Origin of the sequence: Paenibacillus sp. BJ-4 (assembly GCF_020404765.1) — a bacterium.
Classification (GTDB): domain Bacteria; phylum Bacillota; class Bacilli; order Paenibacillales; family Paenibacillaceae; genus Paenibacillus.
On record NZ_JAIVEM010000065.1, the window covers coordinates 1 to 57,671 of the forward strand.

57 protein-coding genes, 1 tRNA gene, 1 rRNA gene and 1 riboswitch (1 of these 60 running past the window's edge) are annotated in these 57,671 nt (G+C 46.9%); of the genes, 38 read left to right on the forward strand and 21 right to left on the reverse strand.

All coding sequences use genetic code 11. From position 1 onward, the window contains the following. From rrf to LCF57_RS10870, 11 genes are all read left to right on the forward strand, one after another. A 5S ribosomal RNA gene (gene rrf, locus LCF57_RS10820) occupies positions 1-100 on the forward strand; the annotation flags it as partial. 347 nt (positions 101-447) lie between these two features. After that, a complete protein-coding gene (gene guaB, locus LCF57_RS10825; protein WP_226000694.1) occupies positions 448-1,905 on the forward strand; it encodes an IMP dehydrogenase in 1,458 nt (485 codons plus the stop codon). A 327-nt stretch (positions 1,906-2,232) separates the two neighbouring features. Continuing rightward, entirely contained in the window at positions 2,233-3,621 is a 1,389-nt protein-coding gene (locus LCF57_RS10830) for a D-alanyl-D-alanine carboxypeptidase family protein (protein ID WP_226000695.1), read from the forward strand. A gap of 130 nt (positions 3,622-3,751) precedes the next feature. Beyond that, positions 3,752-4,633: a pyridoxal 5'-phosphate synthase lyase subunit PdxS gene (gene pdxS / locus LCF57_RS10835; protein WP_025720930.1), complete on the forward strand. Its 882-nt coding sequence runs from the start codon at positions 3,752-3,754 to the stop codon at positions 4,631-4,633. Between the two features lie 17 nt (positions 4,634-4,650). Further along, positions 4,651-5,217, forward strand: a complete 567-nt coding sequence (gene pdxT, locus LCF57_RS10840; RefSeq protein ID WP_226000696.1) for a pyridoxal 5'-phosphate synthase glutaminase subunit PdxT — start codon at positions 4,651-4,653, stop codon at positions 5,215-5,217. Between the two features lie 36 nt (positions 5,218-5,253). Next, on the forward strand, positions 5,254-6,537 hold the full coding sequence (gene serS, locus LCF57_RS10845) for a serine--tRNA ligase (RefSeq protein WP_226000697.1): 1,284 nt from the start codon (positions 5,254-5,256) through the stop codon (positions 6,535-6,537). 89 nt (positions 6,538-6,626) lie between these two features. Beyond that, positions 6,627-6,715 (forward strand) — tRNA-Ser (locus LCF57_RS10850). Positions 6,716-6,858: 143 nt separating this feature from the next. Beyond that, entirely contained in the window at positions 6,859-7,200 is a 342-nt protein-coding gene (locus tag LCF57_RS10855) for a hypothetical protein (RefSeq protein ID WP_226000698.1), read from the forward strand. Positions 7,201-7,229: 29 nt separating this feature from the next. Continuing rightward, positions 7,230-7,400 (forward strand): hypothetical protein, encoded by a 171-nt coding sequence (locus LCF57_RS10860; protein ID WP_007428073.1) that lies wholly within the window; start codon positions 7,230-7,232, stop codon positions 7,398-7,400. Between the two features lie 71 nt (positions 7,401-7,471). Next, positions 7,472-7,627 (forward strand): small acid-soluble spore protein P, encoded by a 156-nt coding sequence (locus LCF57_RS10865; RefSeq protein WP_025720938.1) that lies wholly within the window; start codon positions 7,472-7,474, stop codon positions 7,625-7,627. 199 nt (positions 7,628-7,826) lie between these two features. Then, the gene (locus LCF57_RS10870) at positions 7,827-8,903 is read left to right on the forward strand and encodes a hypothetical protein (RefSeq protein WP_226000699.1); all 1,077 of its coding nucleotides are present in this window, start codon (positions 7,827-7,829) and stop codon (positions 8,901-8,903) included. Between the two features lie 114 nt (positions 8,904-9,017). Here LCF57_RS10870 and LCF57_RS10875 read toward each other — a convergent pair whose 3' ends face one another. Both LCF57_RS10875 and tadA read right to left on the reverse strand, forming a co-directional pair. Beyond that, positions 9,018-9,584: a GNAT family N-acetyltransferase gene (locus LCF57_RS10875; protein ID WP_226000700.1), complete on the reverse strand. Its 567-nt coding sequence runs from the start codon at positions 9,582-9,584 to the stop codon at positions 9,018-9,020. A gap of 88 nt (positions 9,585-9,672) precedes the next feature. Beyond that, positions 9,673-10,170, reverse strand: coding sequence for a tRNA adenosine(34) deaminase TadA (gene tadA, locus LCF57_RS10880; RefSeq protein WP_226000701.1), 498 nt, complete (start codon positions 10,168-10,170; stop codon positions 9,673-9,675). Between the two features lie 328 nt (positions 10,171-10,498). Here tadA and LCF57_RS10885 point away from each other — a divergent pair, with 328 nt between their 5' ends. Together LCF57_RS10885 and rluF are read left to right on the forward strand one after the other, a co-directional pair. After that, complete coding sequence (locus tag LCF57_RS10885; protein WP_226000702.1) at positions 10,499-12,775, forward strand: PAS domain S-box protein; 2,277 nt, start codon at positions 10,499-10,501, stop codon at positions 12,773-12,775. Positions 12,776-12,826: 51 nt separating this feature from the next. Beyond that, positions 12,827-13,528, forward strand: coding sequence for a 23S rRNA pseudouridine(2604) synthase RluF (gene rluF / locus LCF57_RS10890; RefSeq protein ID WP_226000703.1), 702 nt, complete (start codon positions 12,827-12,829; stop codon positions 13,526-13,528). Between the two features lie 134 nt (positions 13,529-13,662). Here rluF and motB read toward each other — a convergent pair whose 3' ends face one another. Both motB and motA read right to left on the reverse strand, forming a co-directional pair. Next, positions 13,663-14,490: a flagellar motor protein MotB gene (motB, locus tag LCF57_RS10895; RefSeq protein WP_226000704.1), complete on the reverse strand. Its 828-nt coding sequence runs from the start codon at positions 14,488-14,490 to the stop codon at positions 13,663-13,665. Continuing rightward, complete coding sequence (gene motA / locus LCF57_RS10900) at positions 14,483-15,277, reverse strand: flagellar motor stator protein MotA (protein WP_226000705.1); 795 nt, start codon at positions 15,275-15,277, stop codon at positions 14,483-14,485. The genes motB and motA overlap by 8 nt, the downstream gene beginning before the upstream one ends. 187 nt (positions 15,278-15,464) lie before the next feature. On the opposite strand from motA, the gene LCF57_RS10905 reads away from it, so the two are divergent. Together LCF57_RS10905 and LCF57_RS10910 are read left to right on the forward strand one after the other, a co-directional pair. Further along, positions 15,465-15,758: a hypothetical protein gene (locus LCF57_RS10905; RefSeq protein WP_007428082.1), complete on the forward strand. Its 294-nt coding sequence runs from the start codon at positions 15,465-15,467 to the stop codon at positions 15,756-15,758. Positions 15,759-15,872: 114 nt separating this feature from the next. After that, entirely contained in the window at positions 15,873-16,172 is a 300-nt protein-coding gene (locus tag LCF57_RS10910) for a 4a-hydroxytetrahydrobiopterin dehydratase (RefSeq protein ID WP_007428083.1), read from the forward strand. 78 nt (positions 16,173-16,250) lie between these two features. Here the strand turns inward: LCF57_RS10910 and LCF57_RS10915 are convergent, their stop codons facing one another. The 4 genes from LCF57_RS10915 to LCF57_RS10930 all read right to left on the reverse strand — a co-directional run bounded on the left by LCF57_RS10915 (position 16,251) and on the right by LCF57_RS10930 (position 20,799). Beyond that, complete coding sequence (locus tag LCF57_RS10915) at positions 16,251-16,757, reverse strand: GNAT family N-acetyltransferase (RefSeq protein ID WP_226000706.1); 507 nt, start codon at positions 16,755-16,757, stop codon at positions 16,251-16,253. Between the two features lie 301 nt (positions 16,758-17,058). After that, entirely contained in the window at positions 17,059-17,559 is a 501-nt protein-coding gene (locus tag LCF57_RS10920) for a C40 family peptidase (protein ID WP_226000707.1), read from the reverse strand. A gap of 5 nt (positions 17,560-17,564) precedes the next feature. Further along, positions 17,565-17,702: riboswitch (cyclic di-AMP (ydaO/yuaA leader) on the reverse strand. 245 nt (positions 17,703-17,947) lie between these two features. Continuing rightward, the gene (locus LCF57_RS10925) at positions 17,948-18,775 is read right to left on the reverse strand and encodes a hypothetical protein (protein ID WP_318840669.1); all 828 of its coding nucleotides are present in this window, start codon (positions 18,773-18,775) and stop codon (positions 17,948-17,950) included. A gap of 11 nt (positions 18,776-18,786) precedes the next feature. Further along, the gene (locus LCF57_RS10930) at positions 18,787-20,799 is read right to left on the reverse strand and encodes a M1 family metallopeptidase (RefSeq protein WP_226000709.1); all 2,013 of its coding nucleotides are present in this window, start codon (positions 20,797-20,799) and stop codon (positions 18,787-18,789) included. 123 nt (positions 20,800-20,922) lie between these two features. On the opposite strand from LCF57_RS10930, the gene LCF57_RS10935 reads away from it, so the two are divergent. Continuing rightward, positions 20,923-21,429, forward strand: coding sequence for a YwhD family protein (locus tag LCF57_RS10935; protein WP_010346553.1), 507 nt, complete (start codon positions 20,923-20,925; stop codon positions 21,427-21,429). 244 nt (positions 21,430-21,673) lie between these two features. Beyond that, a complete protein-coding gene (locus tag LCF57_RS10940) occupies positions 21,674-22,225 on the forward strand; it encodes an NAD(P)H-dependent oxidoreductase (protein ID WP_226000710.1) in 552 nt (183 codons plus the stop codon). 53 nt (positions 22,226-22,278) lie between these two features. Here the strand turns inward: LCF57_RS10940 and LCF57_RS10945 are convergent, their stop codons facing one another. Together LCF57_RS10945 and LCF57_RS28170 are read right to left on the reverse strand one after the other, a co-directional pair. Continuing rightward, positions 22,279-22,638 carry a winged helix-turn-helix transcriptional regulator gene (locus tag LCF57_RS10945; RefSeq protein WP_226000711.1) on the reverse strand — a complete coding sequence of 120 codons (360 nt, stop codon included), beginning with the start codon at positions 22,636-22,638 and terminating at the stop codon, positions 22,279-22,281. Positions 22,639-22,828: 190 nt separating this feature from the next. Next, complete coding sequence (locus tag LCF57_RS28170) at positions 22,829-22,885, reverse strand: putative holin-like toxin (RefSeq protein ID WP_226000744.1); 57 nt, start codon at positions 22,883-22,885, stop codon at positions 22,829-22,831. 225 nt (positions 22,886-23,110) lie between these two features. Here LCF57_RS28170 and LCF57_RS10955 point away from each other — a divergent pair, with 225 nt between their 5' ends. After that, positions 23,111-23,617: a PTS glucose transporter subunit IIA gene (locus LCF57_RS10955; RefSeq protein ID WP_226000712.1), complete on the forward strand. Its 507-nt coding sequence runs from the start codon at positions 23,111-23,113 to the stop codon at positions 23,615-23,617. Between the two features lie 119 nt (positions 23,618-23,736). On the opposite strand, the gene LCF57_RS10960 is transcribed toward LCF57_RS10955, so the two are convergent. After that, positions 23,737-24,486 carry an MBL fold metallo-hydrolase gene (locus LCF57_RS10960; RefSeq protein ID WP_226000713.1) on the reverse strand — a complete coding sequence of 250 codons (750 nt, stop codon included), beginning with the start codon at positions 24,484-24,486 and terminating at the stop codon, positions 23,737-23,739. Positions 24,487-24,743: 257 nt separating this feature from the next. Between LCF57_RS10960 and LCF57_RS10965 the strand changes: the two genes are divergently transcribed. Beyond that, complete coding sequence (locus tag LCF57_RS10965; RefSeq protein ID WP_226000714.1) at positions 24,744-25,097, forward strand: hypothetical protein; 354 nt, start codon at positions 24,744-24,746, stop codon at positions 25,095-25,097. 252 nt (positions 25,098-25,349) lie between these two features. Here the strand turns inward: LCF57_RS10965 and LCF57_RS10970 are convergent, their stop codons facing one another. Next, positions 25,350-26,201 carry a pentapeptide repeat-containing protein gene (locus LCF57_RS10970; protein WP_226000715.1) on the reverse strand — a complete coding sequence of 284 codons (852 nt, stop codon included), beginning with the start codon at positions 26,199-26,201 and terminating at the stop codon, positions 25,350-25,352. Between the two features lie 183 nt (positions 26,202-26,384). Beyond that, positions 26,385-26,777 (reverse strand): VOC family protein, encoded by a 393-nt coding sequence (locus LCF57_RS10975; RefSeq protein WP_226000716.1) that lies wholly within the window; start codon positions 26,775-26,777, stop codon positions 26,385-26,387. A 216-nt stretch (positions 26,778-26,993) separates the two neighbouring features. On the opposite strand from LCF57_RS10975, the gene LCF57_RS10980 reads away from it, so the two are divergent. Beyond that, positions 26,994-27,494: a transporter gene (locus tag LCF57_RS10980; protein WP_226000717.1), complete on the forward strand. Its 501-nt coding sequence runs from the start codon at positions 26,994-26,996 to the stop codon at positions 27,492-27,494. 54 nt (positions 27,495-27,548) lie between these two features. On the opposite strand, the gene LCF57_RS10985 is transcribed toward LCF57_RS10980, so the two are convergent. Then, entirely contained in the window at positions 27,549-29,606 is a 2,058-nt protein-coding gene (locus LCF57_RS10985; RefSeq protein WP_226000718.1) for a transglycosylase domain-containing protein, read from the reverse strand. A gap of 320 nt (positions 29,607-29,926) precedes the next feature. Between LCF57_RS10985 and speE the strand changes: the two genes are divergently transcribed. The 3 genes from speE (at position 29,927) to LCF57_RS11000 (ending at position 32,377) form a co-directional block, all read left to right on the forward strand. After that, the gene (gene speE, locus LCF57_RS10990) at positions 29,927-30,754 is read left to right on the forward strand and encodes a polyamine aminopropyltransferase (protein ID WP_226000745.1); all 828 of its coding nucleotides are present in this window, start codon (positions 29,927-29,929) and stop codon (positions 30,752-30,754) included. A 137-nt stretch (positions 30,755-30,891) separates the two neighbouring features. After that, a complete protein-coding gene (locus tag LCF57_RS10995) occupies positions 30,892-31,191 on the forward strand; it encodes a hypothetical protein (RefSeq protein ID WP_226000719.1) in 300 nt (99 codons plus the stop codon). Next, on the forward strand, positions 31,085-32,377 hold the full coding sequence (locus LCF57_RS11000) for an MFS transporter (protein ID WP_226000720.1): 1,293 nt from the start codon (positions 31,085-31,087) through the stop codon (positions 32,375-32,377). The genes LCF57_RS10995 and LCF57_RS11000 overlap by 107 nt, the downstream gene beginning before the upstream one ends. Positions 32,378-32,577: 200 nt before the next feature. Here LCF57_RS11000 and LCF57_RS11005 read toward each other — a convergent pair whose 3' ends face one another. Beyond that, complete coding sequence (locus LCF57_RS11005; protein WP_226000721.1) at positions 32,578-33,159, reverse strand: TIGR00730 family Rossman fold protein; 582 nt, start codon at positions 33,157-33,159, stop codon at positions 32,578-32,580. Between the two features lie 12 nt (positions 33,160-33,171). After that, positions 33,172-33,486, reverse strand: coding sequence for a MazG nucleotide pyrophosphohydrolase domain-containing protein (locus LCF57_RS11010; RefSeq protein ID WP_025716126.1), 315 nt, complete (start codon positions 33,484-33,486; stop codon positions 33,172-33,174). 260 nt (positions 33,487-33,746) lie between these two features. On the opposite strand from LCF57_RS11010, the gene LCF57_RS11015 reads away from it, so the two are divergent. Next, on the forward strand, positions 33,747-34,226 hold the full coding sequence (locus LCF57_RS11015; protein ID WP_226000722.1) for a DinB family protein: 480 nt from the start codon (positions 33,747-33,749) through the stop codon (positions 34,224-34,226). Between the two features lie 227 nt (positions 34,227-34,453). Here the strand turns inward: LCF57_RS11015 and LCF57_RS11020 are convergent, their stop codons facing one another. Both LCF57_RS11020 and LCF57_RS11025 read right to left on the reverse strand, forming a co-directional pair. Further along, positions 34,454-36,193, reverse strand: a complete 1,740-nt coding sequence (locus LCF57_RS11020) for an ABC transporter ATP-binding protein (protein WP_226000723.1) — start codon at positions 36,191-36,193, stop codon at positions 34,454-34,456. Further along, positions 36,190-37,944 (reverse strand): ABC transporter ATP-binding protein, encoded by a 1,755-nt coding sequence (locus LCF57_RS11025; protein ID WP_226000724.1) that lies wholly within the window; start codon positions 37,942-37,944, stop codon positions 36,190-36,192. The genes LCF57_RS11020 and LCF57_RS11025 overlap by 4 nt, the downstream gene beginning before the upstream one ends. Before the next feature lie 144 nt (positions 37,945-38,088). On the opposite strand from LCF57_RS11025, the gene LCF57_RS11030 reads away from it, so the two are divergent. From LCF57_RS11030 to argS, 3 genes are all read left to right on the forward strand, one after another. After that, positions 38,089-38,982 (forward strand): LysR family transcriptional regulator, encoded by an 894-nt coding sequence (locus LCF57_RS11030; protein WP_226000725.1) that lies wholly within the window; start codon positions 38,089-38,091, stop codon positions 38,980-38,982. Positions 38,983-39,070: 88 nt separating this feature from the next. Then, positions 39,071-39,511, forward strand: coding sequence for a DUF1934 domain-containing protein (locus tag LCF57_RS11035; RefSeq protein ID WP_226000726.1), 441 nt, complete (start codon positions 39,071-39,073; stop codon positions 39,509-39,511). Then, positions 39,508-41,187: an arginine--tRNA ligase gene (gene argS, locus LCF57_RS11040; protein ID WP_226000727.1), complete on the forward strand. Its 1,680-nt coding sequence runs from the start codon at positions 39,508-39,510 to the stop codon at positions 41,185-41,187. Before LCF57_RS11035 ends, argS begins: the two co-directional genes overlap by 4 nt. Before the next feature lie 83 nt (positions 41,188-41,270). On the opposite strand, the gene LCF57_RS11045 is transcribed toward argS, so the two are convergent. Together LCF57_RS11045 and LCF57_RS11050 are read right to left on the reverse strand one after the other, a co-directional pair. Continuing rightward, entirely contained in the window at positions 41,271-42,131 is an 861-nt protein-coding gene (locus LCF57_RS11045) for a hypothetical protein (RefSeq protein WP_226000728.1), read from the reverse strand. A gap of 127 nt (positions 42,132-42,258) precedes the next feature. Then, the gene (locus LCF57_RS11050; protein ID WP_226000729.1) at positions 42,259-43,152 is read right to left on the reverse strand and encodes a LysR family transcriptional regulator; all 894 of its coding nucleotides are present in this window, start codon (positions 43,150-43,152) and stop codon (positions 42,259-42,261) included. A 201-nt stretch (positions 43,153-43,353) separates the two neighbouring features. Between LCF57_RS11050 and LCF57_RS11055 the strand changes: the two genes are divergently transcribed. The 4 genes from LCF57_RS11055 to LCF57_RS11070 are packed head-to-tail and all read left to right on the forward strand — an operon-like array spanning position 43,354 to position 48,511. Continuing rightward, complete coding sequence (locus LCF57_RS11055; protein ID WP_226000730.1) at positions 43,354-44,352, forward strand: ABC transporter ATP-binding protein; 999 nt, start codon at positions 43,354-43,356, stop codon at positions 44,350-44,352. A 19-nt stretch (positions 44,353-44,371) separates the two neighbouring features. Then, the gene (locus LCF57_RS11060; RefSeq protein WP_226000731.1) at positions 44,372-45,442 is read left to right on the forward strand and encodes an ABC transporter substrate-binding protein; all 1,071 of its coding nucleotides are present in this window, start codon (positions 44,372-44,374) and stop codon (positions 45,440-45,442) included. Positions 45,443-45,446: 4 nt separating this feature from the next. After that, the gene (locus LCF57_RS11065) at positions 45,447-47,117 is read left to right on the forward strand and encodes an ABC transporter permease (RefSeq protein ID WP_226000732.1); all 1,671 of its coding nucleotides are present in this window, start codon (positions 45,447-45,449) and stop codon (positions 47,115-47,117) included. Then, positions 47,114-48,511 (forward strand): MBL fold metallo-hydrolase, encoded by a 1,398-nt coding sequence (locus tag LCF57_RS11070; RefSeq protein WP_226000733.1) that lies wholly within the window; start codon positions 47,114-47,116, stop codon positions 48,509-48,511. Before LCF57_RS11065 ends, LCF57_RS11070 begins: the two co-directional genes overlap by 4 nt. Before the next feature lie 2 nt (positions 48,512-48,513). Here LCF57_RS11070 and LCF57_RS11075 read toward each other — a convergent pair whose 3' ends face one another. After that, complete coding sequence (locus LCF57_RS11075; protein ID WP_226000734.1) at positions 48,514-49,674, reverse strand: S8 family peptidase; 1,161 nt, start codon at positions 49,672-49,674, stop codon at positions 48,514-48,516. A gap of 404 nt (positions 49,675-50,078) precedes the next feature. Here LCF57_RS11075 and rpoE point away from each other — a divergent pair, with 404 nt between their 5' ends. From rpoE to LCF57_RS11110, 7 genes are all read left to right on the forward strand, one after another. Beyond that, positions 50,079-50,627 (forward strand): DNA-directed RNA polymerase subunit delta, encoded by a 549-nt coding sequence (rpoE, locus tag LCF57_RS11080; RefSeq protein ID WP_226000735.1) that lies wholly within the window; start codon positions 50,079-50,081, stop codon positions 50,625-50,627. Between the two features lie 401 nt (positions 50,628-51,028). Further along, positions 51,029-52,630, forward strand: a complete 1,602-nt coding sequence (locus LCF57_RS11085; protein WP_226000736.1) for a CTP synthase — start codon at positions 51,029-51,031, stop codon at positions 52,628-52,630. A 215-nt stretch (positions 52,631-52,845) separates the two neighbouring features. After that, on the forward strand, positions 52,846-53,214 hold the full coding sequence (locus tag LCF57_RS11090) for a response regulator (RefSeq protein WP_010346583.1): 369 nt from the start codon (positions 52,846-52,848) through the stop codon (positions 53,212-53,214). Between the two features lie 247 nt (positions 53,215-53,461). Then, positions 53,462-54,316 carry a class II fructose-1,6-bisphosphate aldolase gene (fba, locus tag LCF57_RS11095; protein WP_010346584.1) on the forward strand — a complete coding sequence of 285 codons (855 nt, stop codon included), beginning with the start codon at positions 53,462-53,464 and terminating at the stop codon, positions 54,314-54,316. 232 nt (positions 54,317-54,548) lie between these two features. Further along, the gene (locus LCF57_RS11100; protein WP_025719753.1) at positions 54,549-55,802 is read left to right on the forward strand and encodes a UDP-N-acetylglucosamine 1-carboxyvinyltransferase; all 1,254 of its coding nucleotides are present in this window, start codon (positions 54,549-54,551) and stop codon (positions 55,800-55,802) included. A gap of 261 nt (positions 55,803-56,063) precedes the next feature. Next, positions 56,064-57,398 (forward strand): transcription termination factor Rho, encoded by a 1,335-nt coding sequence (gene rho / locus LCF57_RS11105; protein WP_226000737.1) that lies wholly within the window; start codon positions 56,064-56,066, stop codon positions 57,396-57,398. A gap of 96 nt (positions 57,399-57,494) precedes the next feature. Next, positions 57,495-57,671, forward strand: partial view of a radical SAM protein gene (locus tag LCF57_RS11110; RefSeq protein WP_226000738.1) — the start only. The gene runs 1,095 nt beyond the window's last position; only the first 177 of its 1,272 coding nucleotides appear in the window; the start codon lies at positions 57,495-57,497; its stop codon lies beyond the right edge, outside the window.

Genomic DNA, 57,671 nt, shown 5'->3' on the forward strand with positions numbered 1-57,671 from the left:
AGGGGTTCCACACGTACCCATCCCGAACACGACCGTTAAGCCCTCCAGCGCCGATGGTACTTGGACCGCAGGGTCCTGGGAGAGTAGGACGTTGCCAAGCAACAAGTAAAAAGAACCATGATCTCAATTGGATCATGGTTCTTTTTTGTATATGGACAAACAATCTATAGAACTGAACTTCTCCTATATTGTTTTCCTAAGTTGGGAATACTCATTTAAGAATATCGTGATTTATCTGAAAAGGCTTATTTATAAAGAATGTCCTTCGTAGGAGTACACTTGTTTGTACAGGGAAATACTAAGGGTTAGGGCTATTGATGAAGGCTTGACACCCCTATACCGCTTTGCTAAGATTGCAATAATATATTTTCAGAGAGCCTTGATTTGTCCATGTCGGACAGACAACAAGACCAATACAGACTAAACATTTGAAGGAGGATCATCTTGGTGTGGGAAGATAAATTCGGTAAGGAAGGCCTTACCTTTGACGATGTTTTGCTGGTACCTCGTAAATCGGAGGTTCTGCCAAAGGAAGTAAGCGTGGCGACCCGTTTGAGTGATAACGTGAAGCTGAATATTCCTTTAATGAGTGCTGGTATGGATACTGTTACGGAGGCAGTGTTGGCAATCGCGATGGCTCGTGAGGGCGGTATCGGTATTATTCATAAAAATATGTCGATTGAACAGCAAGCGGAAGAGGTGGATCGGGTTAAACGCTCGGAGAGCGGTGTAATCACCAATCCATTTTCATTGAATCCAGATCATTTGGTGTCCGATGCTGAGGCGGTTATGGGGAAATATCGGATTTCTGGTGTACCTATTGTAAATGAAGAAAACAAATTGGTTGGTATTATTACTAACCGCGATCTTCGCTTCATTCACGATTTTAATCTTAAAATTAGTGAAGTTATGACGAAGGAAGAACTGGTAACTGCACCTGTAGGCACGACTTTACAGGAAGCGGAAGTTATTTTGCAAAAGCATAAAATTGAAAAGCTTCCTTTGGTCGATGATGAAAATTATCTCAAAGGTCTTATTACCATTAAAGATATTGAGAAAGCTATTCAATTTCCAAACGCAGCGAAAGATCCACAGGGGCGTCTTCTGGTCGGTGCGGCTGTCGGTATTTCCAAAGATACATTTGATCGGACTGAAGCACTTGTAAAAGCTGGTGTGGATGTGATTGTCGTGGATTCTGCTCACGGTCATCATATTAACATTATCGAGGCGGTTCGCAAGCTGCGTAATGCTTACCCAGATCTAACCATTGTAGCGGGTAATGTAGCTACTGGTGACGGAACACGTGAATTGATTGAAGCAGGGGCTTCGGTCGTAAAAGTCGGGATTGGTCCAGGTTCTATCTGTACAACACGCGTAATTGCAGGGATTGGTGTTCCACAAATAACAGCTATTTATGATTGTGCAACCGTAGCACGGGAATATAATATTCCGATTATTGCAGACGGTGGTATTAAATACTCCGGTGAGATTACAAAGGCCATTGCGGCAGGAGCTTCCGCGGTAATGCTGGGAAGTCTTTTTGCGGGGACGGAAGAAAGTCCGGGTGAATCAGAAATCTACCAAGGACGTCGCTTTAAAGTATATCGTGGTATGGGTTCAATGGCTGCGATGAAGCAGGGTAGTAAAGATCGGTATTTCCAAGATGACGACAAGAAGCTGGTACCGGAAGGCATCGAAGGACGTGTTGCTTATAAAGGGCCACTATCCGACACTGTTCATCAGCTGTTGGGGGGTCTTCGTTCCGGTATGGGATATTGCGGTACAGCTAGCATTGAGGAGCTTCGTAACGATACCAGCTTTATCCGTATTACTGGCGCAGGTCTGCGCGAAAGTCATCCGCATGATGTGCAAATTACGAAAGAAGCACCAAACTACTCTTTATAAAGTTCGGCTTTGATAGACTTGACGACAGGCAGAGTGCATTTCGCTCTGCCTGTCTTTTTTTAGAGATACCCCTGTGATAGAATAGACAAGTGTCCGCCCTTTTTACGGAGTTATTAATAAAGTAATGACACATTAAGACCCTTAAATGAGTCCCTGCTGGATCAAAGGTACAAGCAGAGCATGCTCATGGTAGACCCGAACTTAAGATAAAATCCAATGAACGATAGGACATCTAAACATTAATTACATTTGCCTAGTAGAGGCTATAACCACCGTCTCGTTATACATAGCGGATCGGGTTGAGGTACGAGAGGAGTTTGTATTCATTTGAAAGCGAATAATCAAAAACAAAATAACAAACGCAGCATGATCAAGAAAAGTGTAACTGCTGTTATGGTGCTTAATATGATGTATATGTCGGCGTTGCCTGTTGTAGGCAATTTCGATCCGACCGTGGCTACTTTTGCTGCCGGGACGACCACCGAGTCGCCAAAAATCATTGGGACAGGCTCTGTTAACCCACCTAGTCTGGCATTACGTTCTGCCATCCTGATTGAGCCGTCTACAGGGCAGGTATTGCTGTCTATGAACCCGGACGAGCCGCTTCCGCCAGCTAGTATGACTAAAATGATGACCGAATACATCGTGGCTGAGCAAGTCAAGCAGGGCAAGCTCAAATGGACGGATAAAGTAACTGTTAATGAGAACGCTGCTAAGAGCATCGGATCGCGTATTTTTTTGGCTCAAGGTGATCAACATACGATAGAAGAGCTTTATATTGCCATGGCGGTAGGTTCTGCTAATGATGCAACGGTAGCCCTTGCCGAACGTGTATCTGGAACGGAGCAGGATTTTGTTAAATTAATGAATGAGACAGCCCAAAAGATGGGCATGAAGAATACGTATTTTATCAATTCAACAGGTCTGGATCGCAAGGATATGCCGACAGGCTATCAGCCAGACACGGATCGGGAAACTGTAATGACAGCGAGAGATGCGGCAACACTAGCGAGCAACATTATTAAGGACCATCCGGATTATAAACGTTTTACGACGATTCAATCCTACAAATTCCGTCCGACGGATAAGGCGCCGATTGTTAATTACAACTGGATGCTGGAAGCAAACAAAAATATCACTAACTTTAGAAAGTTCGCTTATCCGGGTCTGGATGGAATGAAGACTGGTCATACGACCAACGCGGGTAACTGCTTTACCGGGACAGCCGAACGCAACGGAATGCGCCTTATTAGTGTAGTTATGGGAGCAGATTCTGAACCCCATCGTTTTACAGAGACAGCTAAAGTACTGAACTATGGTTTTGATAATTTTGAAGTAAAGCAGGTTGTAGCACCAAAGACAGTAGTGAAGGGTATAGAGAATGTGCCTGTAACCAAAGGGAAAGAAACAGAAGTGCCTGTTGTGACAAAGGATGCAGTAAGTTTTATCGTACCTAAGGGCGCGAGCAATCCTAAGGTAACCTTCACAACGAACATAACGCCGGCAAGCTCTCTTGTGGCACCGTTGAAGCAAGGAGCAAAAGTCGGAACAATCACGTATACGTACAAAACGGATGGCTCGGACAAGGGCCAGATCAAAACCGTAGATTTGGTTACGACGACGGCAGTAGAAGAGGGTGGATGGTTCCGGATGCTGTTCCGGGCAATCGGTGATTTCTTCGGTGATTTGTTCCAGAGCATTAAAAATCTTTTCTAATTTGTGAGAGAAAAACGAGTACCTTGTTCTTCATTACCTATTTTGCAGCTAGAAATGATTGTGTATTTGGCGTCTGTGCGGTAAAATATTAAGTTAGAATCTAAACGTAACCCTTACAGGAGGCAACGATATGGAAACGGGAACTTCGCGTGTTAAAAGAGGAATGGCAGAAATGCAAAAAGGCGGCGTGATTATGGATGTCATGAACGCTGAACAGGCTAAAATTGCAGAGGCAGCAGGCGCTACTGCTGTAATGGCTCTAGAACGGGTGCCTTCAGATATCCGTGCAGCTGGTGGGGTTGCCCGTATGGCTGACCCGACGATTGTGGAAGAGGTTATGAAGGTTGTTTCTATCCCGGTTATGGCTAAGGCACGTATCGGTCATTTTGTGGAGGCAAAGGTGCTGGAATCTCTCGGTGTCGACTATCTCGATGAGAGTGAAGTGCTGACACCTGCGGATGAAGTTTTCCATATCGATAAGCGGGAATTCACCGTTCCATTTGTTTGCGGAGCTAAGGATCTGGGAGAAGCACTGCGTCGTATCGGCGAAGGCGCATCTATGATTCGTACAAAAGGTGAGCCTGGAACAGGAAATATTGTTGAAGCTGTTCGACATATGCGTTTTATCAACGGTCAAATTCGGAAGGTGCAAAACCTGTCGAAGGACGAGCTGTATGCAGAAGCGAAAAACCTCGGCGTTGCTTACGAACTGCTGCTGGAAGTGCATGAGCACGGTAAGCTGCCAGTGGTTAACTTTGCTGCGGGTGGCGTAGCAACACCTGCTGATGCCGCATTGATGATGCATTTGGGCGCTGATGGTGTCTTCGTGGGTTCGGGGATTTTTAAATCGGACAGCCCTGAGAAATTCGCGAGAGCAATCGTGGAAGCAACCACTCATTATACAGACTATAAGCTGATTGCAGAAGTATCGAAGAATTTGGGTACTCCTATGAAGGGCATTGAAATTTCCAAGCTGGCACCGCATGAACGCATGCAGGATCGTGGCTGGTAAGGAAAGAAGGGACCAGCATGAAAATAGGAGTATTGTCGCTGCAAGGTGCTGTGGCTGAGCATATACGTAGTATTGAATGTGCAGGCGCTGAAGGAGTGGCGGTGAAGAAGATCGAACAGCTCGATGAGCTGTCCGGTCTTGTCATTCCCGGCGGTGAAAGCACAACCATCGGCAAGCTAATGCGCAAGTATGAGTTTATAGATGCTATACGTCAGTTTTCCGATCAAGGCAAGCCCATATTGGGTACCTGTGCGGGATTGATTGTGCTGGCCAAAAAAATTCAAGGGCAGGAAGAAGTACACTTGGGACTGATGGATATTACAGTATCGCGTAATGCCTTTGGTCGCCAACGAGAAAGCTTTGAAACAGACTTGAATATTAAAGGGATTGAGCAGCCGGTTCGTGCTGTGTTTATACGCGCGCCGTTAATCATGTCTGTTGGAACAGGAGTAGACGTGTTGTCTGAGTACAACGGCGAGATCGTGGCGGCCCGTCAGGGGCATTTGCTGGCTTCATCCTTCCATCCGGAATTAACAGACGATTACCGGTTACATCAGTATTTTGTGGATATGGTCCGCGAATAGCGGAAAGTCAGGTTTGTAGTGTAGGAGGGATTACCTGTGTTAGATATAAAGATTTTACGTAATGAGCTTGGCCGGGTTGAAAAAGCTTTACAGAACAGAGGCAAATCGCTGGATCTGATTAATGGTTTTACAGATTTGGATGTAAGCCGTCGTGAACTGCTTCAGGAAAGTGAAGCGCTCAAAAATCGCCGGAATGTCGTATCCGGTGAAGTAGCCAAGTTGAAAAAGAACAAGGAAAATGCGGATGATCTTATTGCTGAAATGCGTCAGGTCTCCGATCGTATTAAAGAAATGGATGATCAAGTGCGCGAGCTGGAGGTTCAGATCGACGAACTGGTGATGTCCATCCCGAATATCCCCAATGACACAGTGCCTGTAGGCGCCTCGGAAGAGGATAATGTAGAAATCCGTCGCTGGTCGGAGCCGCGCGAGTTTTCTTTTACGCCCAAAGCGCATTGGGAGTTGGCACAGAATCTGGACATTCTTGATTTTGAGGCCGCAGCTAAGGTGACGGGTTCCCGCTTTACGTTCTACAAAGGGTTGGGAGCGCGACTGGAGCGTGCTTTGATTAACTTTATGATGGATTTACACAGCAGTGAACATGGTTATGAAGAAATGCTTCCTCCATACATTGTTAATCGCGACAGTCTGTATGGAACGGGACAACTTCCAAAGTTTGAAGAGGATTTGTTCAAACTGCGTGATACCGAGTATTATCTCATTCCTACAGCTGAAGTTCCGGTAACGAACTATCACCGCGAAGAGATTATGAATGCAGAGCAGCTTCCAAAATATTATGTGGCTTATAGCTCTTGCTTCCGTTCAGAAGCAGGATCGGCAGGACGGGATACGCGTGGTTTGATCCGCCAGCATCAGTTCAATAAGGTAGAGATACTCAAGCTGGTTCACCCGGACACCTCTTACGAGGAACTGGAAAAAATGACGAATGATGCTGAGCGTGTTCTACAGCTGCTTGGGCTTCCATATCGCGTGCTGGCACTCTGCACTGGAGATATGGGATTTACGTCTGCCAAAACGTACGATTTGGAAGTGTGGCTGCCTGAGAGCGGCATGTACCGCGAAATTTCTTCGTGCTCTAACACGGAAGACTTTCAGGCGCGTCGTGCGAACATCCGGTTTCGTCCAGATTCGAAAGCGAAGCCTGAATTTGTACATACACTGAACGGTTCAGGATTGGCTGTAGGGCGCACGGTGGCTGCTATTTTGGAGAACTATCAGCAGGAAGACGGAAGCATTGTGATCCCTGAAGTGCTGCGTCCATACATGCGAGGCGTCGAGGTTATTACTCCCAAACAGTAGGCATTGCATTTGTAGAAAGTCTGTGGTAAAATAATTTTGTTGCGCCTGAGTTAGTTTTAAAAGGAAGCAGCTTTATCCATTTACCACCTGGAGAGGTACCGAAGCGGTCATAACGGGGCGGTCTTGAAAACCGTTAGAGTGCAAGCTCACATGGGTTCGAATCCCATCCTCTCCGCCATATTATAAAATAACCAAGCCGTTCAAATACGATAGCTGGACATTAGCCTTTAAATGCTATGGATCAGGAATCGTGGAGAATGGCTTTTTTGTTGTATAAAAAGCCTGCTTTTTTCACACGTTATCAGATGTGGAGGTGCTGGCATGAATCGAGAAATGACAGTAGATCAGCAAAAGCTGGTAGAAGCTTGGCAGGAGCAACTGCCGATTCTTTTGAATTCAGGAGACAAAACACAGGTGCAGGCAGATGAAGCAGACAGCCGGGCTATACGAATCCACATTGAGGTAGAAGGCCGGCAAATGTACTCCTTCGACTTTGCGTGCACCTATGTAGATTCCCGAGAAGTGCAGGTTAGTTTGGTCGATGTAGAACGGGATGGGAAGTCTGTGGATGAACGAACAGATATCATCCAACAGTTGGTGTCTGATTATACGCGGCATATTCACCAATGTGCTCAGACGCTACAGTCATTGACGCATTCTTAGTCATGAAGGAATAAGGGGGAGAAGGCTACATGACGAAAGCCAAAAACGGTTTGGATAAAAACCTGTCTAACATTGTAGATGATTTGGAGCAGCGTCCAGTAAATAGTCATCAGGCACAGCAAGTGCAGCAGGATCGTAATGACCGCCGTCATCAGGATTCACTAAATCACGATAAAACGGAAGACCTGCACCATCTATAGTCCTATTTTAAATGGTAGTAAACGGATTTTTTAATGTATTAGAGTATAGACTGAGAACGGAGGGTGCATAAATGAGCAAGCCTAAAGCCATTCCTGTTCCCGAAGCACAGGATTCTGGTGGAGGAAACGAAAGACGTGAGCGTAATCATCAACAAGAGCCATTGTCTGGTTCTAAAAAGGTGAAACAACGAAATCACGTCGATCACCACAACAGAGAAGGGTCTTAAGCAGTTAGACTTTTTTCCTAAAAATATATTGCATGATATAGTACACCCTGGTTAGAGAGCCAGGGTGTCTTTGTGCTTATTGCAAGAAAATTTTCCAATAAGTGTTTCGTTGTCTGTGAAAATGCGGTAAAATAGGGGGTGTGTATTTTTTGGTTAGTATTATAAAAGGGGTTAATTACGAGAGGAGAGAATCTACACAATGAGTAAAAAGTTATCCGTCTTGGTACTCACTATGGTGTTGCTTTTGACGGTAGCCCTGGTAGGTTGTAGCAAGAAGTTAGAGCCGAAGGAAGCTGTTACAAGCGGTACTGCAAATGCAATGAAATTGAACTCTTATGAAACTAAAAGTCAATTTACAGTTAAGGATCTGACAATTTCATCCGCTACTCTGCCAAGTGAGCAAAGTGCAATGATAACCAGTATGCTAAAAAATGCAGACATTACGCTGGACGGTGTATATCAAAAAGAACCTTTACAATCTGAAATGACGTTGGGCATTCATTTGAAAGGTGATCTTTCCACCAGCTTCACGATTCCAATGGTTATGACTAAAGATAAATTGTACGTTAAAATTCCGAATATTCCATTCTACCCGCTTCCACAGGATGTAGTCGGTAAATTCCTGATCATTGACCCACAAGAGCTGGCTAAGCAATCCGGACAAGAATTCAACCCTGCAGCGATGGATCAGGAAAAATCGCAAAAATTTGCGAACGAAGTGATTGCCGCAATTATGGGCGAGTATGACCAAGCTACGTATTTCTTTGATATTGATCCTAAAGATGCTAAATTGCCACAAGGCGTTGAAGCTAAACAAGTAGTTCAATTCAAAATAACGAACGACAACGTGAAGCAAGCAACAAACACATTTATCACTAAGGCGCTTCCTAAAATCCTTGATGTGGCATCTAAAGACGAATATGCTGGCATGCTTCAAGTGAAGAAGGAAGAACTGGCTGAAGCGAAGAAAGAACTACAATCCAACACCAGTGAAGTGAGCAAAAAGCTGGATGAGTTGAAAAATTATTTGACGGTGAAACAATTTGACATTAACACGGCTTTGAACAAGGATAACATTCCTGTGTATCAAGACCTGAATGCTAATGTGGAGATGAATGATCCGGCTACAAAAGACAATGTGAAATTGTCTGTAACAGGCTACACGCAATATAGCAAAATCAATGAAAAGGCAACATTTAAAGTGGGTATTCCAACAGGCGACCAAGTCCTGACCATGGAACAACTTCAACAAAAAATGCAAACTGTCGCTCCTTAAGTATAGAATGACAGTCTTGCAAGGCAGCATTCATCATGTGATGTAAGAAAACCGCTCGGCTTAACGCCGGGCGGTTTTTTTGTCTACTGCTATATTAGAACCCTGTGCAGACATTTAGGTCTGCCACACGTCATCCTCAGCTAAAAGTCCGAACATCTGGTGATCCTGCCAAGTGCCCTGGATTTGTACCAGCTTGCGGGCAATACCTTCTGGCTGGAAGCCGCATTTTTTCAATACGCGCTGTGAGCGGATATTATGCAAGAGAGTACCCGCCTGAAGACGGTGCAGGGAGAGCGCACGGAAGGCATATTGTATGATCAACTTCAGGGCAGCGGTCATATGACCCCGGCCCTGTTCATGCTGATCTATCATGTAGCCGATATCGGCAAATTGTCCGGCTCCACGTACCAGATTGGAAATGGAGATATATCCGATGAGCCGCTCTTCCTTTAAGAGAAAGATACCGAACATGTACCCTCGATCCTCTTCGGTTTGACGCAGCTTTTGCCGGATGTAGTCCTGCTGTTTCTCTAATGTGAAAAATGAATCCTCGTAAAGCGGCTCGTACGGCGCATATGACTCCTTGTTTCGCATTCTAAGGGCGAGAAGGGATTCACAGTCCTTCAAGCCTATTGGCCGTAAAAAGATACCTTGAGGCGTGTTATACAAGCTCATGGGCATGGGCTGATCTCCTTCCAAAGGGAATTCGCAATCAGATGTAAAACGACTGATCGCGGTTGTGTGGGAGTAAGTGCTTCGGATTTCATCCTTAGGTTGAAGGAGGAGAAGACAACTTCGCAGCGGCTCTCTTTTGTCGGAGATTTCGAAAGAAATTCGTCAGCAATGAGGCGCATTCCTCTTGAAGGACACCACTGGTCACCTCTGTGCAATGATTGAACCGAGGCTCCTGTAATAAATTCATCAGTGTGCCTGCACAGCCAGCCTTGGGATCTGTAGTGCCATATATCAAGTGAGGAACCCTTGACTGCACAATGGCCCCGGCACACATCGGACACGGCTCCAAAGTGACATACAGTCTGCAATCTAGCAGACGCCAAGCACCCAGATGTTCACTAGCCTGACGAATAGCAATAATCTCTGCATGTGCTGTCGGATCAGCGTCAGTCTCACGCAAATTATAGCCGCGGCCTATGATTTCGTTATCTTTTACGATGATAGCTCCAATGGGTACCTCACCCAACGCTTCTGCCTTGTACGCTTCCTGAATGGCTTCTTTCATCCAATAGGCGTGATCCATAATGGTCACTGGGAAAATGCTCCTCTCAAACGCGGAATTATCCAACGAACAAATATTCCGTTGTTAACATGATGTGAATAAAATTGTGGATAACACCACACTTGTCCACAGACATATCCACAGTTTATAATAAAACCTGTGTATTTGTGGATTACTTGTGGATGATTATCTGATTATATTGTAGGCAAACGCCCCTGTGTTGACAACACTATACACTTGGTGTGTATTTATGTATATCCGGGAAATGTAAATGCTGGTATCACGGGCGTTATTACGGTATCATTGAGTTAGCAATTGCCAGTAATCGCCAGCATACGGCAAGAGGTGAGAATTTAGTGTGTCGATAAAAATCAGAATAACGATTATTTTGTCGGGGTCAGTCCTGTTTATCCTTTTATTAAATATCGCACTTAATTATTACACGACCCACGAAAATCTAAGAAGTGACAGTGAAACTAAAATGGTTCTGACGGCTAAAATCATCGGGGGAGCCATTGAACAAACTCGGCATAGCTGGGAGGCGCTTGACAAGCAGCTCGGATACAATCTGTGGCTTTCTGCCACGTTGGCTGCCAATCAACTAGATCCTGACATCCAAAAAATTCAGCAAAAACAACTGCAACAGATGGCCACACTCCATAGGGATATTAACATTTCTTTGATGATTCGCGATGGGGAGGGGTACAGGGTTGTCAAATCCTCTAATCCCAAAGAATTAACGTCTTCCGAACCATTGAATGGACATTGGAAAAATGCAGTCGACCAATTGTATGAGCATGGACAGGCTAGAATGGCGCAAGGACAGAATTTGGACCATTTTTGGACCGGATCGTTTGATTACACAGGTTTAGACGCTTCACATATTAATAAATGGGGATTTTATTATGACCAAAAACGAAACTACTTAATTCGAATTTCCTTTCAGGATACTTCAGTACAAAATTTCGAATCCATCCTAAGCCCTGATGAGATCGTAAAGCAGACTCAGCAAGTGGATTATCGCATTATGGAGATTACAGGAATTAACCCTGCAACCTTTGGTGGCGCTACGATGGACAAGAACGGGAACGATTGGAAATACTATTATATGTACAATAAACCGATCCAATTCGGCACGTATCAACTAACTAGAGTGCAGGAGGATCGTTTGGCTGTGTCCAGAGCTATTCTCTCAGGGGATAGTATTGTACAAGATTGTTATATTAAAGGCCAGCGGGTTCTCGTCAGCTACATACCTTTTTATCCAACTAACCGTGAAGCCTATGTCATTCGAATTGTTATGAATTATGATACGATCACCTCTGTTATTTCTAAACAATTGATTAGTTTAATTGCCATTTCCATTGTTCTCTTGGAGGTTGTCATTATTGGTAGCTACGTGCTAGCCAGTCTGTTTGTCCGTCCCATTCAGTCCATTTTGGAGAAGGTGAACGAGATGGCCGATGGACAATTTGATACACGGCTAGAGATTAAGGGGGGTCATGAGCTTGCACGGCTGGGTGAGCGGATCAACGCGATGGCCTACAACCTGGGTATGTATACACGGAGACTCGAACAGATGTATGAGGAGAACCGTTCTGTAAAGGAGCACCTGGAATCGATTATTAATCAGACAGCGGATGCGATTCTTGTGACCGATCAGGAAGATCGTGTCGTGCGGGTTAATCATGCGTTTGAAGCCTTATACGGCTGGACCAAGAAAGAATTGGTTGGACGTAAGCTGGAATTTGTACCTCCGCAGCAACAGGAGGAGTATGAATTGCAGAAAGAGAGCCTGCTTCAGGGAGAGAGCATTGTGTCCATTGAGTCCCTCAGAATGCGTAAGGATGGAAGTACAGTTGAGATCAGTATGAGTACGTCGCCCATTCTGGATGAGGGAGGCGAAATTTTGGGATTTATCAGCGTCTCGCGTGATATTACAGGGCGCAATCGGATGGAGGAACTGCTGCGCAGATCTGAGAAACTGACAACAGTAGGACAACTAGCGGCAGGTGTGGCGCACGAAATTCGTAATCCGCTGACCACGCTGCGTGGCTTTCTCCAGCTACAGCAGCAAAATCAAGTGCTGAATTTGAAGCACAACGATATTATGATGTCTGAACTGGATCGCATTAATTTGATTGTTGGCGAATTTTTAATATTGGCGAAGCCGCAGGCAGTGCATTTTCAGAAAAAAGATGTTCGATATATTGTGAGTGATGTCATTTCTTTGCTCGATAGTCAGGCGCATCTGCTGGGTATTGTGTTTAACCTTCAGGTCACGGAGGAGCCTGCTCTTGTATACGCTGAAGAAAATCAGTTAAAACAGGTATTCATTAATTTACTTAAAAATAGTATGGAAGCTATGAGTAAAGGCGGTATGATCACGATTCATTTGTTCTTGGAGGGAGAAAGCGTTAAAATCTTCATACGGGATCAGGGGACAGGGATTCCGGCAGAAATGCTGTCCAAGCTGGGCGAACCTTTTTTCACCAACAAAGAAACAGGCACAGGACTCGGACTTATGGTTAGCCAGCGTATTATACAGAGTCATAAAGGCACACTGGATATTGAAAGCACAGAGGGAGAGGGGACGACAGCCCTTGTGCAGCTTCCGATTGCCAAGCCTGAGTAACGGGATGGGACGCAGGAGGAAACGTGATAGTAGAAATGGAGGGTACACAGGTTGCGCATTAACAAGTTTATCAGCGAAACCGGTTTTTGCTCGCGTCGTGAGGCGGACAAGCTGGTAGAGAGCGGCCGCGTGACGATTAACGGTGAAGTGGCAGTGCTGGGCAGTCAAGCGGAGGAAGGCGATGACGTTCGGGTGAACGGTAAGCCACTACGCGAGAAGTCCAATCACGTATATATTGCATTGAACAAGCCGGTGGGAATAACCAGCACGACAGAGAGTCACATTAGAGGCAATATTGTCGATTTTGTGGGGCACCCGCAGCGGATATTCCCCATCGGACGTCTGGATAAGGATTCAGAAGGTCTCATTTTACTGACCAATGATGGAGACATTGTGAATAAGATTTTACGGGCAGAGGGCAAGCATGAGAAGGAATATATTGTTACGGTGGATCGTCCCGTCACATTATCTTTTGTGCAGGGGATGTCTAGTGGTGTGAAAATACTCGGCCAGCGGACACTGCCCTGTGAGGTGACGCGTGTATCAGAGCATGTATTCCGCATTATCCTGACGGAAGGGAAAAATCGTCAAATTCGGCGGATGTGTGCTGCTTTCGGCTATGAAGTCCAAAAGCTGCAGCGTCTGCGGATTATGAATATTCGGTTGGGATCGCTCCAGAAAGGCGCCTGGCGTGACCTCACAGAGGCAGAAAAGCAGGAGCTTGGCCAGATGCTCGATTATACGCTTAGCTAAGCCAGAGAGGCTCCTCATGGCCTACAGATCATGATCATCGTATAGGACAGGGCAGCTACAGGAATCGCTAAACCAAAAGGCACCAGCTGCATTAAAAATGCGGCGGTGCCTTTGCTCATATAACATATGCATGATCAACCTTCACTCGCACTTGAGGTAGGGCTAATAACTTGTGTACCATTCTGATATTTGCGGAGAACGGAAATCTCAACACGGCGGTTTTTAGCGCGTCCTTGTCCATCTTGATTGCTGGCTATTGGACGATACTCGCCATAACCAATAGATACAAACTTGGTTGGGTCGAGCTGCGTATTGAGTAACAAAATTCGCAAGAAATTCAGTGAGCGTTTGGCGCTCAAATCAAAGTTGGACGGAAACTGGCTGTTGGAGATAGGGACATTATCTGTATGACCCGATACGATAACATCATAGCCAGGAAACTGCTGGAGCATGCTGGAAATGGACTTGGCCAGCTTTCTCGCTTCCGGCTTAACTTCGGCCTGCCCCGATGAAAACAAGGCATTATCGCTAATGGTGATCATTAGCTGGGATTGGTTCAGCTTGGTGTTCAGTAGAGGAGACAGGCCGTTATTTTGAATGTACTGATCCATTTGCTTTTTAAGCTTCTTTAAATCTTCTTCTTCCCGCTGAGCGAGCTGTTTTTGCAGTTCAGAGGTAGAAGTGGCTTTAGATTTCAGGGGTTGTGATACCTGTTCTTTATTTTTGCCCATATCCATGGATTGTGACGACGGATTGGCAGCCGATTGATCCAGCACACCTGTACCGCCGCTAAAGGCCGCACTCAGGGATTGAGCCATGGTTTCGAATTTTTTGGCATCAAGCGAGCTCATACCGAATAAGACGATGAATAGTGCCAGCAGAAGGGTCATTAAGTCGGAATATGGCAAAAGCCAGCTTTCGTCTGCATGTTCTTCATGCGGTTCATGTCTTTTTTTACTCACTGGAATCGCCATCCTTCTGGGTCATATTAGCCCGTTCGGTAGGAGTTAAGAAGATCGCCAGCTTTTGGCTGATGGCAATAGTAGAGATACCGGATTGGATCGAGAGCAAGCCTTCGACCATCATCAGCTTCAAATCAACCTCTTTTTTGGAGAGTCGTTTCAGCTTATTTGACATTGGATGCCACAGGACGTAACCGGTAAAGATACCAAGCAACGTTGCAATAAAGGCTGCAGCGATGGCGTGAGACAGCTTTTCCATGTCACTAAGGTCAGCCAATGCCGCGATCAGACCTACGACCGCACCGAGTACCCCGAGGGTTGGAGCATACATACCAGCCTGGGAGAAAATCAGTGCCCCAGAGCGGTGTCTTTCTTCGGTAGCGTTAATGTCTTCCATTAGAACATCGCGTACGAACTCTTGATCATTACCATCAATAATCATACGCATACCGCCGCGCATAAAGGGATCGTCGATCTCTTCGACCTTGGATTCCAGCGCGAGCAGACCTTCACGACGGGTAATAGATGCCCACTCGGTAAATGTACCGATAAGCTCTTTGCGGTCTAACAGTTTTTGTTCGGTAAAGATAACCTTGAACAGCTTTGGAACCCGTTTGATCTCTGCCATCGGAAAGGCCATGAATATACTTGCAGCCGTTCCGACAAAAATAATCATGTAAGCAGCGGGATTATTGACCAAGTTGACGACTGGAGCGCCTTTTAAGATCATCCCGACGACCAGTGACACAATCCCGAGCACAAGTCCGATAATGGTTGAAATTTGCATGATACACCTCATCCATGAGAATAGATTTTGAATCCTTTCATGCCGCCGGGGTCGTCCTTGCCCCAAGCGCGTCATTACAAGACGGATTATAGTATTTATCGACAAAACTCTCTTTTTTGTTAAGTACGAATTTCCGGTATAATAAGGTGATTATGTAATGAAAGGCGGAAGAATTGGAGGAAAAGGCATGGGAGTGAAGCATGGGCGGGAGTATGAACAAATTTTGAACGAATTGACAGAGGCTGTAGGCCGCATTCCAGACAGCTATGAATTTTTCGAAATGGAAGCAGAAGATTGGGACAGGCTGGACCCGGCGGGGCGTCAGGAGGTCAACGAAGCGTTGGCGGAAGATTTGTTTTATGCGCTGGGTACAGAGCCTGTAATTACTGTAGGCAGCGGTGTTGTGATTTATGAGCCGGAGCAGCACCGGATCTATGTACTCATTGGAGATGAGGAGCTAACGTCGGTTCCTTTAATTTGAAGGCCGTCTTATGGATTTATCAGCGGGGCCGTGGTAATATGTACACCACTATATCGTAGGTTTGGCCGTACAAGCGGTTAAAAGGCTTCCGTATAAATGGGGAGGAGTCGTAACATGCCTTTTACACAAGAAGAGATTGAAGCACATCTGGAGAAACTGGAGGGCTGGGAACTGGAGGAAGGACGTTGGATCGTTCGGAAATATAATTTTTCCAGTTTTATGAAAGGGATTGCATTCGTGGATGAGGTTGCCGCTATATCTGAAGCATTTAATCATCATCCATTTATTACGATTGATTACAAGACCGTGACTTTGCGTTTGACCTCATGGGATGATGGCGGTATTATGGCCGTGGATATTAAGGAAGCCCAACAATATAATGAAGCTTTTGAGAAAATGCGCAGTAGTCATTAAGTGTATAATGATCTGCTGTATGATGATAAAAGCGCCTTCGCTATACAACAGAGGAGTTGTATGCCGAAGGCGCTTTTATCATAGAACCCGGGTCTGGTGATCAGGATGGTATACCATACAATGAAATGGCTTTTTGCCATCGGGAGTCTGTCGTTCATAGGTATCTGTAATCTCAAATCCAGCTGCCTTGTAGGCTCGGATGGCGCGCCCATTCCAGGTGAGCACCTCCAGATCAATTTCATTCTGCGGATTGCGCCGTCTGGCTTCCTCAGCAATCGTGCGAACAAAATCGGAGCCCCTGCCTTGTCCGCATCTGTCGGGATGCATTCCAAGACCCAGCCGGGTTACACCAACCATAGGGAAATATTGCGCAAATCCCATCAGCTTGCTCTCCTCATCCAGTACGGCAACATATTGCTCTTGCCGAAGTGTGGGATTTCCAAATTCGACTTCCAGCGCCTTCATTTGTTCCCAGGGCAGCCAGCCGTAGATGTTGTAGGGTGGATCATAGCGCCATTCACAGATTGCAGCCGCCTGATGCTCGTCCATCGGTACGATCCGAAAGTTTGATATTGAGGCAGGCATGTCTTCACTTCCTCCTTTTACAGGTACTTAAACGATTAACAACAGATTGTAGACAAGTTACAGAGGAATGGCAAGCGTGTTTATTTTATCTCCAAGTCGGGTATACATTCAATAAGAAGGTATTGCTGCTCATATGCTCCCCCTATGACGGTAAAACCGACGATGTTCGCCATAATTGAAACCTTTTGAGGTGTCAGTTCGTCAGTAATAATAATCATTGCTGATGTTGGGGACATAAAAAACCGCAATTTGATTCCGGTCAGAATCAAATTGCGGCTAAGGTTAGCTTGCTGTGCGTCAGTTATTCTACGTTGTCGTCATCAGGAATATCAGAAGCTACGGAGTGGTAAGCGTCTGTGCTCATAATTCTTTTTGCACCGACATAACGGTTAGCGTAATAATTTTCGTTCAGTGAGCTAACTACTACACCACGTGAAGACGAGGAGTGGGCAAATTTCCCTTCACCTACGAAGATACCTACATGGGAAATGCCTCTCCCTGTGGTGTTAAAGAACACCAGATCCCCAGGTCTCATTTCATCGCGGGATACGGAAGATCCCATTTTGAATTGTGATCCAGATTGATGCGGCAGTTTAATTCCCAGTTTGTTAAATACATACATTGTGAAGCCCGAGCAATCGAACCCTTCGAGTGTAGTGCCTCCGCTTCTGTAGCTTGTTCCTTTGGCATCTTGGATGACCTGGTCCATCTTAGAGTCTGCATATGCACTGCCGCCACCGAATGTAAAAGATGTAAAGGCAATAGCAAGACCCATAGCTGCGATTGTTAGCTTCTTCTTCAAAAAAAATATACCCCTTCCAATGCCTGCGAGGTTAGCTTAAGGATTCGGTAGAAGGTTCCCCTATGACCACTCTGTTGCGAGATCAATTCACCCAAACTGGTTCCCCCGCTTCCTAGGTGCCAGGAATTAGGCTTAACTTATGATGTGCACCTTGGAGAGCAGTATTCACGATAACGAGCTTTTGAGATAAAAGTTACAATAAAGATTACAAAGTTGTTACTATCAGTTCACTGCGATTATTGTAACAAAGTCGGCTGACTTTGGCAAATGTTTCATCGCAAAAAGTTACAAAAAAAATCTGCCCCTGATAGCTCAGGAACAGATGTTGTTAAAAGTATTCAGTTAGGTGCCGTTTGCACAGAGATGAAGAGTAGTTTTTCGACAGAGCTCAGCTTCTGCTGGAAATATCGGTATGCCAAAGCCGGTATTGCGAGCTGATATGCCACAGCCTGACCAGACTGGTAACAAAATGATACGATTGCTGGAGAATGAGTGCCAGTATACCCGTCCAAATCATCGCTACGGTGCCGAATAGACCGAAGACCAGCAGCACACCAGCGCCCAGCAGAAGTGATATGCCAACAGCTGGGAGGATCTGGCGAAAAAAGGCGAGCAGGGACGACAGTATGGCGTGACCACCGACGGTGCCCAGCTGCATGTACAGGATACACTGCCGGATGAACCAGCCGTAAGCGATCCAGCCGATGGCGTAGGGCAACATCTGCAGCAGGTAAGAGGGAGATTGCAGTGCTCCTGCTACAATAGGGTAGAGTCTCGGTACCAGCCAGAATGCGGGAAGAAGTAATAGTCCCAGCTCGATGATGTAATAAAGCAGCGATGACAGGCCATGGCGTTTCATCCCACGGAAGAAGGACAGGCTTTGCGGCTCGGTTGCATGGGTATGCAGACTTTGATATATTCCGGCTCTAATGAAGGGAGTGATCAGCATACGCAGCACCGTCGCCCCCAGCAGTACCCACAAGTAGATATGCACTTCACGGTTGTCCATGAGGGCAATCTGGCTCTCCATCCAGAACAGGGTCTGGCCCAGTTCGTTGTGCCCCTGATCAGGATAGCGCAGTAGTAGCGGGATAACGGCGGATTGCACCAGCCGGTAGAGAAATACGCCCCACAGCAGCCGATACAGAAACAGAATAATGACAATATAAAATTGTATGCGCACAAGCGCCCAGCCTTCTTTCATAACCGTCCGCATCTATATACACCTCACCATGACAGACTTCCAAGCAGTATCTCCAACAGCTTGGTTACACTTACGCTCCAACGAGTTTGTTGCTTTTCGTTCAGCTCGGCCTTCAGGTTATTATTGATATGTTTGTTCTCCAGCGCAATGGTATATAGCGGATCAATGGTTACATATGAAACGGGAGAGGCGCTCTTGAGCCGATAAGTTGTGCTTTTACCTGCGCCGTCCCAGGCATTGAATATCGTTGTCCCATCCTTGAAGGTGAATTGAACGGGGATCTTGGGATAATCGGCACCTTTTTTGCTCAGCGTCACGACTGCTTCATATCCTTTCTTCAGCTTGTGGTTCGTGATGCGATCCACCGAGAAGTCCGCCATTTGGCCGTCATATACATATTGTTCAAAATAGTGGCTCCAGGAGCGTTCAGTGACTCTCTCAACGATACGTTGAAAATCCTGTGATGACGGATGTTTAAATCGGTACGTCTGGACGTAGGTGCGCATAATGCGATCCATTTTTTTCATTCCGACCTGACGCTCAATGCCCCGCAGTACCAGCTTGCCTCGAGAGTATGCATTTTGCCCGTACGCAGCTGAGGAGCCATACTTCCATGACTCGCGATTAAGAGGCTGTGGAGATGCTATCTGGCCCGATTGTAGCGGCGGGTTGGGGGTGAGCCCATATTCCTGCTCCATGAGTCGTTCCTCTGCATAAGAGGTGAAGCCTTCATCCAGCCACGGCTCCTCAAACTCATTATTAGCTACCATCCCGTAGAAATATTGATGTCCAATTTCGTGAACTAATGTTCGCTCCAGGTTATAGCCGGGGTTCAGGTTATCCGCGGCGGCGGCTGTGATCAGTGTCGGATATTCCATACCGCCAGCGCCACTGCCTGTTTTGGGTGGAACCACGATGGACAGAGTAGAATATGGATAAGGCCCGTACCATTTGCTGTAATACGAAAGGGCGGCCTTGGCTGCGCTCATATAGCGTCCCTTGAGTTCCTTGTGCGACGGGTCGAGGTACAGCTTGATTTTGACACCAGGGACTTCAGTAGAAGAAAAGGGTTCTTCTACCGTTACAAAGTTGGGTGAAGCGGCCCAGGCAAAATCGTGCACGTCATCGGCATAAAATTGATATATTTTCTGTCCATTCTGTCGGACTGCTCCACGAGTGGGAAAACCGGTTGCGGCTACGATGTACGTTTCAGGCACTCGAATCCGTATGCTGTAAATTCCAAAATCGGCATAAAACTCGGAGTTACCGTGATACTGATGGAGATTCCAGCCCTCCTCGGCACGCCCGCGCTGTCCCGCAGTCTCGTAAACGCTGAGCTTGGGAAACCACTGTCCTGCCATTACAAAATCATCTGTAGCTCCCATCCGTGCGAAGATGGCAGGCAGCTTTACCTCAAACTTCATATATAGTGTGATTTCTTCGCCACCGCGTACCGGCTTGGGCAAACGCACCTTCATGAGCGAGCGGTCGTTTACGTTGCCGTCATCCGGTTGTACATATTGGGTGCGGTGCATAAGGGATAAGCCGTCTTCCGTCTTTAGCTCAGTCAGCGTCATAGAGCCGAAGCCGTCCTTGGGCATGGTGTCTCCGCGCAGCTTGCCCCCAGACTCCTTCATAAAGGTGGTTTCCATGGAAGAAAAGGCATTTGGATATAGATGAAGATACAGATCGTTTACGGTTTTCTTCCCCGGATGCTTCCAGGTCAGCGTCTCTGTACCTCGCAACACCTGTCCTTCTTCCAAAGACACATCAATGTGATACTCTACCACCCTTTTGCTGAGGATTTCTGTAGCAGGCTGTGGAGGATTCTTGGGTAGATCAGGCAGGATATTTGCCTCTAGAGGCTTGCCCATATTTGGTGCAAGCGCAGACTCAGACTGGGAACCGTATGATGGTTGGCCTATGGACCGCGGATCGGATTGCAATTGCGGCTGCCAGGCAAACCATAACGTCCCTGCGAGGAGACCGAGGGCTAGTGTGGACAATAAAACGATTTTGGTGCGTGCTGGGGTCATACAATGGATACCTCCCGTTGACAAGCATCTACAGCATGTATATGTTTGCTTTCGGGAGATTATTAGTTAAAATATTTGTAGTGTAGAATAGAGTGTAGACGGAAAATGGAGGCCTAGTGACGCATGAGTGAAAATCAGCCGGACGGCAAAAAACAGATTGCACTGAACATTGTCAGTGGCAAGAGTAAACATAAGGGCTTCGGTGCAGGCTCAATCGATCTGAACAGCATGTCCCCAGTCATCATTGACCGGGGAGAGGCGAAAATTGATATTGGCGCCATGCATGCCAAAAGTAAAGTGGAACGTGGAATCAAGTTCTCTACGAATAAAGAGGACGTACCGAACGGACGCCAGGTATGGCTGGTATGGGTAGCCGTGGATCGCACGCCCGAAGGACGTATGTACGGCGGCGCAACAGCTTGCGAGATGCTGATTGACGACGAGGCCAAACGCGGCTGGAAGATTCTCGCCGATCACGTCAACCGTATGGACTACGCGCTCAAGCGTCGTTTCATGCTGGAGGATCTCGGCAGTGAGGATAAAGCAGCACTCAAAAGCCTGCTGATTTCCCATAACGAGGAATGGTGGGACGCTTCGCCTGAGGAATTGAAGCAGGCGCTGGAAGGGTAAAAAAACGTTAACGCAGTAATAGTATTGTAAAAAGCAGCCGCTTCTGTTGGCTGCTTTTTTTAATGCGATGGGTGTTGATAGCTTTCATCCTACCCGTATGATCGGGATGATGGCTTTGAAGAATATATTATGACTGACTTGACACTAACCTTTGTGTAAGTACCTGTATTAAAAGTGCATACTTACATATTTGTAGTGCGCACTTTATACTCAGAAAATATTAATACTTAAGGAGGACAAGTCTTTGAAAACTCTTGTTATCGTAACACACCCAAGCATAGAAACCTCTGTCATAAATAAGCGATGGGTAGAAGAACTCAAGAAATATCCAGAAAAGTATACTGTACACGAATTGCATAAGGTTTACCCTGACGGGAACATTGATGCGGAAAAAGAGCAGCACTTCATTGAATCACATAGTAATCTTATTTTACAGTTCCCTGTTTATTGGTTTAATAGTCCGCCTCTCCTTAAAAAATGGCTTGACGATGTTTTTGCTTATGGCTGGGCTTATGGCTCAAATGGAGGAGACAAATTAAAGAATCGTAAAGTTGCTTTAGCTGTATCTGCCGGAATTAAAAAAGAAGATTATAGTGAAGAGGGAAGATATCGCTATACACTTGAGCACTTATTATCTCCTTTTGAAACAACCTTCCTATATTGCAATGCCGATTTTCGCTCGTTCTTTGCGTATTATGGTGCAGAAAATGAGCCTGGCGAAATTGACCCTGGTACGTCTGAAAGCGAATTGGAAAAAAGCGCACGAGATTATTTGAATTTTATTGACAACCTGTAATAGGTAGCTGAATTGAGGAGAATCTTCTTTTGATTTAAACAAAACAGGAATGCCTATCGCTGCCCTTCCTCCAGAAGTGGCAAACCGTTTTTTTCTCCCCACTCACACATCATGTTTAACAATGGTATGAGCGAAAGACCACGTTCAGATAATGAATATTCAACTTTTGGAGGTATTTGGGGGAACTCCTTGCGTATGATAAGGCCATCTCCCTCTAGCTCCTTTAACATGATGCTTAACGTTTTAAAGGATATGGTACCGATACTTCGTTTCAACTCGTTATGCCGCATAACCTTGTTTTCAGAAAGCCAGTATATAATGATCATTTTATATTTACCGCTTATTAAGGACAACGTATATCCAAAGCCAGTGTTTCTTAGGACCACGCCAGACGGAACACAAGTTTCACGCATAAGTTACACTCTCCTTTAGGTAAGTATACGATACAAATATGCATACTCTACAATGGATCATTATGCAATTTTATTGAGAGGGTGTAAAGTAAGATCGTTACACGACTCCAGCATACAACAACTGAATAAAGAGCAGTCGGCCAGGTAAGATAAGGTCGGAAATAGACCCGTATTCCTTAGTCAGAGCGGTCTAGTTCTTTTTCACGTAGGTAAGCAGTTCCAGAATGAACATGCCAAACATGATCATCGTTGGGGCACATCAAAGTAACAGCATCATAATTGTAAAAATATGTGGTTATTTGACCCGATAGCGCCTTGACATCATGGAAAGGCATTCACTATAATTCAGATAGAAATCGGTTCCAAAATCCGGTTTTTACTTATTTCTTCTGTGGAACCGGTTCCTAAAAGGGTGTAGATAAGTCCTATTCACTGTTTTTGAATGTAATCTGTTAAATAAGGTGGCGTTGTTATGTTTAAATGGTTGAAGAAGAAGACGGCTCCTCGTATTGAAGAATTCGACATGGTAGCACCAATTAAAGGACAAGTGGTTTCCCTTGAAGAGGTTCCAGATCCTGCGTTCTCTACAAAGGCTATGGGAGAAGGCGTCGCTATTCATCCGTCTGAAGGCAGGGTTACGGCTCCTTTTACGGGGAAAGTCGTTCATGTGATGGAGAAAAGCAAGCACGCCCTGATCATTGAACATGAATCCGGTGTACAAATATTGATACATGTCGGGATTAATACAGTCTCCCTCAAAGGACAGGGATTTAACCCTCACGTCCAAGCAGGAGATAACGTTAAAGCGGGGCAATTATTGATGGAGTTTGATCTGGACGCTATTCAACAGAATGGATTGCCGGTAATTACTCCGGTAATTGTTCCAGACGGGCAAGAAATGATTAGTCATGTAGAAATATTGGAAGGTTCGTCTGTTTCTCCAGATGCACCTGTATTGAGAGTTCATTTGAAGGCCTAGTTAGCATTCAGCTTCCTACTGCGTAAGATCATTAGGGAAATTCTTAGGGTTTAATAGTGAAATATGCAAGAAAAGACTAACTGGAATTTCTGGTTAGTCTTTTCTTTAGTTAATCATAGCTAGGATTCACATATTTCAGATATCCGCTGATGACAATTGCCTTCGTAAAGCCCTCCATGAAAGCAAACCACTTTTTTAATATCATATGGAAGCAGATTTTTAAGAGATTCCTTCGCCATGTTAAAATCATGACAGTATAATGGATCTGGTCCCTGTAGCTCACCGCTGACTACGTTTAGAGCATCTCCTGCAATCAGGGTTTGACTGGTCTTATGATAGAAGCTTAGGTGTCCCGGTGTATGACCAGCAGTATTGATAGCTACGATCCCTCCACAGAAGGGCAATTCCTCCCCGGCAGCAATTGTGGAGTTTACGGCAGCCTTCGGGGGATTTTCAAGTGTACGCCGAAATGCATCTCTCCACTCAACTGGAACGGACTCGGGCATGGAGCTTACAGCTTGAGCTATTGCTTCTGGTGTCAGCTTTATAAGCTGCTTGTCTCCCTGTATATAGGGCTTTTCGATAGAACTGGCGAACACCTGAACCGGGGAGGAAGAAGCCTGGATTATATCTGCTAAACTGCCGATATGATCAAGATCCTGGTGTGTAATGATTATGGAGGTTAGGTTATGGAGGTTTAATCCGGTACTCAGAATAGCCTCATGTAAAAGTGATAGTTGCCCGGGGTAAGCGGTGTCGACTAAAATCATGTTATCTTCGTCCCACATTAAGGTGGGGTGAATGCTTTCTGTTTGTCCCATGATGTTAGAAGAAACCTGGAGCATCTGTATTCCCTTGTCCAATTGCATCGAATCCCTCCTAAAAGAGTTGATGTATACAAAGGAATGGTATCACGAAATTAAAACATGTAAACTTATATTATAACACAAAAATAATTATTTGTCAATATATTGAATTTTAAATTTTTGTGACAATTGGCTGCTTTTATGGAGAATGCAGATGTGGAATACATCGTGTCTAGCCCGTGGGGACGTGCAGGTGAAATTCGTGCAGAGTGTTCATTATAAATTTTAAGTATGATTAGAATCGAAAGGGGCGGCGCAAGTTGAGTGCAAACCGTTTTTTAGAATTGGAAGAAGCGCTGTTCCAAGCTTGGTCTTTGGAGTCCAGCTCTAAATGGACAGCGGATAATCCTGCGGCGGGACAATGTGGTGTCACAGCACTTGTCGTTCAGGACAGGGTCGGCGGCGATATTTTGAAGACATGGCTGGATAGTGGCTGGCATTATTACAACCAGATCGACGAGGACATTCTGGATTTTACGAGATCGCAATTTTCAAGCCTTCCACAGTATCAGCATGTGCACTCTAACCGGGAAGAAGCTTTTTCAGACACCAATGCAGAGCAGTATGCAGCTTTAAGTCGGCGGTTAAGGGAATTTTTGAACGAAAAGGAATGAGTCCTGCTCTTAACAGAAACCTAAGATTTTATAAGGAGTGTACATTTATGATTATTAAGACGGTGGTTTTTGAGCCTCATCCATTGGAAGGTACTTTTTCGTTGCCAAACATACATTGAGAGTGTAAAGAGGGATATACAAGTTGAGCACAAAATACCAGCATACAAACGGGGAGGCGGAATGGTGCAGTAGAAGGGGGAATGATAGGAAGCACCATCCGATTCCGTGGTGGGATTTTTATGTGGCTAAAATCTAATGTAGCCAATGGCTTGGAATACTTAAAGAAGGAGGGATTTTGGTTTTACGATTGCCCTTGGCCGAGTTTAATTGCGCTTGTGTCAGAAAAATACTTCCTTCGAGATTAGCTCCACTCAAATCAGCGTCTCTAAAATCCGCACCGATAAGGTCGGTCATCCTCATATCAGCTTCTCGGAGATCAGCAGCAATAAGTAAAACTCCTCTCAGATTAGTGCCTCTAAGATTAGCGCCTCTTAAATTAGCACCCATAAGGTCTTTGTGCTTGATTTTTTTACTATATTTACTGTGTTCCATGTTTTTATTAACTTTTTTACGCACGAGCTCACTTGTTTGTAGAAGCAAATCATTAACGAGCGCCCTATGCGTTGATACATGAAGATCTAAAATGGATTTTGGATCTTGATCAGTAAGCTGCTCGGTTTTCGCCATAGCTTCTTGTAGGTCTGTATAGATGGGTTGAGTTTCTTCTAAGCCAAGGGCTTCATTTAAGTAATAAAGCATTTCGTGAAGCTGTTGCATTATGGGGAATATACTGAACATTTCCTCAGCAATTGCCGGGTCGTCCCGCCAACTTTTTCCGATGTACGTAACTTGAGAAATTTTTTGACCTGCCCCAAAGCAATCATATACCGTACAGCCTCGCAAGCCGTTATTTCTTAGATTCTTATGAATATTACAACGATAATCCGCATTTAGGTTTTGACAAGGAGTTCCTCCATCCTTGTTAAAAGCAAAATCAGCAGATTTTGCATAAGGTAAAGCTACGCAGCATAAACCAAAACATTTTTCACAATCTGCACTAAATTTGTTTTGATTATGGTTGTGGTTGACTAACTGATTAGACAATGATTCACACATCCTTTTATTAGCACCTATTAAATGTAATATTACCATAAAAAATATTGTTTTAATTAGACTCGTTCATATCAGGAAGAAAAGATGATCCCTATACTTAATAACAAATAACCCGGTCGAGACCAGAGTGGTCTTAATCGGGTTATTTGAAAAAGCTACAATAAGCTAAGTAGGTTATGCTTTTGCCAAATTCAATTGCCATGAAACTCCGTATTTGTCTTCGACCCACCCAAATAGTTGGCTTACAGGCGAGGCCTCAAGGGGCATTAGAACATGACCTTCCCGCGATAGCTGATCAAACACGTGGTGAATTTCTTCTTCCGAATCACAGGTGACGAATAGCGATAAAGCCGGGGTAAAAGGGTGCTTGTGCTGATGATTTTGGTCAATAGCCATGAAGGTTTGTCCTTTGAGGGTGAAAACAGCATGTAATACGGCTCCGTTCTCCTGATGAAATACGCTAATGATGTCCGACGGTTTAAATACAGAGGTATAAAATTGCATGGCTTCTTCTGCTTGACCGGAGAACATAAAAAATGTTGTTATTTTTGGGTTGGAATCCTGCATACGATCAGCTCCTTGGACTGGATGGTAGATGTTAACATTTTTCCGCTTTTCGAATAGAAATATTCACAATTGAAGAGGCGCTCCATGAAGACATACATTAGTTTTTGATGAAAAGGGACGAAAAAACGGAATGCGTGACGATATGGGGATTCGCCCAGTCCACGGGCTGATGTCCCGCATAGGATACATCAGCCTAGAACACAAGGAGTGAAACACATGTCTTTAATGCCACAGGTGCCTTTCGGAACACAACCGGGCACTCCGGGTCCAATCACACCGTCAGGTCCTTCGATTCCCCAATTTCCTGGTACACAGGGTTCGTTCCCCTCACCGATTGGCCCACCACCAGGGGGAGGAACTTTTTCGCCACAACCGCTGGCGCCTTTTGGCCCGCCACCAGGGCAAGGGCCGTTCTCGCCGCCGCCAGGACCGATTGGTCCTGGCGGACCGGGACCCCAAGCCCAAGCGCCAACTGCCCCGCCGCCGCAATTTACGCCACCAAAGCCACTGGTCACGGCCTACGCTATTGATCCGTTAGCCATCTCCGGTTGCTTGTTCCGCAACACGTTTATATGGCTAACGAATGGCCAGCGATTCTGGCTGTATCCCGTCTTTGTAGGCAGAACATCCGTAGCGGGATTCCGATGGAATGGTCGTTTCTGGACTTATTATGGTGTAGATACCAACCGTATCGAGTCGTTTAGTTGCTATTGGTAACTAAAAAGACTGAGAGAAGCGCTTATAGCGTTCCCTCAGTCTTTTTTTTGGCTGTTATTCCATCCACCATCGCTTGAAATTGCCCCACCATGATTTCTTTTCTGCCTGTCGCTCCGCTTGGTCAGTCTGTGTCGCTGCCGGTGGGTTGTTCTGCCCTGATATGGTTTCCTTCGGCTCCGTGCCGCTGACGAATACCTCCAGCCGCTTATCTGGACTGTCCGGCGCAGCCAGCTTGCCACTGGCCGGATCAATATAGGCGCTGACTACGCCGTCAGGGATGGGGAAGATTTTGGGCGGCACATTCTCCAGCGCTTTTTCCGTATATTGCGCGAAAATCGGTGCCGCCCGTCGGGCATCCTGCGTGCTGATGGCCTTGCCCTTGTCATAGCCGACCCAGACGGCGGTGGACAGCTCGGGCGTGAAGCCGACCATCCACGCATCGGTGTTGGTCGTGCCGCTCTTCCCGGCAACCGGGCGCTTGATCAGCTTTGCGACCCGATTGCCGGTGCCGCCTTCCTCGAACACGCCTTCCATAAGGCGTGTGAGGACGTAGGCAGAGGCGGGCTTCACTACCTGCACCGGAGCGGCCTGCGGTGCTTCGTAGAGCGACCGCCCGGCCGCATCAGTAATGCGCAGCACCGCCACCGGAGCGACCTTTTGTCCGCCGCTGCCGATGACCGAGAAGGCTGAGGCCATCTCGAACGGGCTGACAGGCGATACGCCCAGCGCGAGGGAAGGCACAGGCTTCAGCTCGCTCGTAATGCCCATTTTGCGGGCGAGGTCCATGACTTTGTCCGTTCCCACCTTCAAAATGGTGCTTACCGCATAAATATTATCGGACGCCGCAATCGCACGCCGCAGATCGATTTCGCCCAAATATTTGTCTCCAAAATTTTTGGGCTTGTAGGTTTTGCGGTTGTTATCGTAGTGAAACAACGTTGGTCGGCTTTCGAACTTGGACGTACTCGTCAATTCGCCGGAATCCAGTGCGCTCAGATACATAATCGGCTTAAAGGATGAGCCGGGCTGCCGGGTCGTGGCAAGCGCATGATTGTACTGATTGCTGACATAATTGGTCCCGCCGACCATGGCTTTCACATGCCCGTTGCGCGGGTCCATGGAGATTAACGCTGTTTCCAGTCCGTTGTTGTTCTTCATGCCCTCGTCTACAGCCGCCTCGGCTGCTTGCTGCATGTGCATGTCCAGCGTGGTATAAATGCTCAGCCCGCCATGCTCCAGCACACCTTCGCTAATTCCCAGCTGATTCGTTGCAAGTTGGCGGACGTAGTCGCGGAACCAGGGAGCGGCTTCTACCGTCCGGCGCTGGCTCTCAGGCCGCAGGGCGAGCATTTCCTCATAGGCCTTGGTAGCTTGGGCCGGAGTAATTTTGCCAGTGAGCGCCATGGAATCCAATACAATTTTTTGCCGATCCTTTGCGTTTTTCATATGGTTATACGGCGAATAATAGGTCGGTCCCTTCGGAATACCTGCCAGCAGGGCGCTTTCAGCCAAATCCAGATCTTTTGCCGATTTACCGAAATACATCTGCGAAGCCGCTTCAATGCCGTAAGCACCGTGACCATAATAGATTTCGTTCAAATACATTTGCAGCAGCTCGTTCTTGGTGTACTTCATTTCCAGCTGCGCGGTATAGATGGCTTCCTTGGCCTTGCGTGTCCACGTTTTCTCATGAGATAGGTACAGATTGCGTGCTAGCTGCTGAGTCAGTGTGCTGGCTCCTTGCGACATATCCCAATGGGTCAGATTGACAAGCACAGCTCTGCCCAGGCCTTTGAAATCAAAGCCGAAATGATCGTAAAACTTTCGGTCTTCCACAGCCAGTGTAGCTGCAATCAGATCGGGTGAAATTTGATCCAGCTGGACAGGCATGGATTCCTTGCCCCCCGCAGAGAAGGTGGCAATGACTTGACCCTGGCTATCCAGCAGACGTGAATTCCGGTCCGTATCCGCGAGGGGGAGACTGGTAGTATATAAATAGGCGAGCAGAATGCAGGCGGCGATGACCGTCAGAATGGTAAGTGACAGCAGTCCCTGAAACCATCGAAGCCAGAGCGGCTTGCGTTTGGGAAATTGCCCGGTTGTAGCGGCCATCCTGCCACCTCCTTCCATGGTTGATGTTCTCAGTATAGTCAATCCGAAAGCGTCTATTCATCAGATGCGTATACGTAACTGTTTTAAACCTGCTGGAACCTGAAAAATGCTTTTGCAGTTGATCCAGGTATCCTTTATAATGCAAAAAGTGTGAAAGCACAGCGTGTTTGGTACAATAAATATAGCAAACTCGGCGTTTGCGTGTTGCATATATAAGGAAATCCAACGTTTATGCTGGCTCGACTGGAATGATAAGAGTGCGACCTGGGCGATACAAGGATTGCCGGACACATACTTTGATCAGAAAGAAGGTTGAAATGATGGACTTGTGGTTTACGGAGAAGCAGACTCCCTCTTTCGGCATTACAGCAAAAATCAAACAAACGTATGTCTCTGAGAAAACGGAGTTTCAGGATCTAGCGATGATCGAGACAGAGGAATTCGGCAATATGCTCGTACTGGATGGCATGGTAATGACCACCGTAAAGGATGAATTCGTTTATCACGAAATGGTAGCACACCCCGCTCTGAATACCCATCCGAATCCGAAAAAGGTTCTGGTTGTGGGCGGCGGCGATGGCGGCGTTATTCGTGAGGTGATCAAGCACCCTGAGGTGGACAAGGCTGTGCTGGTTGAGATTGATGGCAAGGTGATCGAATATTCCAAAAAATATTTACCTGAGATCGCCGGGAAGCTGGACGAGCCTAACGTGGAAGTGCTGGTCAATGACGGCTACATGCACATTATCGAACATAAAAATGAATACGACGTCATCATGGTCGATTCGACAGAGCCGGTCGGTCCGGCAGCACCGCTGTTTGAGCGCGGATTTTACCAAGGCATTTTTGAAGCGCTGAAGGAAGATGGCATTTTCGTGGCGCAGACGGATAACCCTTGGTTCAAGGCTGATTTGATTCAGAAGGTCAACAAAGATGTAAAGGAAATTTTCCCGATTGTACGTGTGTATGGAGCGAACATTCCGACCTATCCGAGCGGTCTCTGGACATTCACGCTTGGCAGCAAGAAGTATGATCCGCTTGAAGTAGACGAAGCTCAAATTCCAGAGATGGATACTCGGTATTACAGTCCACGGTTACACAAAGCGGCGTTTGTATTGCCTAAATTTGTGGAGGATTTAACGAAGTAAGGAAGTAAAACAAGCTGGATATACATCCAAGTATAAGCGTGTTATGACATAAAATAAATGTAACTTTTAAGAAGCGTCGCAGTGTTCTTTATCGCCTGTTTTTGGGTGAAAAAGAGCGCTACAGACGCTTTTTTGTTATGGATAAAATTGAAAATAGGCATGAAAGCATACTGGACACTGAATTTCCTTTAAAGATAAAAGAAGGAAATTTAAGGGTGTATGTGGAATATACAAAGAACCAGACATTTGACAGAATTGTAATATCAACAGAGGGAGGTTTGGTTATGGAAATACATAACTTGGCGATGTACCAAAGAGGGGGAAATTTTTTTGATCAGACGCTCTTTTTATTATCTATGGGGGTCCCAGACGGTTTCCAATGTGGCGGATATTATTTATCTGCTGAGTATCGTGGTATTGGTGTTTACTTCAAGTGATTCATTAATGACGACCATTTTGATCCCGTTGTTTCGTTTGTCTTCGCAGGTTCTTAGCGGGCTGGTGGCACCGATTATTCTCAGTCGCTTCCGGTTGAATCGGGTTCTGTTGTTTTCCCAGCTAGGGCAGTTTGCGATTTTCACGCTGTTATTGTTGTACCTGTGGAATACGCCTGGGCAGAAGTCTTTTTTCTTTATTTTTATTATGGTATTCGGCATGTCTTTTCTGGATGGATGGACCAATCCTGCTCGCAATGCGCTGGTACCTCGTCTGGCTACGGGTGAAGGACTCATGCGCGCGAACGGTATGGTGTCGGTCAGTGATCAAGTAGTTAAATGCGCAGGCTGGGCATTAAGCGGTATTGTCATTGTCTGGCTAGGCTCGTTGAATACGTTGGTGGTCGCATCGTGTTGCTATCTCGTGGCCGCTATCGTCACGTCCTTCATCCGTGATCCGCTGGCTCAAGAAGAAGTAGGTTCTGAATCGTCTGATCCTTCTTCGAATGAAGCTGGGTTGGTCAAAGAGAAGAAGAAGGGGGCATACTGGAAGGAGCTTGGAGAAGGGTGGAAGATCATTTGGCATAACCGCCGCATCCGTTCTCTGATGATCGTGGATAGTGTGGATACCATTGGAGGAACCTCGTGGGTTGGCGTGTTCATCCTGGCATATGTGACACAAGTGCTGCATCAAGATGAGAGCTGGTGGGGCTTTATGAATGCCTCCTTTTTTTCAGGCATGATTTTAGGCGGGCTTCTCGTCGTTGGTTTGGTGAAACGGCTGCAAAAGAACAGCTTTCTGTATATGCTGGGGGCGTTAATGGTATATGTACTGATTACCGTTGTGTTTGCGCTCAATACGATCCCGGTCGCTGCACTGGTTCTTTTTGCAATATCCGGTATACCCGTTCAAATGGCGGGCATTATTCGCCGCACCTTGCTGCAAACCAGCGCGCCGGCAGCCCAGCTTCCCAAAGTGATGGCAGGGATTGATGTGCTTACAAATCTCGCTTTCGGCCTGTCCTTGTTATTCCTGGGTTGGTATGCTGACCGTTTCGGCATGGTGCAGGTGTATTTACTGGCTGCGGCTATGACCACCATTGCCGTTCTGATTGGCTGGTTCTATCGCAGGGATTTTCAGGAGAATGAGCAAGTGGACCATCCAACCGCTACGGGGGCTGGCATTTAAAATTGGCGTTCTCATTAGGCGTGACATCGTTGGATGACTACATAGTTAATTGCAGGTGTAAAAGTGGACGTGACGATAGGGAGAATAAAAACATAATTTCCTCAATTTCAAAGGAACACCACTGGAAGAATGTTGACGGTGGTGTTCCTTACATATCATTTTAAACAGTATGCTGTTAAGCGATATGTACCATTATAATATTAGATCCGTTTGCTCGTGATAAATGTTTTGACGGCAGGAGGAGTGTAATTGGTAAATTGCCGTAGGATTCCTTGCGGAGTAGTATCTGTAATTACCATCGCACGATATTTTTCCTGCATAAATTGCTCCTCAGCCATACGATTAAACAAAGAAATAAGGGGATCGTAATAATGGTTAATGTTTAAAAGACCACATGGCTTTTCATGCAAGCCTAGCTGTGCCCATGTGAAAATTTCAAAATATTCTTCCATTGTACCTGGGCCACCTGGTAAAGCAATAAACCCGTCCGCAATCTCAGCCATTTTAGATTTTCGTTCATGCATGGAATCAACAATGATTAGTTCGCTCAGGCTAGTATGTGCAATTTCACGGCTTTGCAAAAAGTGAGGGAGCACGCCAATGACGTGACCTCCTGCATGAAGTACTGCGTCAGCTACTGCACCCATTAAACCAACGCTTGCTCCTCCATAAACCAAGCTTATCTCTTGTTCGGCAAGTGCCTTCCCCAGAGCAATAGCATGCTCTCGATAAATCGTAGACGCCCCATCACTGGAACCGCAGAAAACAGCAATGCTTTTCATGTTAGACCCCCCTTATGAATATCTCTTTGCAAGTTTTTGCTGGTGTGTCCGAAATATGTCCTCCAAGGTGATGTCATACTTGTTGGCGATCACGATGAGATTACCCAGTACGTCTCCAAGTTCTTCAGTTAAATGTTCCTTGTTATCCTCGAATGAACCTTCGATCTCATCAGGCCGGTCTCTGCCGATTTCCAAGGCGCGAATGGCTCTCGCAACCTCTCCGGTTTCTTCCGCCAGAAAGCCAATTCGGACGAATATATCCAAATCAGACCAGTTTCTCTTATGGTAATATTGCTTTACCCACTGTTGAAATTCATTAATATCCATATCCAGCCTCCCAACATAAACCGATGTATAGGTGTGAACTATACACAAAATCTCAACAACAAAACAGAAACATTTGTTCGTGTTTTTATTATATAATATGAAAGGGTATTTTTCAAACCGCTGTTATCGCGGTCTCTATTTGTTTTATCTAGGCTGTTTTCGTAAACTTTGTTGTTTTTGCGTAATAAATAAGAGCATATTCTTGTTGAAATAACTTTGATATGATTTTCTATGAATAGAAGAAAAGGGGTGAACCTTTGATGAATTCAGTTGATTTAATAATTTTAAATTTTGAAGAAGTTAGATGTAGAAGTGTAAAAGTATGGAGAGCTATACCCGAAGAAATGTTAAATTGGAAGCCTGATAAAGATGCTCTTACTTGTGCTGAGATGATCAGACATTTATTACAAGGTGAGTTTCTTTTTCACCAAGTTCTTCTAGGGAGGGGGAGTAAAGCACTATCTAATTTGTTCAATCCCTTTGAAGCAAAAGAATTCGTATCAGTAGATGATGAACTTGAATTTGCACAGCCTTATCGTGAGGAATTCTTGAAATACGTTAAAACAATTAGTATAGGCGACTTAGAAAATATAGAAATAGACCTTTCTGATACAGGTGGTTATGTTAAAACACTTGGGGGTATGTTATTACGTATTGCTTACCACGAATCTGTCCACACAGGTCAGTTGTTAGACTATATGAGAACAATGGGAATAGACCGTCCTAAGATATGGGATTGATATTGACTTTGTTAAAATCTTACTTAAACCCTACTATATCAACCATTTAAAATTATGATCAAGAAAGCAACAATCTATGTGAAAAATCGAGGTGCTTCAAAAAAGGAGCCAAACTTATTATGGCTCCCTTTTTTGTTGTTCAGATATTGGGCAGGATGTGGAATGGATCAGGTGAGGAACGGTTTGTTAGGGTTTAAGTTCACCTGTGACCGTATCCAGTATGCCTGCTAGGCCGTAGTAAACTGGCTATTATAGAGCGAAGCATAATGGCCACCGCTTGCAAGCAGCTCATCATGGGTTCCGCTTTCGACGACATCACCGTTTTTCATGTATAAAATCAAATCCGCTTCACGAATGGTCGATAGCCGATGGGCGATCACAAAGCTGGTTCGTCCATCGATCATTTTCATAAATGCTTTCTGGATACGCGCCTCTGTCAGGGTGTCTATGCTGCTGGTCGCTTCATCCAGAATAAGCATAGGCGGATCAACCAGGATCACCCGTGCAATGGTGAGCAACTGCTTTTGCCCTTGGGACAGGGTGTCGCCTGAGCCGCTGATGACGGTGTCGTAGCCATGAGGCAGACGTTTAATGAAGCTATGCGCATTGGCAGCTGTCGCAGCCGCAATGACTTCTTCTTCTGTGGCTTCCGGCTTTCCGTAAGCGATATTGTCCCGAATGGTGCCGCTGAACAGCCATGTATCCTGAAGCACCATGCCAAAGTTCGTCCGCAAGCTGTCCCGGGACATGTCGTTGATATTCACCCCGTCGATGGATATGGAGCCGCTGTCCACATCGTAAAACCGCATGAGCAGGTTGACGAGTGTCGTTTTGCCTGCCCCGGTCTGGCCGACAATCGCGACCCGTGTGCCCGGCTTAACCTCGAGACTAAAGTCCGTAATGAGTGTGCGTTCCGGGTTATAGGAGAATTTGACATGATCAAAAACAATCGTACCTTTGCTGCGTTCCAACTGCACTGCATTTGATTTTTCCGGCTGCTCTGGCGGCGAATCCAGAATGGCAAATATCCGCTGAGCGGAAGCTGTTGCCGATTGGAACTGGGTGAGCACACCCGTAATTTCATTAAAGGGCTTGGCGAACAAATTAGTATAAATTAGAAAGCTCGACAATCCACCCACCGAGATCACCCCCAAAATGATGGATATACAGCCAATCATTGCGGTAACCGAAAAAGTCATGTTGTTGACCAATCGGGTAGAGGGGTTCGATAATGATCCATAGAACTGTGATTTTACCCCGGCTTGATATAATTGTTCGTTTTTGGCAGAGAATTCCTCAAACGTGCGGTTTTCATAATGAAAGGCAGTCACCACCCGCTGTCCGCCGATCATTTCCTCCACATAACCGTTCAGACTTCCCAAAATTTTGGCCTGTTCGCGGAACATGCGTTGAGATCTTGTGGTAATGAATCTGGCCACGCCATATGTGACCGGAGCTGAGACGAGTACCACCAATGTCATCATGGGACTGATATATAACATAAGCACAATGGAGCCTATGATGGTAACAATTCCCGTAATCAAGGTAGAGAAACCTTGGAGCAACCCATCTGAAACGGCATCCATATCGTTTACAAATCGGCTAATGCTGTCTCCTTGAGGGTGATTGTCATGGAAGCTTAACGGAAGGATATTAAAATGATCAAATAACTCCCGCCGCATATCATTTACCGTCTGAAAAGCAACCCGGTTCGTCAAATACGTAAGCAGCCAGCTAAACAGACTTCCTACCGCATATACAATGCCTAATCCGGCTAGAATTTGCGCGACACCTCTAAAATCCACTCCCCCCTGACCCGCCATATGGTCGATAGCGCGACCAATCATATAAGGCCCGACCAGACTGGCAAGCACACTGATAATCGCACAGACAATGACCCCATATGTCGTGTTCTTATATTGATTCACATAGGTTAACAGTCTCTTCCACGTTTCCTTGCTGCTCATTGATCTACCTCCTGCGTTGAGAGCTGGGAATGATTAATTTCCTTATATACATCTGAGCTGCTCATCAACTGATCATGTGTGCCGATACCGGCAATCCGTCCTTCATCAAATACAATAATTTTATCGGCATGCTGCACGCTGCTTACCCGTTGCGAGACCAGTAGGACGGTCATATGGGTGCTATTGTCCCGTAGCGATTTGCGCAGGGCAGCGTCGGTTGCAAAATCAAGTGCGCTTGAGGAATCATCCAAAATGAGGATTTCCGGGTTCCCTACAATAGCTCTTGCAATAGTAAGCCGCTGCTTTTGGCCTCCCGACAGATTAAGACCCCCTCGGGTAATCGGGGCATCGTATTTTTCGGGTAAACTGGAAATGAATTCATCCGCTTGTGCAATGGCGGCCGCCTGCGCCACTTCCTCATCGGTGGCATGTTCATTGCCCCAGCGGATATTATCCGCTATGGTGCCGGTGAACAGCAGCGCCTTCTGCGGGACAATCCCGATCTTTTGCCGCAGCTGCTTAAGTTTGTAATCCCGGACATCGATTCCAGCAACCCGTATACTGCCTTCTACCGCATCATAGAATCGGGGAATGAGATTCACAAATGTAGATTTCCCCGAGCCTGTTCCTCCAATGATGCCGACCGTTTCACCCGGATAGATGTCTGCGTCTACATCGCTAAGCGCCATTTGTCCTGTTGGATTGTATCCAAAGGAGACATGATCAAAGGAGATAGCTGGTACGGTGCTTTGTGGGGATATGTGATCTGTATGTGGCTGACCTCCAGATATAGCAACATCGGAGATGGAAGCCTGCGTATCCAGCACCTCCTGAATCCGTGCTGCTGAGGTGGCAGCCTTGGTGAACAAAATAATCAAATTGGTCACCACAATCAGAGCCAGTAAAATCTGCGTGATATAATTAATAAAAGCGATAATCTCTCCTTGTGTAAGGGCTCCATATTGGATATGGATACCCCCGATCCACAGGATGGCAATAATGGCTCCGTTGACCACCAGCAAGGTGGCCGGGCTAAGCAAAGCGGAAATTCGACCGACACGAATGGCGATCTGGGTCAGATCATCGGAGGCTGTAGTGAACTTTACTCGTTCGGCTCCTCTTTTGGCAAAAGCTCGTATTACCCGTACCCCGGTCAGATTCTCGCTTAGCACCAAAGCGATTTTATCCAGCTTTTTCTGATATAAGCGGTAGAGTGGCGAAGCCTTCGTAATGACCAGGTACAAAATCACAGCCAGGATCGGCGTAGCCGCCAACAGCACCAAAGCCAGACGGAAGTCCAGAATCATCGACATCATAATAGCTCCGATACAAATAAAAGGAGCGCGAATGACCAGACGAATCAGCATCGCGACTGCCGTTTGGAGCTGATTAACATCGTTTGTAATCCGGTTAATGAGCGAAGGTGTCCCAAACTTATCGAGATCCGCATAAGAGAGCGATGAAATGTGCTGGAACATCGTGTTGCGCAGCGTCGTACCAAATCCTTGAGAGGCCCGGGCTGCATAAAACTGGCACACCATTGAACTGCCGAAGCCCAGCAGGGTCATAAGCAACATCAAAAGACCCATCTGCCACACATAATGGGTATCTTCTTTGCCAACGCCGTGATTAATCATGAGAGCAACCATGGTAGGCAGCAATAATTCCAGAATGGCCTCAATGAGCTTAAACAGAGGTCCCAAGATGCTTTCCTTTTTATAAGGTTTCAAAAAAACAGCGAATTTCAGCAAATAAACCATCACCTAACTAAAATGATATATAAAGCCTGTTGACCCAACGCGATAACTGAATATGATTATGGCATATCCCAAACCATATGAATAATATTTAATATATATTAGAGGCATATGTATTTCATATACCGGAGGTCCATGATGGAATTGAGACATCTTAAGTATTTTCTGGCGATTGCAGAGGCAGGACAAATTACGGCAGCAGCGAAAAAGTCGAAAATGGCCCAGCCCCCCTTAAGTCAGCAGCTCATGCAGCTGGAGGAAGAGCTTGGTGTAAAACTCGTGCATCGAGGTCCGCGAAGCCTTCATCTGACGGAGGCCGGCATCATTTTGCAGAACAGAGCCAAGCAGATTTTGGAGCTGACAGATGCTACGACAAGAGAAATTAATGATGTTGCCATGGGCACGAAGGGTACCCTTACGATTGGAACCGTCTCCTCCTCCGGCGCAGCCCTGATGAAGGACAGGCTTTCCGAGTTTCATAAAAACTATGCAGGTGTAAAATTTGAAATTCATGAGGGAAATACGTTTATGATTCTCGACCTTTTGAACAAAGGAATTGTGGAGGTTGGTATTGTCAGGACACCGTTCAACACTACCGATTTGGGCTGCAGATATGCGGCCTCTGAGCCGATGGTCGCAGTGATGACACAAGAACACGACTGGAAACCTGACCAGAAGACTATCACATTGTCAGAGTTGAAGAACAGGCCGTTAATTGTATACCGCCGCTTCGAACAACTGATCCACGATACCTGCATGAAGCATGGCTTTGAGCCGAACTTATTTTGCAAAAACGATGATGCTCGCACCACGCTTCACTGGGCTAATGAAGGGCTGGGTATCGGCATGATTTCACAGTCTGCGTTGTCACTGGGCAGCAATAGCCAGTTAATCGTTAAGGAAATTATGTGTGAAGAATTGCATACTCGTGTAGCCGCAGTGTGGCTCAAGGATAAATACATGTCTTCCCTGGCTTCCCGATTTATCGAAAGCTTTAGTCAGGCATCCGATGAGCGAACCTGTGATAGCTGATTTTTTTGAATGAAAGCATCTTTTTGTAAAAACTCATTTGAATTGCAATCGGGAACTGGATATAGTAGTACAGTAGGATAGCGATAGAATGGAGTTTGAACACATGCCACACAATGCAAAGGTCCAAATTCGCCTTCATAGTCATCATGATGGGGAAGATGTGGTCCAGGAGCTTCCTGGAGAAGCCATCGTGCGTGGGAAGCATCTATATATAAGGTATGAAGAGCCACAAGAGGGTCCTCAGGGAGGAATGACACGGAACACGGTCAAAATCGGACCTGATGAGCTTAAACTGATCCGTCACGGCGAGGTGCAATCGGAGCAGTCATTTGCGCTTGGACGCAGATTGCCGGGATTTTACCGATCGCCTTATTTGAACCTGAACATGTCTGCGCATACACAGAAGCTTGATATTCGGATGGATGGATTTAGCGGATATGTGAGCTGGACCTATGATCTGTACGTATTTGAGGATTTCTCGGGGCATTTTGCCATCAGTTTGCATATACAGGAGGAGCAACAATCATGACAAGCAATCCACTGGAACTTATTAATCAAAAGGTGACCTCGGCCATCGAGGCCGCGATACTGGCTGCCGGAATCGTGAGCCGCGAAGAGCTGCCGACCATTACGCTGGAGGTGCCAAAGGACAAGTCACACGGTGACTTGGCTACTAATGCTGCGATGCAGCTTACCCGTATTGCCAAGAAAAACCCGCGTCAAATCGCTGAAGACTTGATCGCAAATATGGATTTGGCTGCCGCTTCTATTGAGAGTGCGGACATTGCCGGACCGGGTTTTATTAACTTCCGTCTGAACAAGGGCTACCTGTATACCATTATTGAACAAGTACAAGTACAGGGAGCAGATTACGGACGTGTACAGGTAGGTGCAGGCAAAAAGGTCCAAATCGAATTTGTCAGCGCGAACCCGACAGGCAGCCTCCACCTGGGGCATGCGCGTGGTGCAGCAGTGGGGGATGCTCTTTGCAACGTGCTTGATTATGCCGGATATCAAGTTACTCGTGAATACTACATTAATGATGCGGGTAACCAGATTTACAATATGAGCCGTTCCATTGAAGCACGTTATTTGCAAGAGCTGGGACAGCCCGCAGAGATGCCGGAGGACGGTTACCATGGTGAGGATATCATCGGGTTTGCCAAAGAGCTGGTGGCTGAGAAGGGCGATGCTTTGTTGTCTATGGAACCAGGGGATCGCGCTGCTTATTTCCGTGACTATGGTCTGGAAAAGGAACTGAACAAGATCAAGCGTGACCTAGAACGATTCCGTGTACCGTTTGACTCCTGGTTCAGCGAAACATCGCTGTATGATAACGGCGAAGTGCTCAAGGCGCTGAACGAGCTCCGTGATCGTGATGAAATCTACGAGAAGGACGGAGCTACGTGGCTGAACACGACCAAATACGGCGACGATAAAGACCGCGTATTGATCAAAAATGACGGCACCTACACCTACCTGACACCGGATATCGCTTACCATCGCGACAAATATGCCCGTGGATATGATACGATCATCAACATCTGGGGCGCCGATCACCATGGCTACATTCCACGGATGAAGGCAGCTATGGAAGCGCTGGGTAATGACCCGGATAAGCTTAAAGTGCTGATTGCCCAAATGGTCAGCCTGTTCCAAAACGGGGAAAAGGTGAAAATGTCCAAACGTACCGGCAAGGCCGTGACGATGGAAGATCTGATGGAAGAAGTAGGCGTGGATGCGATTCGTTACTTCTTCACGATGCGCAGCATGGATTCGCATTTGGATTTTGATATGGATTTGGCGATTTCCACATCCAATGAAAATCCGGTATTCTACGTGCAATATGCGCACGCACGTGCGTGCAGCGTATATCGTCAAGCCGAGGAGCAGGGGATAGCTGTACTGCCACTGGCAGAGGTGGACCTGTCCAAGCTGACGGCTGAGCATGAATATGACCTGTTGCGCAAAATCGGTGAGCTGCCGGAGGAAGTCTCTGTAGCAGCTGCGAACTTTGCGCCGCACCGTATGATTCGCTATGTCTATGAGCTGGCTTCACTATTCCACAGCTACTATAAGGCAGAGCGCGTCATCACCGAGGATGCTGCTCAAACGCAAGCTCGCTTGGCACTGTTTGGCGCGGTGCGCACCACCATTGCCAACGTGCTGAAACTGGTGGGCGTGTCTGCGCCGGAACGTATGTAAATGCTGTAACGATAAAAGAACCGCACGTACTATCCAGAACAGGATGGCACGTGCGGTTCCTTTTTATATGAAAGCAGCTTGGCTTAGTACCGTTCCAGCACCAGATTCGTTTTCAGGGAATCGGCAGGAACCAGCCATCCCTTGGATTGCAGCAAGTTGATCAGCTGGGTGCGGTTGCTGGCGGCAGCGCTGTAATCCGAGGTTTTAAAAGAAATTTCGATGATGGTATCTGTGCCGGATCCGCTCGCACTGCGGATGGGCCAAATTTCAACGTCGGTATCCAGTCCCTGAAAGCTGCCTTCGTATTTGCTGACCTGTACCGGGCCGCGAACTCTGGAGTCTGCCAAGGTTTTTTTGCCACAGTTGCTGTCTTTCCAGTTTTGCAGCTTGCCCGGAAGGTGATCTAACAGCTGTTTTAGTGCCTGATCCGGGGAAGGAAGCGTTAATCCTTTAGAAGCGGATGTTTTCTTATCATTGGAGAAGCTTAACGTTTGCTTGCTATAGCCCCAGTCCACCTCAGCCTCATAGTTATCGTCGGAAGCGTCGAAGCCTTCTTTATTGGCTTGGCTAAGAGCTGCCTCAATATCTCCATTTGTGACCGTGTAGCGCTTTTTGTAGGTTAATTCATAATTCTTTTTATCCTCTTTTTTGCGAAATCTGACGTTCCAGCCCTCGCCGTTCAATTGAAGCTGATCGGTATCGAAATACTCTACGCTCAATCTTTGTACCTCATCGCTAATTTGGAACTCATGTACTATGCTGCTTTTCAGAGAGCCATCTGCATTGAGAACCTGAGCCGTATCCAGCAGCATCTTTACCTCATAGCTTGGAGTGGCATTGGCGGCGGCCTGTACAGGCTCGGCTCCCTTCCATCCCGTTACGAGCAGCACTGCGCTCAGGGTTAAGACCGACAATACTTTTGTAAAACGAAACCTCTTTTTCATTCTATCCTCTCCTGTTCGTCCGAATGGTAGTACACGCTATACTTTACGGGGTTATTGTCAGTCGTATGTCAAGGCTGGGCGGTACTACGATTAAAAAATACCATAATTTCTATATAACAGGTAAGATTTAATCTTGGTTCGATGACAAATATTCAGCAAAACGGCGAATCAGCGCCGAACGATGGCGGTCTTGGTTGCTGACCATATAAATGTATCTTTCAACACGGTGACCCGGAATGGGCCGGATCACTAGCAGCCTGCGTTGGACTTCCGATTGTACGGCAATGCGGGAGACGAAGGAGACGTGTTCTCCCAGCATGACCGACTGCTTGATGGCCTCGAGCGAATCCAGCTCCAAATAGGAGGGGAGACGACGGTTGCCATGCTCCAACCATTTGTCGGTCATGTGCCGTGTGCTGGAATCCTTGCCATGCAGCACGAAGGAGGAAGAAGCGATGCGTTCGGGCGTCAGCCCGGTTTCACTTGCGAGCGAGTGACCGGGTGCGCAGATGAGTACCAGTTCATCCTCGCTTAAGGGCTCGGCCACCAGCGTTGGCGCTTGAAACGGCTCTGCCGAGATGACGCCGAGGTCAATTTCGTGGCGAGTGAGCATGTCCTTGATCACTGGAGCTGTTTTCACCGACAAGGAAATATGAATCCCCGGATGCTCACGGGCAAAACGGTGCAGCACCGCAGGGAGCAAGTAGGTAGCGGGTACATAGCTTGCTCCGATTCGAATGCTTCCCCGCTGAAGCGTGTCGAATTCGCAGACGACCCGCTCTGCCTCGGCAGCGAGTGCGTTGATCTTGGCGGCATAGTGGAGTAGCGCTTGGCCGGCATCTGTCAGGATGATTTTGCCCATCCTCGTATCAAACAGCTTTACACCGAATTCCCGCTCCAGATTCTTCATATGAAAGGTAACGGTTGGTTGTTTCAGACCGAGAAGCTCGGCCACGGTGGTAATTTTATGGTGCTTGTCCAGCAACTCTACAATGTGCAGCTTTAGAAGACTCAAATTCACTTGGGATGCCCCACTTTCTGATTGATTGGAAACTTATGCTTGCCTCTGGTGCTACGGTATCAATCCCCTCTATATAGATTAAATCTATGAGTATTAACACAATTCATTGAAATAATTAATTTTGTTTTAACTTTCCAATAACACAGGCTGCGAATTCAAGTTTTACACTGGGGTCAGTCAGAAGAACAGGCGGGTAATGCGATGAATCAAGATCTACATATTCACGGGTTGAGTAAAACCTTCGGTCATATGACCGCATTGCACGAGACCAATCTGCTTGTGCGACGGGGAAAATTCACAACACTGCTCGGTCCGTCCGGCTGTGGGAAAACAACGCTTCTGCGCATGATCGCCGGGCTGGAGACGCCAGATAGCGGCACGATCACGTTGGGCGAGGAAATTCTATTTTCGGCTGAACGTAAAAAGGATGTGCCCGCACATCTTCGTCATTTTGGCATGGTGTTTCAGGACTTCGCGTTGTGGCCGCATATGACGGTGTTTGAAAATGTGGCCTTTGGCCTGCGTGCAGGCAAGCAGGCCAAACTTCCCGGTGGCGGGCGTGCCAAGGAGCTGCGGGCGGTGGTGCTAGAGGCACTGAACAAGGTCAGACTATCGGGGATGGAAGGTAGGTATCCCCATGAGTTGTCCGGCGGACAGCAGCAACGGGTCGCCTTTGCCCGCGCCGTTGCCGTTCGGCCCCGGCTCGTATTGTTCGATGAGCCGCTCAGTGCACTGGATGCGGTGCTGCGGGAAGAAATGCGCATCGAAATGTTGTCGCTGGTGCGCGATCTAGGTCTGACCGCCCTGTACGTTACCCATGATCAAGTCGAGGCTATGTCGATGTCTGATGAGGTGGTCGTCATGAAGAACGGGCATATATTACAGACGGGAACGCCAGAGGACATCTATGGTCGTCCATCTCATCCAGAGGTGGCGAGGTTTATCGGTAAATCGAACTGGCTACAGCCGGAGCGGATGCTATTCCGCCCCGAGCATGTGCGCTGGGAACAGGATCAAGTGGACCAGCACGCCTTTACAGTAAAGGTTCAGCATGTCAGCTATGTGGGGGATCGGTATGAGATACGTATGCTGGCTGAGAATGGGGAGCTATGGAGCGCTTATCATTCGACCCGTTTATCCATAGGGGAACGAAAGCAAATTTGGGTATCACCGCAGTACATCCACCAACTCGAACCATAAGAAAAGGGGTATACAAAAGATGAAGAACAGGCACGTTTTTCGCACAGGATGGAAAAAAGGCGTAATGCTCGCATTAACATTAACCTTCGGACTGGCTGTTGCAGGCTGTGGAGCCGCTACACCCTCCAAGGATGGAGCTCAAGCGACGGGACCAGCTGGACAAGCCGGGGCGGCATCCAGTGATCAGAAACTGGTTGTCTACAGCGCAGGCCCGGATGGGCTGGCGAAAAAGCTGGTAGCAGGCTATGAGGCACAAAGTGGAGTTAAAGTTGAGCTATTCCAGGGGACAACCGGTAAAATTCTCGCTCGGATGGAAGCCGAGAAGACGAATCCGGTAGCAGATGTAGTGGTGCTGGCATCTCTCCCTTCCGTGCAAGGCTTGAAAAAAGATGGACTCACGCTGCCCTACCCCGAGGCCAAAAATGCGGACAAGCTGAATCCCGACTGGTCTGACAAGGAAGGCCATTATTTCAGTACCAGTGCCTCGGCGCTAGGTATTGCGTACAATACGAATCTGGTGAAGACGCCCCCGACATCATGGGCCGATCTGGCAAAGCCAGAGTATAAGGACCAAGTTAACATTCCCGATCCGTCACTCTCCGGCTCGGCGCTGGATTTCATGACAGGTTATCTGAGCGCCAAGGGCGATGGAGGCTGGACGTTGTTCGAGCAGTACAAGGCTAATGGTGTTGCCATGGCTGGCGCGAATCAGGAAGCGCTGGACCCGGTCATTACCGGAGCCAAAAGCATGGTTGCAGCTGCGGTCGATTACATGACCTACAAGGCCAAAGCCAAAGGCGAGCCGATTGACATTGTTTATCCAAAGGAAGGAACAGTGATCAGTCCTCGCCCGGCGGCCATTCTCAAATCAACGCAGCATGAGCAGAATGCCAAGGCATTCATTGACTATCTGCTGTCGGACGAAGCACAGAAGCTGGTGGCGGATGCTTCCCTGCTTCCGGGCCGCACGGATGTCAAAGCCGACAAGCGTGCCAACCTGGATGAGATTCCCTTGCTGAACACCAATTGGGAATGGATGGGTGAGCACGGGCCTGACGTGACGGAGAAGTTCACGCAAATATTTAAATAAGCGGATGGGAGCCTTATCTGTCAAACAGATCAGAGCATGGGCTCTGATGCTTGCTCTGATCGCGCTTGCTTTCCTGATCGTCATGCCGTTGCTACAAATTTTTATTCAAAGTGTGTATGTGGACGGGGCATTTCAATGGGCGGCACCTTTTCGGACGCTGGCTGAATCCCGATTTGCGAGTGTTCTATTCAACTCCATTTGGCTGGGTATCTGTGTTATTGCCGGAACGACTGTACTTGCACTTCCATTGGCGTGGATCATGTCCAACACTCGTCTTGCAAGGTGGCGCTGGTTGGATGTGGTGCTGCTGATTCCGTTTATGACTCCGCCCTATATCGGGGCCATGGGCTGGATTTTGTTTATGCAAAAAAACGGGTATCTGGTGCAGCTGCTTCCTGAGCTTCATGTTTTAACGCCGTTTTTTTTCAGCTTTGGCGGCATGGTGATGATCATGAGTCTGCATCTGTTTCCGTTCTTGTACCTGCTGCTGCGCGGTGCGCTGGTGAGAATTGGCGGTAGCCTGGAAGAAGCGGGCGCTGTGATGGGCGGTGGTTTTTGGTACAGGTTCCGCCGGATCACTTTACCCCTGCTGCTATCGGCTTACGGAATGGGTGCGTTGCTTATTTTCGTCAAAACGATTGCGGAGTTTGGCACCCCCGCCACCTTTGGACGGCGTATCGGATATGAGGTCATGACATCGGAAATTCACAAATATATTTCCAGCTGGCCGATTGACTTCGGCAAGGCGACTTCACTGGCTTCGGTGCTATTAACGGCCTGTCTGCTGGTCTGGTACGTGCAATCGGTAATCAACCGCAAATACACGTATAGACTGGTTGGGGGCAAGGGTTCTCGTCCTTCCCGTCTTCGTGTATCCAGTTGGACGACAGGGCTAAGTACTACATTTATTCTATTATTGCTTATTGTGTCTATTGGCATCCCTTATTTCTCTATTATTGCTGCTTCTACCATGAAGTTACGGGGAATCGGACTGGCCTGGAATAACTTTACGCTCGATTATTACAGGGAGTTGCTGTCCTGGGGCTCGGAGAGTATGGAGGCGTTGCTGAATAGCGTATTTCTGTCTTTGGGCGCGTCGACGATTGCCGCCCTGCTGGGCACATGGTTTGCGCTAGTCGTGGGTCAGTCACGTTCCGTGCTTCAGCGGACGGTGGATGCCTTTAGCCTGCTGCCGAACACAGTTCCGGGGATTGTGATGGTCGTCGGACTTATTTTATGGTGGAACTCGCCATGGATGCCCATTCCGTTGTACAACACTTACGGCATGGTTATTCTGACGTATGTGATCTTGTTTGTACCTTATACTGTCCAATATGTCAAAAGCGCCTTTACGCAGGTGGATACAGCTCTTTTTCAGGCAGGTCAGGTGTTTGGTGGACGTCCGTTTTACGTATTCCGCCGGATTGTGTTGCCGCTGATTTTGCCGGGGATGCTGGCGGGCTGGATGATGACCTTCACCATCGCCTCGCGCGAACTGGTGGGTTCATTACTGATTCTGCCGCCATCCGTTCAGACGTCTGCCACCTACATCTTTGCCCAGTTTGAACAGGGACAGGTGTCACTCGGTATGGCGATGGCAGTCATATCGGTTGGACTGACTACCCTGCTGCTGATGGTGATGGAGAGCCTAAACTCGCAGAGAAAGTGGAAATGATGATGACCAAGCTTCGAATTTGGGGCGGAGCGGGCGAACATGGCCGCTCCTGCTATGTTTTTGAAGGAGAGCAGCACCGTATTATGCTGGATTGTGGTGTGAAAAAGGAAGGAATCGGACAATACCCTGTATTCCCGCCTCAGGAGGCGCAGGGAATATCCGCTGTATTGCTGTCCCATGCGCATGAAGATCACTCGATGGCTCTCCCCTTACTTTATAAGTATGGATACCGGGGAGAGGTCTGGACGACCAAAGCTACCGCAGAGCAGTTGGGTTCCTATTTTTGCTCCTGGCACTCTTATGTAGCATCGAGAGGTGGGCAACTACCCTACGATGAGCAGGATATTAAAGCTATTACATACCGTTATCTGGAGGATGAAGCGTCGTCAGGTGTATGGCGGGAGATTTGTCCGGGTGTACAAATCATATGGGGGCGCAGCGGGCATCTGGCTGGTGCAGTGTGGTTTGGAGTAGAACTGGAAGGAAAGCGATTGTTCTTTTCGGGCGATTACAGCCGAGAATCTGAGCTGCTCGCAGCGGATACGCCAAGCATGGGCGTGGGGAAAAGTGTACGTGACAATCTTGGAATGATGCCGGATATCAATCTGGCGGATATCGCCATAATGGATAATGCCTATGGCATGGATAAGGACCCGCAGGCTGTGAAGCTGGAACGGCTGCGGGCCGAGCTGGAGCAGATTTTAGCATCTAGGGGTCATGTGCTACTGCCTGTGCCTGCCTTTGGCCGGGGACAGGAGCTGATCGTTTGGGCCAGGGAGCAGTTCCCCGGACAGACCCTAATTGTAGAGCAGGACATATGGCAGGGGTTGCAGCGTTTAAGCGGCTGGAGAGAATGGCTGCGTCCGGAAGCTCCTGCGCGAATAAAACAGGTGCTGAGTGATGACAGCGTGTTTGTGCCCCGTAATCATGCGGAACGAATGAGGTTACTGGAACAGCACACTGCGGCTATTATCGTAACAGGAGACGGCATGATGGACTCACCACGCGCACGCTGGTACTATCAGTATCTGTCTGATCACCTGAGTTTGGGTGGTGATACAGACAGTGGAAAAATCAACAATAATGGAGTTATTTTGACTGGACACGCTTCAAGGGGGTCCTTCGGCAAACATCTACTGGATTGCACGAATCAGAAAACGGATCAAAAGGAACGCTGCGTCGTTCGGCATGTAATTTACAAGGTGCATCAAGGAGTGGCGGATGTGAGGCACATGCTGGAACGATTGCCCAGCAAGCGGGTTGTGCTCGTTCATGCGCCGAAGTCGCAGACCGATCTTGTATGTGATGAACTGATAAAAGAAGGTTGGATCGGACGTGAAGGGTCTGTAAAAGCTATTTACTCTCTGGAGCCGGGCGCAACGTTAAAGGTTTAGCTTTACTTCGTACCTTCCTGCATTAATCGGAAGGCGTCCACTTCGCCAAGCTTGGTGGAGATAGTGCTGCGTCCAGTGCTTTTACGAAGGCGTAGGGGGGTGGCGGTACGCTTGAGGAGTGCCTTGATTTCTGCCGGCTCCAGTTCTGGCCTCAGTGAAAGGAGAAGCGCGATGCTGCCGGTCACGTGAGAAGTAGCCATAGAGGTGCCGCTCATTTCGTGATGCCTGCCGTGTATCCAGGAGGATATGATTTTCTCGCCCGGTGCATATACGTCTACAAATTGTCCCCGATTGCTGAAAGGTGCGATGCGTCTGTATTTGTCGGTAGCTCCGACCGAGATGGTCTGGGAATAGCGAGCCGGGTAGTCAATAGCTCGGCGCTTGCCCTCATTGCCCGAAGAAGCTACGATCACGATCCCGTTATGATAGGCTTTATTCACCATATCAAGCAGTGCCTTGCTGCGTGACTTCATGCCAAAGCTCATATTGATGATATCGACACGATTTAACACACACCAGTCGATACCGAGAATAATGTCGGAGACGTAGGCGGCTCCGTTATGGTCAAACGCTTTTACAGGATGAATCAAAGCCCTCGGCGCTACGCCGACCATACCCTCATCATAGTTGGATGCAGCGATAGTGCCGGCAATATGAGTTCCGTGACCGTTATCGTCATAGGGTAACATCGTCCGATTAAGCAAATTAATACCTCTGGCAAGAGAATAACGAAGATCAGGATGTTGAAAATCGGCTCCTGTGTCGATCACTCCGATTCTGACCCGATTGCCTGTAGAGGAAGGCCAAGCCTTGTACGCACGGACCTGCTTGACTCCCCAAGGCATGGGAAGGCTTCTCTCTGCTTTCGGTATATGGGCTGTTTCTGCGTGAATCTTCATGCGCATATCTTCTTCAACGGTAACACCGTTGTGATATTTGCCCAGCCTGTCTCCCCCTGGAAGGGGGGCGATTAGAGCGCGGATCAGTCGGGCCGGTTGCACTTGTCGTAATCCCGCGAGCTCAGGTTTCAGCTTTCTGAGATAGGACAGGCATTCCCGGTATTGATGAGGCTTATCGAACGTAATGATCTGTTTGTGCCGTCCACTGCCGGACGGCTCCGAAATACCCTCATGCAAACGCTGCAAAAAACCAGGATAGTCCATTTGAGACGGTCCCCCTCCGATGAGCCATGCTGAGGTATTGTATGAGCAAGCGTCAGCGCCTGCATGGGAAACCTGCCCCTTTTTTATGGAAATAGGCCTGCTTGTCGTGTCAAAGTGATGGAGGACACATACGATACATGGAGGGCATAAGCTCTTGTGCAACAACTTTGGGGGAAAGCTCCCGGAGTGGGTACAGTCGAAGACGGGGGGGACCCCGTCTTTTTACTTGTGCCGTCTTGTCCAAGGGATATTTCTGGAATTTGTGTCGATACCCATGTTTAACTTGCAATTTGCTTCCAAATAGGTTTTACTTAGTTTTGATAATGGATATGTTAGTATTGCATGTATCGTGTATGCTCTGAAACATGTTCTTGTGAATTACGTGTGAGAGGAAGTGTCCCTAGGTGAGTACCCCACTCAACTTAAAGATTGACCCGGAGAAAGTCCACGAGACCCCGATGGTGGATTTGGCATTTATGGTTTTGAAAGCGGCCAATACTCCATATTATTACCGTGACCTGATGAGTGAAGTCGCCAAATTGCGTGGCTTGTCCGATGAAGAAATTAATGACGTTATTGCTCAGCTATATACTGAAATCAACATTGACGGGCGTTTTGCCTGTGTCGGTACGAATCTGTGGGGCTTGAAACGTTGGTATCCGGTGGATAAATCCGAAGATGCCCTGACAGGCGCCAAGCGCCCTCGTATTATTAACGACGAAGACGATGACGACGAAGACGACTATCATGAGGAAGAGGAAACCTACAACTCTGATGATGACTTCGATGCAGATAGTGAAGACGAGGACGGCGAAGATGAGCTGTTCGACGGTGAAGATGACGATAGTGATGAAGACGTAGTCATAGACGACGAAGACCTCAGTGATGAGGACGATACAGAAGAAGAAAATGACGAGGATTCGTTGGATGATGACGACGACTCGCTTCGCTAGGAACAGACTGTAAGGGGAGATATGCTCTCCCTTTTTTCATGACCGTTTTCTTGAAACCCCTCCCGATTTGAAGCTTTCAGGTGGATTCATTCCAATCTCGTGCAATGGGTAAATTAACACAGATAACTTCCTTGACAGGGGATTGGACACGGGGTAAACTATTGCTTGGGCTTATGATTGATTCACTTATATGTTTGCTTTTTTGTATAAAAGTGCCCCGTACTACGGGAGTGCTTTTTTGTTTTTTATAGGGGTGTTTTCACTCATGAAAGAGGGCTTAGGGCGGCGGCGTGGAAAATAAATCCGCTGCCTTCTTCATGGATGATAACCCGTGTAAACGGGTTACGATAACATCATAATGTCGCCTGAATTTTGCATTTTATCTAGGAGGGTTTTGAACAGTGACAAAGTATATTTTTGTGACAGGCGGGGTTGTGTCTTCTTTGGGCAAAGGGATTACGGCAGCTTCACTGGGGAGGCTTTTGAAGAACAGGGGACTAAAGGTAACGATCCAAAAATTCGATCCTTACCTGAATGTCGATCCGGGCACCATGAGTCCTTACCAGCACGGTGAAGTGTTCGTAACGGATGATGGTGCGGAAACGGATCTTGACCTGGGACACTATGAACGCTTTATTGATATTAATCTGTCCAAGAACAGCAATGTCACAACAGGCAAGGTATATTCCAGCGTAATCAGCAAAGAGCGTCGCGGAGAATATTTGGGCGGTACAGTACAGGTTATCCCTCACATTACGAACGAAATCAAGGAGCGTGTGTACCGCGCAGGCCGCGAAGCGGGTTCGGACGTCATTATTACAGAAATTGGCGGTACAGTAGGCGATATTGAAAGCTTGCCATTTTTGGAGGCTATTCGTCAGCTCAAAAGCGAAGTTGGGCGTGAGAATGTAATGTACATTCACGTAACGCTTATTCCTTATATCAAAGCTGCTGGTGAGGTTAAAACCAAACCAACTCAGCACAGTGTAAAAGAACTGCGCAGCATCGGCATTCAGCCAAATGTCATAGTTTGCCGTACAGAGCATGAACTGTCCTCCGATATGAAGGCCAAAATTGCGCTGTTCTGCGATATTGACGCGAACGCTGTGGTAGAATGTCGCGATGCTTCGACTCTCTACGAGGTTCCGTTGAACCTGCGTGAAGAAGGCTTGGACGAAATCGTCGTTAACCACCTGAAGCTGACAACCCCTGCACCGGATATGACGGAGTGGGAAGGGTTGGTTGATCGAATCAGCAAGTTGGATAAAACGGTCGAGATTGCCATTGTTGGTAAATATGTCGCATTGCATGATGCGTATTTAAGCGTGGTTGAGTCACTTTCCCATGCCGGATTTGATGCCAATGCGGACGTGAAAATCCGCTGGGTGAATGCTGAAGAAGTGACAGACGAGAACGTAGCGGACATGCTGGGCGGCATTGGCGGTATTCTCGTACCGGGTGGCTTCGGCGATCGCGGGATTGAAGGTAAAATCAGCACGATCCGTTATGCGCGTGAGAACAACATTCCATTCTTCGGCATTTGTTTGGGTATGCAGGTATCTGTTATTGAGGTTGCCCGTTCCCTGGCTGGTCTTGAAGGAGCCAACAGCTCGGAAATCAACCCGGCTACCGATTACCCTGTTATCGATCTGCTTCCTGACCAAAAAGACATCGAAGATTTGGGCGGTACGATGCGTCTTGGCTTGTATCCGTGCAAACTGGTGGAAGGTTCCCTTGCTGCGGCTTGCTACAACGACGAGCTGGTATACGAAAGACACCGTCACCGGTACGAATTCAATAATGAATATCGTGAAGTGATTGAAAAAGCAGGTCTTCGTATTTCTGGTACTTCACCGGACGGACGTTTGGTGGAAATTGTTGAGCTTCCAGAGCATCCATGGTTCCTGGCAGTACAATTCCATCCGGAATTTACTTCCCGTCCAAACCGTCCACAACCTTTGTTCCGTGAATTTGTAAAAGCAGCATTGCAGCTTCAAGGTTAATACAACGACGCTTAAAAGACCTCCTCGGGAGGTCTTTTTTTTTACCCCTGATTCCTGATTATGAAAGAATATTCCACAATTATGTATAAGAGAAGGATTTTCTTTTTGCAGGATCGAATATAGTTTTAGGTATGGGACGGATATTGTACGTCATCGGACGCTGTTATGGCAATAGCTGCATGATCCTCGTTTTAAGATCTTAGGAGGTTAAAACATTGGAAAAGAAAAAAGTATTAATCGTCGATGACCAGAATGGAATACGAATTTTATTGATGGAAGTGTTCGGAAGTGAGGGTTATGAGACCTTTCAAGCAGCGAACGGAAAAATTGCACTTGAAATTGTTGAAAAGGAACCGCCGGATCTGGTGCTGCTGGATATGAAAATTCCGGGTATGGACGGACTCGAAATTTTGAAGCATTTAAAAGCCATGAACCCTGATATCAAGGTTATTATGATGACAGCGTATGGTGAACTGGACATGATTAAAGAGGCGACGGAGCTAGGTGCGCTTATGCATTTTACCAAGCCTTTTGATATTGACGAAATGCGAATTGCTGTGAACAAACAACTCAGGGGTGACTAGATCATTCACTTTGGTTGAGAACTCTGTTAGCAAACAGGGTTTTTTGTTTGTGTTTATGGGAAATACTGAAAGTAAATCCTCTCCTTATACAATTCTATGATAAAACGGCGTCCTGAGCGTGATTTTTGTATGTGTTGATATGCAAAAGCTTGTTTAGTATTTAACATGGGTTGTGGTATAATAAGCCCGTATGTGATGTCGGCTAAAAAGATAGACAAACCCAAACACCTTTAGGAGGACTGTAACCATGCCATTGGTATCTATGAAAGACATGTTGAACAAAGCACTCGAAGGAAAATATGCAGTAGGTCAATACAACATTAATAACCTCGAGTGGACTCAAGCTATTTTGGGCGCTGCTGAAGAAGAAAAATCCCCTGTAATCCTGGGCGTTTCTGAAGGCGCAGCTCGTCACATGGGCGGATTTTACACTGTTGTTAAAATGGTTGAAGGACTTATTCATGACATGAAAATTACGGTTCCAGTTGCAATTCACTTGGACCATGGTTCCAGCTTTGAAAAATGTAAAGAAGCAATCGATGCTGGTTTCACATCTGTTATGATTGACGATTCCCATAGCCCAATCGAAAAAAATATCGAAACAACGAAAAAAGTTGTTGAATATGCACATTCCAAAGGCGTTTCCGTTGAAGCTGAAGTTGGAATGGTTGGCGGTCAAGAGGATGATGTTGTAGGTGACGTAATGTACGCTAAGCTGGACGATTGTGTACGTATCGTTAACGAAACAGGTATCGATACACTGGCTCCTGCACTGGGTTCCGTTCATGGACCTTACAAAGGCGAGCCAAACCTGGGCTTCAAAGAAATGGAAGAAATTCGCAATGCTGTGAAACTGCCGCTCGTTCTTCATGGCGGAACAGGTATCCCTACACATGACATTAAAAAATCCATTTCCCTGGGTACTTCCAAAATCAACGTAAACACTGAAAACCAAATCGCATTTGCGAAAGTGGTTCGTGAAGTGCTTGCTGCGAAACCAGATGCTTACGATCCACGTACATTCATCGCTCCAGGTCGTGAAGCGATCAAACAAACGGTTATCGGTAAAATTCGTGAGTTCGGTTCCAACAACAAAGCGTAATAACGAGTAAACTAGTGAACTGGTCATACTGCTGCATGGACTAGATCCATTTTTTGGTTGTAGATGTAATTCTGCTGCACAAAATATTAATTTTGTATAGTTGAATAGTTTGGTATGGAAAGCACACCGCTTAGCCGGTGTCTTTCCATTTTCACCACTAAAAAGTTGAAATTTCGTTGTTTTAGTTTATGGTTTGACCGACTGCAAAACACGTAGGGGGACCCTCAAGCTTATGGAAAAATTGATGATCACCGGTGGACGGCCGCTTCAAGGTACAGTTTCCATCAGCGGTGCCAAAAACAGTGCCATCGCCTTGATTCCCGCCGCCATTCTGGCAGAGTCGGAAGTCATTTTGGACAATTTGCCGCTGTTGAGTGATGTGGCGGTGTATTCCGAAATATTAGAGGAACTTGGTGCAACGGTTGCCTGGGAAGGTAGCCAGATGAAAATTGATCCATCCTCTATTAAATCCATTCCCATGCCGAATGGACCGGTTAAGAAATTACGAGCTTCCTACTATATGATGGGAGCCATGCTGGGCAGATTCAAGGAAGCGATTATCGGTTTGCCAGGAGGGTGTAATTTTGAACCCCGGCCCATTGATCAGCATATTAAGGGTTTTGAAGCGCTGGGTGCTACGGTGACAAACGAGCACGGTGCTATTCATTTGCATGCCAAAGAGCTGCGTGGTAACAAAATTTATTTGGATGTCAGCAGCGTAGGAGCTACGATTAACATCATGCTGGCGGCCGCACGTGCCAAAGGCGCCACAATTATTGAAAATGCGGCTAAAGAGCCTGAGATTATAGATGTAGCAACTCTGTTAAACTCCATGGGGGCCATTATTAAGGGCGCCGGAACGGAAACGATCCGTATTGAAGGCGTATCTGAGCTACATGGCTGTCGTCACTCCATCATACCTGACCGCATACAAGCGGGGACATATATGATTGCTGCTGCGGCTACCCGCGGCAATGTATTGATCGACAACGTAATTCCCAAGCATATGGAGGCCCTTACTGCAAAAATGCAGGAGATGGGTATTGGCATCGAGGAATATGACGAAAGTATTCGTGTACTCGGTGCGTCTCGTTATGAACATGTCGACGTTAAAGCCTTAGTTTACCCCGGATTCGCCACGGATTTGCAATCTCCTATGACCAGCTTGCTTACCCAGGCGCAGGGTGTTAGTGTATTGAGTGATTTCGTGTACAGCAATCGTTTTAAGCACGTCCCTGAGCTGGTTCGAATGGGGGCTAAGATCCGCGTAGAGGGTCGCTCAGCCATCATTGAGGGCGGCCGTTTGAATGCGGCGAAAGTCAAAGCGGCTGATCTGCGAGCTGGAGCAGCACTTGTCATCGCTGGACTTACGGTGAGTGAAGGTGTAACCGAGGTGACAGGTGTCGAATATATTGACCGTGGTTATGATCACCTTGTCTCCAATCTGCGTCATTTGGGCGCGGACGTATGGCGACAGACAGAATAATTTAAACCATACACCATTTGAACTCCCTGAACGGATGAACAATAGAATGGGTAAGGCTCTATGCAGCCGCTGCTTGATACAAGATTGTAGTTCATACCTAACAATCTTTTATCGGAAAACCGGAATAATTCGGTATAATCCAGGCAGACGGCTGCATAACTTTATTTGTTTTGGTTAAAATTATGTTAATGGTGTTTATGATATCATTGTCTATCATTTAAATGTATGAATGGACTTAATAATTGAATAGGTGGTTATTATATGGATCTGCAAATTTCCGATCTGGAAGAAATGAAGCTGACCGACCTGTACAAGCTGGCCAAGCAATACCAGATCCCGTACTACGGAACGCTCAAGAAGAAAGAATTAATTTTTGCCATCCTGCGTGCGCAAGCTGAGAAGAGCGGATTGATGTTTATGCAGGGGGTTCTGGAAATACTCCCTGAAGGTTATGGCTTTCTGAGGCCAATCAATTATCTCCCGAGTACCGAAGATATTTACATCTCTGCTTCACAAATCCGCAAGTTTGATTTAAGAACAGGCGATCTTGTATCGGGTAAATGCCGAACGCCAAAAGAAAATGAACGATATTTTGGATTGCTTCAAGTTAACGCAGTCAATGGAAGAAGTCCTGAGCAAGCTGCTGAGCGGCTACATTTTCCTGCACTGACTCCACTGTATCCGCAAACCAAATTAGTCCTTGAAACTTCCCCCAACCATTTGTCTACGAGAATTATGGATGTACTGGCCCCTGTCGGACTTGGACAGCGCGGACTCATTGTAGCACCTCCGAAAGCTGGGAAGACGCTTCTCCTCAAAGAAATTGCCAATAGCATTTCTACCAACAATCCCGAGATTGAGCTTTTTGTCTTGTTGATTGATGAACGCCCCGAAGAAGTGACCGATATGCAGCGTTCTGTTAAAGGTGAAGTTGTGGCTTCTACATTTGATGAACTTCCTGAAAATCATATCAAAGTGGCAGAACTGGTATTGGAGCGTGCGTTGCGTCTTGTGGAGCATAAAAAGGATGTTGTAATCCTGCTGGACAGCATTACACGTTTGGCTCGTGCGTACAATCTGGTTATTCCTCCATCCGGTCGTACTTTGAGTGGGGGTATTGATCCGGCGGCATTTCATCGTCCGAAGCGCTTTTTTGGTGCGGCGCGGAACGTGGAGGAAGGCGGCAGTCTGACAATCCTTGCTACAGCGTTGATTGATACAGGATCGCGCATGGATGATATCATCTATGAAGAGTTCAAAGGTACAGGCAATATGGAGCTTCATTTGGATCGCAAACTGGCAGAACGTCGTATCTTCCCTGCGATTGATATTCGCCGTTCCGGCACACGTCGCGAGGAAGTACTGTTGAGCAAGGAAGAACTGGATACCATTTGGGCTATTCGTAAAAATATGACAGAAAGTCATGATTTTGTGGAAGGCTTCCTCAAAAAACTACGCAACAGCAAAAATAACGCCGAATTTTTGGCTTCGTTTGATTTGACGACACCTTCTGGTGGATCGCCTAGCAGCTCAGGCGGTCAACAACGGAGAACCACGCGTTCTACCGCAACGTCGGTCCCGGCATCGACCAACTAAACCCTATCCATGTATTTTATCTGTTCCGCAAGACCGCGGCCGTTACGATTCATTCTGTTAATGGTGTTAGCTTGACGGAGCGAAAGGAGTTCCATAATGTATTTGGTGTATGCCGACGAAAAAGGCAATGTATATGATCATGCTTCTTTGTATGGGCTTGCCCGCAGTGCAGACATGATTGTTGAGATCATGGAGGATGAGCTTATTCCGCTACCGGAAGGAGCTACGCTGGTAGGTTTGCCCAACACCCGCCCGGTCGGTATGAACCCTGAA

What these genes read in the sequence shown, in the direction of transcription:
- LCF57_RS11065 (WP_226000732.1), top strand. Translation starts at nt 45,447, where the DNA reads ATGGGAGCCTTATCTGTCAAACAGATCAGAGCATGGGCTCTGATGCTT.
- LCF57_RS10995 (WP_226000719.1), top strand. Translation starts at nt 30,892, where the DNA reads ATGGATAAAATTGAAAATAGGCATGAAAGCATACTGGACACTGAATTT.
- LCF57_RS11045 (WP_226000728.1), bottom strand. Translation starts at nt 42,131, where the DNA reads ATGAAAAAGAGGTTTCGTTTTACAAAAGTATTGTCGGTCTTAACCCTG.
- LCF57_RS10870 (WP_226000699.1), top strand. Translation starts at nt 7,827, where the DNA reads ATGAGTAAAAAGTTATCCGTCTTGGTACTCACTATGGTGTTGCTTTTG.
- fba (WP_010346584.1), top strand. Translation starts at nt 53,462, where the DNA reads ATGCCATTGGTATCTATGAAAGACATGTTGAACAAAGCACTCGAAGGA.
- LCF57_RS11010 (WP_025716126.1), bottom strand. Translation starts at nt 33,486, where the DNA reads ATGGATATTAATGAATTTCAACAGTGGGTAAAGCAATATTACCATAAG.
- LCF57_RS10915 (WP_226000706.1), bottom strand. Translation starts at nt 16,757, where the DNA reads ATGCCTGCCTCAATATCAAACTTTCGGATCGTACCGATGGACGAGCAT.
- LCF57_RS11030 (WP_226000725.1), top strand. Translation starts at nt 38,089, where the DNA reads ATGGAATTGAGACATCTTAAGTATTTTCTGGCGATTGCAGAGGCAGGA.
- LCF57_RS10960 (WP_226000713.1), bottom strand. Translation starts at nt 24,486, where the DNA reads ATGCAATTGGACAAGGGAATACAGATGCTCCAGGTTTCTTCTAACATC.
- LCF57_RS10975 (WP_226000716.1), bottom strand. Translation starts at nt 26,777, where the DNA reads ATGCAGGATTCCAACCCAAAAATAACAACATTTTTTATGTTCTCCGGT.
- argS (WP_226000727.1), top strand. Translation starts at nt 39,508, where the DNA reads ATGACAAGCAATCCACTGGAACTTATTAATCAAAAGGTGACCTCGGCC.
- LCF57_RS10905 (WP_007428082.1), top strand. Translation starts at nt 15,465, where the DNA reads ATGGGAGTGAAGCATGGGCGGGAGTATGAACAAATTTTGAACGAATTG.
- LCF57_RS10860 (WP_007428073.1), top strand. Translation starts at nt 7,230, where the DNA reads ATGACGAAAGCCAAAAACGGTTTGGATAAAAACCTGTCTAACATTGTA.
- rho (WP_226000737.1), top strand. Translation starts at nt 56,064, where the DNA reads ATGGATCTGCAAATTTCCGATCTGGAAGAAATGAAGCTGACCGACCTG.
- LCF57_RS11035 (WP_226000726.1), top strand. Translation starts at nt 39,071, where the DNA reads ATGGAGTTTGAACACATGCCACACAATGCAAAGGTCCAAATTCGCCTT.
- pdxT (WP_226000696.1), top strand. Translation starts at nt 4,651, where the DNA reads ATGAAAATAGGAGTATTGTCGCTGCAAGGTGCTGTGGCTGAGCATATA.
- LCF57_RS10875 (WP_226000700.1), bottom strand. Translation starts at nt 9,584, where the DNA reads ATGCCCATGAGCTTGTATAACACGCCTCAAGGTATCTTTTTACGGCCA.
- LCF57_RS11070 (WP_226000733.1), top strand. Translation starts at nt 47,114, where the DNA reads ATGATGATGACCAAGCTTCGAATTTGGGGCGGAGCGGGCGAACATGGC.
- LCF57_RS10865 (WP_025720938.1), top strand. Translation starts at nt 7,472, where the DNA reads ATGAGCAAGCCTAAAGCCATTCCTGTTCCCGAAGCACAGGATTCTGGT.
- motA (WP_226000705.1), bottom strand. Translation starts at nt 15,277, where the DNA reads ATGCAAATTTCAACCATTATCGGACTTGTGCTCGGGATTGTGTCACTG.
- LCF57_RS10980 (WP_226000717.1), top strand. Translation starts at nt 26,994, where the DNA reads ATGTCTTTAATGCCACAGGTGCCTTTCGGAACACAACCGGGCACTCCG.
- LCF57_RS11055 (WP_226000730.1), top strand. Translation starts at nt 43,354, where the DNA reads ATGAATCAAGATCTACATATTCACGGGTTGAGTAAAACCTTCGGTCAT.
- speE (WP_226000745.1), top strand. Translation starts at nt 29,927, where the DNA reads ATGGACTTGTGGTTTACGGAGAAGCAGACTCCCTCTTTCGGCATTACA.
- LCF57_RS11075 (WP_226000734.1), bottom strand. Translation starts at nt 49,674, where the DNA reads ATGGACTATCCTGGTTTTTTGCAGCGTTTGCATGAGGGTATTTCGGAG.
- LCF57_RS10945 (WP_226000711.1), bottom strand. Translation starts at nt 22,638, where the DNA reads ATGCGTGAAACTTGTGTTCCGTCTGGCGTGGTCCTAAGAAACACTGGC.
- LCF57_RS10955 (WP_226000712.1), top strand. Translation starts at nt 23,111, where the DNA reads ATGTTTAAATGGTTGAAGAAGAAGACGGCTCCTCGTATTGAAGAATTC.
- LCF57_RS10935 (WP_010346553.1), top strand. Translation starts at nt 20,923, where the DNA reads ATGAGTGAAAATCAGCCGGACGGCAAAAAACAGATTGCACTGAACATT.
- LCF57_RS10985 (WP_226000718.1), bottom strand. Translation starts at nt 29,606, where the DNA reads ATGGCCGCTACAACCGGGCAATTTCCCAAACGCAAGCCGCTCTGGCTT.
- LCF57_RS10910 (WP_007428083.1), top strand. Translation starts at nt 15,873, where the DNA reads ATGCCTTTTACACAAGAAGAGATTGAAGCACATCTGGAGAAACTGGAG.
- LCF57_RS11005 (WP_226000721.1), bottom strand. Translation starts at nt 33,159, where the DNA reads ATGAAAAGCATTGCTGTTTTCTGCGGTTCCAGTGATGGGGCGTCTACG.
- LCF57_RS11100 (WP_025719753.1), top strand. Translation starts at nt 54,549, where the DNA reads ATGGAAAAATTGATGATCACCGGTGGACGGCCGCTTCAAGGTACAGTT.
- LCF57_RS10855 (WP_226000698.1), top strand. Translation starts at nt 6,859, where the DNA reads ATGAATCGAGAAATGACAGTAGATCAGCAAAAGCTGGTAGAAGCTTGG.
- LCF57_RS11015 (WP_226000722.1), top strand. Translation starts at nt 33,747, where the DNA reads ATGAATTCAGTTGATTTAATAATTTTAAATTTTGAAGAAGTTAGATGT.
- LCF57_RS10925 (WP_318840669.1), bottom strand. Translation starts at nt 18,775, where the DNA reads ATGCGGACGGTTATGAAAGAAGGCTGGGCGCTTGTGCGCATACAATTT.
- LCF57_RS11060 (WP_226000731.1), top strand. Translation starts at nt 44,372, where the DNA reads ATGAAGAACAGGCACGTTTTTCGCACAGGATGGAAAAAAGGCGTAATG.
- LCF57_RS11020 (WP_226000723.1), bottom strand. Translation starts at nt 36,193, where the DNA reads ATGAGCAGCAAGGAAACGTGGAAGAGACTGTTAACCTATGTGAATCAA.
- LCF57_RS10930 (WP_226000709.1), bottom strand. Translation starts at nt 20,799, where the DNA reads ATGACCCCAGCACGCACCAAAATCGTTTTATTGTCCACACTAGCCCTC.
- pdxS (WP_025720930.1), top strand. Translation starts at nt 3,752, where the DNA reads ATGGAAACGGGAACTTCGCGTGTTAAAAGAGGAATGGCAGAAATGCAA.